Raw genomic sequence first — 49,613 nt, 5'->3', positions numbered from 1 at the left:
CTCCGCCTTTGCGAACCTTGACATTCGGGGCGATCACATTCATTTGAAACCGGTTGGTTAGCACCTTGCTCATCGAAGGCAAGGCCATGCCTTCCGTAAAACTGCCAAACTTGTTGTTCAAACCTCCTATGTTTTTCGACAGCTCAGTCAGACGTCGGTCCGTTTCTTTCATTTGCCGGTCGGTTGCTTGTTGTGCTTCCCGTAGTGCTTTATGATCTTGTGCCAGACTGGCCACCAGATCCTTGAGTTCCTGATCAGTCATACGTCCCTTTTTCAGAATAGTTTATTCAAACCGTGGTTTTGGGACATTTTGACAAGAAACATGATTTTGGGCAAGCCAGTTTTACAAACAAGAAACTACTGGCATAGCAGGGGTGCGGGGAAAATTAGAAACAACACAGTTTCATTTTTCCCCAAGGTGGATGGAGTTGATCACATTGTTTGAAACATAAGACGTTGTTGTTTCTGAGCTATCGGGTTCGTGACATGATCTCGCCAAGCACATTGCGTTTGAGCAATGAGATGGTCGTCAGTACTCCGCCAAACAAGGCACCGGTCACACCATCGGTGACAATATCCTGTCCTGTGAGATACAGATTCCTGATAGGGGTCTGGGGTCTCAACCACGATTGCCGGAAACGCTCCGGGGTGTGGTCGAGTCCATAAAGTTCGCCACGTTCATAATTGGAAAAATGTTTGGTGGAAAGCGGCGTGGACAATTCATAGCAGTCTATGTTTCCCTGCACCTGTGGGACATGCTTGTACAACACGGAAAGCAACCGCTGCGACAATGCTTCCTTGTAATCCAGATAGTCTTCTCCACGTTTGTACCATTGGGTGTTTTCCCATTTTTCAAACCATTCATAAGGCGTGAAACTGACAATTTCAATGGTGGAACGTCCGGGATAACGTTTGTTCCAGTCAGGATCTTTGGTGGATGGAAAAGAAATATAAACAACCGGGAAATCCGCTGTAGGATCCTTCAGGTATTTCCTGATGTTTTCATCATGATCATAGTCCGGGAAAATCCAGAGATTGGGTTTTGTCAGTCCGAGTTCAGCATCTGTTTGTTTGAGCCCGATATACAAACAGATGTGTCCCGCGGAATGACGAACGTGTTGCCTGATTTTCTTACGGATTGGTTCCAACCGCGAATTATCAGCAGGCAGTAATTTGTTGAAGGTGTTCATGATGCCTGTGCTGCTGATGATCGCTTCAGCCCTGAGTATTTGGTTATCTTCCATCTGAACTCCAACAGCTTTGCCTTTGTGAATCACAATTTCCTTGACACCCGCACGTATCAGCACCTGACCGCCAGCTTTTTCAATGGTTGGGATAATAGACTCCGCAATGCTGGCAGAACCACCCACAGGATAGTTTCCTCCATCAAAATAATGTTTGGAGATCATGGCCTGAATCGCAAAACTCGCTTCAGCGGGTGGCAATCCATAATCGCCCCACTGGGTACACAACACGCCCATCAATTCAGGACTGCTGCCCAAACCGGAAATGACTTCCTTTGCGGTCTGATTGGCCAGGTTGAGAAATTTTTTTGCCATCAATGGTGAGGCCAGTTGTCCCAGCAAAGGCGGCATGGCTTTTGTCGCAAAAAAATTGCGGGTGGTTTGATTGAGTTCAAATACTTTGTCAATGTAGCCCTGGATCGCCTTTGTTTCCTTGGGGAAATAACCATTCATGGTTTCTTTGAATTGAGGAAGACCTGCAACAAAATCATAGGTTTTATCCTGAAAAATGGCACGATCATACACATCACCCATGGGTTCCCATTGCAGTCGTTTTTCAGAAATATCATCAAAGATCCGTCTGAGAATCGATTGAGGCCGATGCACTTCGCCAATATAGTGCACCCCCACATCCCATTCATAATCTTTTCGTGTGAAGGTATGAGTATAACCTCCCGCGGTATAATGTTTTTCTAGGACGAGAACTTTTTTACCTGCTTTGGCAAGCAGTGCGGCCGCACATAAACCACTGATTCCTGATCCGATGATGATCACATCATAATGACTGTCGAGTTTTGCTTTTTTAAAGGCGGTTGCTCCCATGAAACCTCATATAGTTAAGGTGAATCAACACAGATAGCCCTTGTGAAAATAGTTTCAGTCAGAGCCACCCTTTGATCAAATACACTCAGGAATTTTATATTTTCAGAGAAAAATTCTTACTGGAATGACAGGGCTTGATTCTGCTCCAGTTTTTCCAGCATGGCTCCCATTTTTTGATGAATCAGATTAACGGCTTTCAACGGTCTGATCATGACTTTGAAATCTACAATTTTGCCGTCATTGTCCCACGAAATCATATCAACGCCATTCACGAAAACACCATCGAGTTCAACCGTGAATTCAAGAACTGCGGTTGACTCGGCAATCACCTCTCGTACATAGTGAAAACTGTCATTGAGAAATGTGTGAAAAGCTGCTGTCAGATAGCGCGACACAATTTTTCTGCCTTCAAGCGGTGTATGCACAATGGGTGAGTGCAACACAATATCCTCAGACAATATTGAGTTTAACTGACTGATATTTCGTTCCTTAATCATTTGGTGCCAAATTGTGATCATATAGTTTCTCCTTCGATGTGGATGAGTCCTTCTTTGAGAATCAGCATGGCTTCCTCCAGTCGCTCCTTTCCTGATTTTTTGCTGGAAAAATATCCGAACAGTTCCAGACTGACCATGCCATGCAACGTTCCCCACAAAACCTGGGCAATTTCCAGAACGTCACCGGGTTTGAGGATGTTGGCATCACGACAACGCTGGACGGCCTTGACAAGGACATTAAAGCTCTGCTGACTTTTCTCCAGACTTTCTGGAGGTGGCGTAAAATCTGGGACACTTTGGCTGAACATTATTTGATAATAAGTAGGATTTTTCACGGCACTGTTGCGGTATGCACGCCCCAGATCCATAACATACTCCAACGGATTTTCATGTACAGGAACCGTTTCGAGATCCTGACGCAGACGAGCGAATCCTTCGAGATAAAGCTCATTGAAAATATCCTGTTTGTTTTGAAAGTATGTGTACAAAACTATGGTCGAGGCGCCCACCTGTTTTGACAACTTTCGCATTGACAGGGCCTGGGGGCCTTCCTCCGTCAATAGCAGGCTTGCCTGATCCAGAATTCGCTGTCTGAGTTGCGCTTTGTTGTCTAGTTTTTCCTGTTTGAGTTCCATCCTCACCTCCCAATTTTTATCACGGCGTTATCTTAGTATAACAGTGTTATTCTCTTGTCCAGTTTTTTATCATCCATTTCTCAAAATTCAATTCAACCGGGGCAGAACCCCGGACTCACAATGAAACCGGGGTTCTCAGGAGATTTGTGTGATTAGTTGGGGATGGCGGGAAAACAGGGAAATGTGTGTGCGGTTAGATCCAGACACACAAGCTTTTCAGGTGAAACACATATCTGATTTGGCGGCCATGATGAAATCACTTTCTGTCAAGCCCTCAATTTTATGAGTCCAATAGACCAGTTTGACACGTCCCCATGCCAGATGAATGTCGGGATGATGCCCTTCTGACTCTGCAAGCGCACCAATCTTGTTGGTAAAATCAAGAGCGGATTTGAAATCTGGAAAACGGTATTCTTTTTCCAGGTGGTGTTCTTCGACCAGTTGCCATTGGCTATCGAGTTGGCCCAGGAGTTGCTGTAGTTCTGTTCCTTGCAGTGGAAGGACTCCTCCCTGACAGGGAACACATTGTTTCTGGCTCAATCCACCCATGGTGATCTCCTGTGTCTTTATTCAATCATTAACTGTTAATGCCTGGAATTTTGATTCCGGCAAGATTTCCCAATTGTTGTCCCAATGAATCCTGTGCCAGTTTTTGACTTTGGCGGACGCCTTCATTGATTGCGGACATGATCAGATCCTGCAGGGTTGTGATATCATTAGGATCTACCACCTCAGGATCAATGGTGATGGCTTTGACTTCCTGTTTCCCATTGAAAGTCATGCGGACCATGTCGCCACCAACAGAAACATTGACGGTTTTATGTGCCAGCTCTTCCTGTTGGGATTGCATGGTTTGTGACAATTCCTGTGCTTTTTTTAACAGTTCGCCCATGTCAAACATAATGATCTCCTGAACAACAAATTTTGAAGGAAAGTGAGGTTTCCAGAAACACACGAAAACCTTGGTATACAACGGGTTATTTGCGGGATCCCGGTTTTTCATCCAGTCGAGTGATTTCACTGATACGCAGGCCGTAACGGTTATTGACCACCACCACCTCCCCCCTTGCGATCAAGCGCTCACCAATCAGGACTTCCATCGGTTCACCAATAATTTTGGGAAACGCTACCACAGAATCTGTTTTCCATGCAAGGATGTCTCTGAGTTTTAGTTGGGTTCTAGCCACTTCCACCTGAATTCGCTGAGGAAGATCTTCCACAAATTTCAAGGTATGGAACGGTGAATCATCTTTGTTTTCAGGCATCAGAAATTTTTTCAGGGCCTTTTGGGTATCCTGAAACAGAGGTGATTTCCCGGATTTTGTAGATTCAGGCATAGTTGCTATTCAGAGTGCGGGTTAGAATTATGGGGTCTGGTAGGCATAGATCATAGCAATAAAAAACACCACATAAAATCCCACAAAACGAAATGTCAACCACCACCAATCACTCAGTTTGTAGGCCGCGAGTGTGATGAAGCCTGAAAGAATCAGCAAACCCATGCCAAGATTTCGTGACAGAAAATACAGCACGGATTTCATTTGGGGATTATCCAGTGTTCCCTGATATTCAGGAGGCATGTATTGTCCCATGTCCTTCATGAGTTCCAACAACACAGAATAATCAAAAGCATAAAACGCAATCAGCAAAATGACACCAAACACACCTCCCGCGATAGCTGGCTGTAATTTAAAAATGACTTCATTCTGTTTTGAATAGGAAATCCAGCCCATCAGCAGAAACAGTCCCAATGAAACCAGCACAAAAATAAACACTGGCCCCAAACCGTTGGTGATACCGTGATAAATCAAAGCCAACGAGGCAAAACAAAGGCTGGCAAGAATACCTTCCTTGAGTCCTTTCCATCGTTTTCCAATCACAAAAACAACAAATGGCAGAATATCCAGGATAAGATCAAGCATGGAACCTCAGGAAAAGAACATTATCGGTGTGGTTGTCATCTTTGTTCGCCATTCTATCTCAGTTTTCTTGCAATATAGCACCCGTAACTAACGTGAGCTTTGTTTCTTTCGTAAAGATCAATTTCGTGTCGTTCGGCGGCCACAATCTCACATGCTTCTTTACTGTTGCCATTTTGACTCAGGAAATCATCGAATCTGGCTTGCATTGGGCGATAGTACTCTTCCAGCCAGCAGTGTTCCTGCAAAACAAAGTATCCGATGGGTGAGTAACCGTGCTTCTCCAGAACCCTGATTTTGGCGGAGGCCAAATTGATCTCGGAATATTCGTTGTCCCAATGAGTCTGAATTTCCGCAGGCCGGGAATCCGAAATCCATGTAATCTCTGAAACAACGAGGAGACCGTCTGTCTTCAGGTAACGCCGCCAGTCCTGTACGCCCTTCTCAAAGCCAATATTATAAATGGCGCCCTCCGACCAAATGACGTCCAATTCTTCATCGGCGAATGGCAAGTCATCCATGGCGCGTGTAAGTGTGGATATCCGGTCTGCAACTCCTGCGATTTCGGCTTTTTTGTTTAGAACATCCAGAAAGTCCTGAAGAAAATCCACCGCGGTGATATGAGACTTTTTCAAAAATTTTGCAAGCAGAAGAGTGGACGCACCTGTACCACAACCAATATCCGCAATCTTCAGCGGAGCATCACGGTTGATCATTGAGAGGTTGAGAGCCTGTTCTGTTTCTGCATCACCGCCTGGACCTTGCCGATGACCTTGTTTATGTAGGTCGATCAGAAGCGTGTAGTCATCCATTGAATCTCTCTTTCTTTGTTGGGCGAACACATATCGGTCACCGGTTGCTGAAACGGAGCAACGCGCATTGTAAGCAATCCGTCTCGAACGACTTGTTCGATTTTTTAATGTAATTTAATAGTGATATCTGCATGAAATCACAGTAATATAAATTTCATCCACTGCATATACTAATCGGTTGGTATCATCAATTCGACGAGACCAAAATCCCGATAAATTTTCCCTCAATGCTTCAGGCTTTCCAATCCCATCAAACGGTTGTCTTTTAATATCTTCAACCAATTTATTGATCCGTTTTAATGTTTTCTTATCCTGAGATTGCCAATAGAGATATCCTTCCCATGCTTCATCAGTCCAGGCTAATTTTCTACTCATGGATCAATTCTCTTTCTTGAATGATTCCATTTTTATATTGTTCAATTGATTTGGCTAAATGGGCCGCATTGGCTGGTGAGCGAAGAAGATGTACCGTCTCCATATAACTATTGAATGTGTCCAGGGACATCACTACAGCGTTTTCAGAATCTCGACGAGTAATTACCGTATAATCCGCATCAGCTACTACCTGATCCAGAATCGATTTTAAATTGTTTCTTGCCTCACTAAAATTGACAACTCTCATAATATCCTCCTTATTGTAAGGTTTATTGTACATGTATAATCATTGTTTGGTAATATGTCCAACATTTTGTACATAAACAACAAAGGTTATCATGAATACAGGGAGATATATTTTGAATCGAACGGTGAGTTCAGGTTTTTGTGGGGAACGCCGAACTTTGAAAAAAACGGCTATCAACGTAAGCCGATACACTTTGTAAATTCAATGAATTAGAGAACCCATGCAAGGGTCAGGCAGGACGGACAATTTTGTCTACAATTTTACGACCATCTGTATCGGGTTAAGTTGGTAGCCGTGGATTTCAATCCATGCTTGAACCAGTTTTAGTTTGGACGAGGGCAAACTGCCACTGAGAACAGAACCATAATTCAAATGGATGATGTTCCTGTTGAGGCTATGGCATGGATTAATTTCCGACAGTCAAGGATCAGGCTGATACCACCATCGCCCATGATGGTGCATCCCATCAGCCAGGGCACATGCTGAAATACACGGGGAAGCGCCTTAACCGTGAATTGCTGTTGTCCCAGAACCTCATCCAGAAACAGCGCAATCTGTTCCCGGTCTGATTCAAGGATGATCATGGTTCCCGCATGGAGTCGGGAATGCCGGGGTTCTGTTCCATCCAGCAAATGCAGGCGTACCACCTTCACTGGCGTACCTCTGAGATTGAGAATTTCTCCTTTATTCAAAAGTTCACTGCAATCCACTTCTCCGGGTTGAATGATTTCACGGATAGAATCAATCGGAATGATGTAGCGGGAATCGCCAACCCTGGTGATCATGCCGTCAATCAACGCCAGTGTCAGTGGAATCCGCAAGGTGAAGGTGGTTCCTTTTTCAGGCATGGAGTCAATCAAAATGCTGCCCTTCAACTGATCAATATTTTTCTGAACCACATCCATGCCGACCCCCCTGCCGGAAATATCAGTCACATTGTCCACTGTGGAAAATCCGGGGCGCATGATCAATGCCCAGATTTGCGGGTCAGAATAAATTCCTTGTTCTTCAATTAAATTTTGTTGAAGTGCTTTTTTTCTGATTTTTTCACGATCCAGACCACGGCCATCGTCCTGAACAATGAACCACACTTCACTTCCCACATGCCGGGCTTCCAGTGAAATAGTACCCTTGGATGATTTCTGAGCGGCCAGTCTCGATTGAGCGGATTCGATGCCATGGTCCAGCGAATTCCGGATGATGTGGAGCAGGGGATCCGCAATCAGATCCAGCACGGTTTTGTCCATTTCCACAGCTTCGCCAAGGGTGACCAGTTCGGCCTGTTTTCCCAGCTTTTGAGAGGTTTCCAGCACAAGTCTCTGCAATTTATTGAACAACGGCGCAATCGGTAGCATTCGCATCGAAAGTGCGGAGTCTTGAAGCTGGCGGATATAATTGCGATGTTGCTGACACAAACTTTCAAATTGACCATCGCCATGGTTATGGATCGTTGGATGCTGAAACACCATAGACTCTGAAATGACCAGTTCCCCTACCAGATCAACCAGTTTTTCCACTTTTTTCAGATTGACCCGGAGGACATTCTGTTCCTGTTTAGCGGAACCTGCGGATTGTTTCTGTTGCTTGCGGAGATCTTCCTGGCACTGAAGCGCATGTTCCAATTCTGCCTGACTGACAGCACCCATTTCCATCAGCAATTCGCCAATGTTGGAACGCTGACGTTTGAGCGCGATTTCTACTTCTTCAGGATCCACATAGCCCAAATGTGCCAGAATGGTTCCCAAGGGCAGATCCCCTTCCATATTGGTGCTGACAACCCCGGTGTTGTGCATGGCGGCATTCAGTTTTTGGGTCATCGCTTCAAACGCATGGACATCCAACGTCTTTTTTGTTTCAAGATCTTCCAGAGCCTCCCAGAAGACATCCATGCTTTTCAGCAGAAGCGGGATATTTTTCTGAATTGGCACTTTATGTTCCTGCATTTTTTTTAACAGGCTTTCCGCCTGATGTGCCAGTTGGGACATCGGTTCAATCTTGAGCATCGCTGAATTGCCCTTGAGGGTATGCAACAGACGAAAAGCCGCATAGATCAGGTCTGACGGATTTTCGCCCTCATGGAGTCTTGAAATTTCCAGCAGAGTTTGTTCAGCGATTTCCAGAGTGCCATGGGCCTCGGACAGAAACTCTTTGAACATGACGGGGTCCAGTTTGATGGTTTCATCCAAGGATTCTGTAGGCGAGGTCGTCATTTCTGCGACAAGCAGGGTGCTGCTAAAAAACTGGTTCAGCGGGATGAGCGATTCCTGAAGTTCAAAGTCGAGATCGTTGTCATTCAGATTGATCTGTATCGCATCGAGAGCTTTGTAAAACACCTCACACACATTGAGCAGGGCATCAATCGGTATGCGGTCGACAAGGGTGAGGTCACGGGCCATGTGCTTGAACACCGATTCCATGGTTTGAGACACCTTCTGGAGGGCCGGCAGATTGAGAAAACCGGAGGAGCCTTTGATGCTGTGAAATCCGTGCCAGATTTCTTCCAGACTGCCATGAATCCGCTGTTCGTTCCGCAGAATTGGCAGGTCCATCAGGGCAGATTCAATCTGAGCCATGAGCGCACGGCTTTCTTCCAAAAAATTCACTAAAAGCGCTTGATGTTCATCCATACTGATACGGCCTTGTCTGGTTTGAAATTGTACTGTACATGTTTCTTGAAACCGTATATATGCGTCAGCAGATGCAAAGACAATACTTTCCATGCGATGATCAAGGTAAGGTTTCATGCAGAGTTCATGGTTTCAACAGATCCAGTCCGGTGACATTTCAGCAATAGCGCAATCCCTCAAACAGGGACAGGATGTGAATGCGATTGATCACAGAGGGATGACGGCCTTGATGATTGCCGCCAATGACGGGAAATATCCGGTTGCTGAAAAACTCATCCATGCCGGAGCCAAGATTGATTTTCAGGGTTATCTGGGGTGGAATGCCCTGATGCTGGCCGTGTTTCACGGACATATGGATATCGTCAGACTCCTGCTTTCCAAAAACGCAAATCTGAATCTCCAGCGACTGGATGGCCGAACCGCCCTGATCTTGGCGGTCTGTCAGGGACATCAGGGATTTGTGGAACTTCTGCTTCGGCAGGGAGCCTCGACAGAGATTGCCGATAAACGCTTTTCCCGAACCGCATGGGAATGGGCGCTTCATGAAAAAAAGCTGGAAATCGCCTCTTTGTTTCAGCCAACACAGGCCCCCACATCCGGGGAGGCTTCAGTGCAGGAACAGCCGCAGGCCGAACCGGTGAAACAAAAAATCCTGCTGGTGGAAGACAGTCCGTTTCAGGCGCGCATGCTGATCCGTATGCTGGAACATTCACGCTATGAAGTGCTGTTGGCGGAACGTTTGCAGGATGCGCTGCAATTGCTGACAGACACACATTTCATCATGATTCTGCTGGACCTGCATCTGCCGGACAGTTCGGGAATTGATACGTTTTATCACATCAAAAAACAGGCACGGCTGATTCCTGTGGTCGTACTGACAGGTACCGATGATGAAATCCTCGGGGAGCGTTTGATTCAGCAGGGGGCACAGCATTATCTGGTTAAAAAAAATACGGATGAATCCCTGTTGCTCCGAACCATTCATTATGCCATCGCCCGCCAGACACTGCAGAATGAACTGGAACAGCATCGACGGGAACTCGAAAACAAGGTGGAAGAACGCACCGCCGAATTACAAAAAGTGCTGGCACAACTTCAACAACAACATGTCGCGTTGGAACAATCCAACAAAAAAACCATGGACAGCATCCGGTATGCCACACGGATCCAGCGTTCGATTCTGCCCGATATTGAGAGAATTCGAGCCAGTTTGCCGGACTGTTTTGTGATCTGGATGCCAAGGGATATTGTGGGTGGTGATTTTTTTGTGACGCATTTCATGGGGGATCAATTTTTGATCGCGGTCGTGGATTGTACCGGGCATGGTGTACCGGGCGCGTTTATCACCATGATGGCGTCCACGGCCTTGCGCAGGATTATTCTCTATGAAAATTGCGAGTCACCGGGTGAGATTCTGAGAAAACTGAATGTGACCATCAAGAAAGCACTGCATCAGGATCACCATGAATCCATGTCGGATGATGGTCTGGATATTGGTATTTGCTGGGTCAAACCTGATCAAAAATGTCTGGTTTATGCCGGGGCCAACCTGCCCCTGTTTTATACGGATGGGGCTGGAATCCGGTCCATTCCGGGCGATCGGGAAAGTGTGGGCTATAAACGATCCGATTTATCCTTTAACTTTACCGACAATACGCTGTCGTTGACCTCCGGGATGAAATGCTATATGGCAACCGACGGGTTGATGGACCAACTGGGGGGAAACAAGGGATTTCCCTGGGGGAAAAAAAGATTCATGGAGTCACTCCGGAATGGCCTGTCTCTTCCTGTGGACGAACAAAAGGAACAGGTGCTGGCAAATTTTCACACGTATAAAAATACTTATGATCAGATTGATGATATCACTCTTGTGGGATTCGATCCCGCGTCTTTTGTGCGCAGGCATGACGGAGGTTTTGCATGATTGAGAATATGTATCAGCTTCAGGATCAACTGAATCAGGAGGGGATCTTTTTTTGTTTCAGTGGACCCATCACACAGAAAGCCATTGTGGAACTGGGCGATCTCATCAAACATAGACTGGAATATGCTGAAACCAATGCGTCCACCATCATCAAAATATTTTCCATGGTGATTGAGCAGACACAGAACATCGTGCATTATTCCGCTGAAAAACTCACCCCGTCCCCGGATAATCTGGAAGACGCGCTGAAGGTGGGCATGCTGACAGTCGGTCATAAAGGGGATGAATATTTTGTCACCTGCGGCAACAAGATTCGTCTGGATGATGTGGAGCGTTTGACTGTCAAACTGGAAATCATCAGGAAGATGAACAAGGATGAATTGAAGCAGTATTACAAGGAACAGCGACGGTTGGAACCAGATTCTGAAAGCAAGGGCGCAGGACTGGGTTTTATTGAAATGGCACGGAAAGCGACCAAGCCGATTGAATATCATTTTGAAGTTCTTGATCGGAATTATGCCTATTTTACTTTAAAAACGGTCATTTAAGGAGTGTTGCTATGGATCGTTTGTTCATCGAAAAAACCCGTTTCACACCACACATTGATTTTGCCCTGGAACACCCGCTGGTGATGCAGGGGGAATCCTATCCGGAAAATACCGCTGAATTCTATGCACCTGTCATGGCCTGGCTCAAACAGGCTCTGGCGGCAGAGGGAAACCTCATTCTCAACATGGAAATCATTTATTTCAACAGCAGTTCCTCCAAGGTGTTTCTGGATTTGTTTGATACGCTGGAAGATGCCGCCAAAGACGGAAAAAATATCACTGTGAACTGGATTTATGACGCTGAAAATGACAGTGCTCTGGAATATGGTGAGGAATTCAAGGAAGACCTGGAACGTTTAACCTTCAATCTGGTCTGCAAATGAGTGAGGATTCCCTGTTTTCACGGGAGGAGCGTGCCATCAGCAAGGCAGAAGCCATTCTGGACAGCCTGAATTGTTCGCCGGAACAGATCAATGCCGCTTTTTGTGAACTGCTTACCGATTACAAAAAATTGTATAAGCAGATGAGCCGACTGTTGAAGATCAATGATAAAAATCAGTTGGTGCTCAAAGACCTGACCGATGAATTACGCCGGACATCCAATATACTGGAAAAACAGAATCACGAATTGCAGGCAGATCTTAAAATTGCCGCAGAAATCCAGAAACAGATTTTTGAACTCGACCAGCAGCCTTCTTTTTTGCAGATTGAAAGCCTCTATTTCCCTCATTCCCATGTTTCGGGAGATATTTACCACATGGTGAACAATCTTACAGATCGGGTGGATATTTTTCTGGGTGATGCCACCGGCCATGGGGTTGGCGCGGCGCTGAGTACCATCATGGCCTACATGGTTCTCATCCAGCATGAGGACGAGCCTTCCTTGGTCCGGGTGATGGAACAAATGAATCATATTTTTGTGAATCATCTTCCTGAAGACCGATTTTTGTCCGGGGTATTTCTTCGTATTTTTAATGATGGTCGATTGCGAATTTCCAATTGCGGGCATCCGGATGTACTGATCATTCCGGCCTCAGGGGCGGCGCCCCTCATGCTGAACCCGTCCGGCCCTTTATTGGGGATTATTCCAGGCAATCTCATCAAATTCAAAGAAAAAGAATATTGTTTGAGCCTGGGCGATCTGGTCTTTTTATATACAGATGGCCTGACAGAAGCGTTCAACAACACCTATGAACAGCTTGGCCTTACAAAGGTGGTGGCCTTACTGAGGGAATATCGGCAATTGCCTCTGAAAGAAATATTATCAAAATTGGTGACTCTGCAGATTGGTTTTACCATGAATCGGCCCCGGGATGATGACATGACCATGATTGCCGTGCGCTATACGGGACAATGACATGGCCATATGTCAAAAAACGGTCCTTGATTTACCACCTGGTTTGGGATTTGTCCCGTAGAGGCAGACCTGTGTGTCTGCCCGGGAGCAGGGCCAATGTCTCCAACTTAAGACGTTCTTCGCCGGGGAATCCCCCTTTTCAAAGGGGGCATGGGGGATTTAACACTCAGAATTACATCCCCCCACCCCCCTTGAACCAAGGGGGAATTGAAACACAGCACTATTCAGAATGCTTGAGTTGCTGACATTGGGAGCAAGGCGAACACACAGATTTACCCCTACAATTTGTGGCCAAAAATAGGATCACTCCCACAAGTTCCTGCAAAATCTTGACTTGTCCGATGGTCAGGGCATATTTCCACGGCAGTAGTCTGCTGATATGAATATACTTCTTTCCAGGAACATTTATGACAAAAGGACAAAAAGCGTTCACAGGGGTGGGACTCGTAATATTGTTGGGCGCAGGTTCAACCCTGGTTTATTTTATAATGAACTATCAAACCATTAAGCAGGAACAGTCTTATCGTGTTGTCAATTACCTGAATTCCCGCTGACCCGATGCGGCCATTATTTCTACACAATTTTTAAGAAAGGTCTTCATGGAACTGAACATTCGCACCTTGCCTGATTCTCAAAGAAAAACACCTCCCGCGGATATTTCGAAAGTAGCGTTTGGTACCGTGATGACAGATCACATGTTCATGATGGAGTGGGACAAAGGGAAAGACTGGCATTCCGCGAGAATTGAACCGTATCACAAACTCGAACTTGATCCGTCTGCCATGATTTTCCACTATGGCCCCGAAGCGTTTGAGGGGTTGAAAGCTTACAAATCTGCCAATGGACAGCATGTACTGTTTCGTCCGAAGGTCAATTTTGAACGGATGAACCGTACAGCGCAACGCATGTGTCTGCCTGAAATTGATATTGAATTTGTCCTGTCCTCCCTGAAAAAACTGCTTCAGGTTGAATCACGCTGGATCCCTGAATCGCCGGGAACCTCCCTGTACATTCGCCCAACCCTGATTGGCGTAGAAGAAGCTCTTGGCTTGAAAGTGCCAAACCGGTTTTTATTTTTCATCATCATGTGTCCCGTCGGGCCATATTATCCTGAAGGCTTCAATCCTGTCAAAATCGTGGTTTCAGAAACTTATACACGGGCGGCTCCAGGTGGGACCGGTGAAGCTAAAACCGCAGGGAATTACGCGGCAAGCATTCTGGCTGAAAAAGAAGCCAAAGCCCGGGGATATACCCAGGTTTTGTGGTTGGACGCAGTGGAACGGAAATATGTGGAAGAAGTCGGTTCCATGAACATCTTCTTTGTGATAGGCAACGATCTTGTCACACCAAAATTGACTGGAACCATTCTTCCTGGAATCACCCGCCAGTCTGTGTTGGAAATGGGACGTCACTGGGGGCTGAATGTCGTTGAAAAACGAATCAGCATCGAAGAGGTTGTCCAGGCCTATCACAGTGGGCAATTGAAAGAAATTTTCGGTTCCGGAACCGCTGCGGTTATTTCTCCAGTCGGACTGTTGCACTACAAGGATCAGGATCTGGTCATCAATGGAGGAAAAACCGGGCCTGTTGCCCAGCGTTTTTTTAACGAAATCACGGGTATCCAGTATGGGCAGAAGCCTGATCCATTTTCCTGGATGGTCCCGGTTGCCTGATCATGTTCTGCCTGCCTCATTTTTTGACCGGGATGCCCAGAAAGTAGCGCAAGACCTTCTGGGCAAAGTCCTGCGTCACCATTATCAGGGCCTGTGGTTATCCTGCCGTATCATCGAAACAGAAGCCTATTATCTGCATGAAAAAGGCAGTCATGCCTCGTTGGGTTTTACTGAAAAGCGGAAAGCCCTGTTCATGCCTCCCGGAACCATTTATATGTATTTTTCCCGTGGCGGAGATTCCCTCAATTTCAGTTGCCGGGGAGACGGCAACGCTGTTTTGATCAAATCGGCTTTTGCCGACCCTTTGGTGATCTCTTCTGCTGAACTGCGAATGATGCGGGAACTGAATCCGGTGAAAGGATCCGGTCGAAAACGTCCACTACGAAAATTGTGTTCCGGGCAAACCCTGCTTTGCCGTTCTCTCGCACTGAAAGTTCGCCAATGGGATCAACACCAGATGCATCCGGATCGCTTTTATCTGGCGGATACTGGCTATGTTCCAACCCGAGTAATTCAGACAACCCGTATGGGAATCCCCCAAGGACGGGATGAACACCTTCCCTACCGTTTTATTGACGAGCGCTATGCCGCTTATTGCACCAAAAACCCCCTTCGAATGCAAGCCCCTCCGACTTATACATTTTTAACTCACAAATAATAAATTTCGGCCAGATTGCTGGTATTCAGGCTTGCAATCGTCAAGATGTGTGTGCTATAGCGTTCGTGTTTTATTGCAAACAGTTCAATCATTGTGAGGGTGTATGAGTGTGATTTACATTCTGTTACCCATTTCACTCGTGTTCGGAGCCGGTGCATTAGTGTTTTTTATATGGGCATTAAGAACCGGACAATTTGATGATCTCCAGACTCCGGCACATCGTATTCTGTTCGATGAGGACAGAACTAACCTGATGCAAAAATAACCTGAAAAGAGGCACATATGGCTAATATGGAAACCTTTCGTTATAACGACAGCATCGTTCGTAAATTTTTGCTGGCCAGCATCCTTTGGGGTGCCGTTGGACTGCTTGTAGGCGTGATTATCGCTGCGCAACTGGCAATTCGAGAACTAAATCTTACTTCCTGGCTCACTTTCGGTCGCTTACGACCCTTGCATACCAATGCTGTGATTTTCGCGTTTGTTGGCAACGCGATGTTCGCTGGAGTTTATCATTCAACCCAGCGTTTGTGTAAAGCACGGATGTTCAATGACATCCTGAGCAATATCCATTTCTGGGGCTGGCAATTGATCATTGTTTCCGCGGCCTTGACCCTGCCTTTTGGTATCACCACCGGCAAGGAATATGCGGAACTGGAATGGCCGATTGACATTTCAATTGCTTTAATCTGGGTGGTGTTTGCCATCAACTTTTTCGGAACGTTGATCAAACGTCGCGAACGACACATGTATGTAGCCTTGTGGTTCTATATCGCGACCATCCTGACAGTAGCGATGCTACACATTGTCAACTCTCTGGAAATGCCTGTCAGTTTTCTGAAAAGCTATTCTTTGTATGCTGGCGTTCAGGATGCTCTGGTACAATGGTGGTATGGACACAATGCTGTGGCCTTTTTTCTCACCACACCCATTCTGGGTTTGATGTATTATTACATGCCTAAAGCGGCTGACCGACCTGTCTATTCCTACCGGTTGTCTATTGTTCACTTCTGGTCTCTGGTGTTTCTATATATCTGGGCGGGTCCTCATCACCTCTTGAGTACAGCGCTTCCTGAATGGGCGCAAAGTCTGGGGATGGCGTTCAGTCTGATGCTGATTGCTCCTTCCTGGGGAGGGATGCTCAATGGTCTGCTGACGTTAAGAGGAGCCTGGGATAAACTGAGAACCGATCCTATCCTGAAATTCATGGTGGTTGCCGTCACTTTTTATGGAATGTCCACTTTTGAAGGCCCCATGATGTCGATTAAAGTGGTCAATGCTTTATCTCATTATACGGACTGGACTATCGGACATGTGCATAGCGGTGCTCTGGGATGGAACGGCTTTATGAATTTCGCGCTGGTATATTATCTGCTTCCCAAACTGTGGGGACGTAAACTTTATAGTGTCCAATTGGCGAACATCCACTTCTGGCTCGCTACCATCGGAATCATTATTTACATCATCTCCATGTGGGTGGCCGGAATTACCCAGGGGTTGATGTGGCGTGAATTTGACGCGGACGGTTATCTGGTTTATGGAAATTTTGTCGAAACGGTGATCAAGATTGTGCCGATGTATTATGTGCGGCTGATCGGTGGTCTGCTCTATTTTGGCGGAATGCTGATCATGGTCTATAACGTTGTGAAAACCATCGCAGGCGTGAAAGTCCCTGACGATGAACTTGCACAGGCTCCAGCTCGTGAAACAAAACCATTGACAGGCCTGAGTCTGCAACGTGTTCTGGAAGAACGCCCTCTTCAATTCGGAGTGCTGGTGCTTGTGGCCGCGGCAATTGGTGGTTTGGTCGAAATCGTTCCAACCTTTATTGTTAAAAGCAACATTCCCACCATTGCGTCAGTGAAACCTTATACGGCACTGGAACTGGAAGGTCGGGACATTTATATCCGGGAAGGTTGTTACAACTGCCATTCTCAAATGGTTCGTCCATTCCGGGCTGAAACCGAACGCTATGGTGAATATTCCAAGGCGGGTGAGTTTGTTTATGACCATCCATTTCAGTGGGGTTCCAAACGGACCGGACCGGATCTGCATCGCGTCGGTGGAAAATATCCTGATATCTGGCATTATCGTCACATGCAGGATCCGCTCAATACTTCGGCAGGATCTCTCATGCCCAAATATGACTGGTTGCTGTCCAACAAACTCGATACCTCAGACACTCAGGGCAAGTTGAAAGCCATGAAGGTTATTGGTGTTCCCTACTCATCAGATGAAATCAACAATGCTGTCAAGGATCTGAAAGCGCAGGCTTCAGAAATTGCGGCAAATCTTGAACAGCAGGGTATCAAAGGCTCCGCGGATAAGGAAATTATCGCATTGATCGCCTATCTCCAGCGCGTGGGAACAGACATCAAAAAAGGCATGAGCATGAGCAGCAATTCAACTCATAGCCAAAATTGATTTATGATTCGTGATGTAATGGCGGAAGTCGGATTTTCTTTCTGGGGAATCACTTCCCTACTAATTTTTTTCATTCTGTTTGTGGGAATCCTGGGCTGGGTTTTTCGTAAAAACTCAAGCAGGCAATATGAGGATATTTCCAGAATTCCACTGGAAAAATCGGATTCAGATATTGCCAGTGATTCCCGTGATTCTTGATTGAAACCTATTCATACAGGAGTGTCTCATGGCATCTCAAAAAGACCAATTGCTAGATCACGATTATGATGGGATCAAAGAGTTTGATAACCCGCTACCAGCATGGTGGCTGTGGCTGTTTTATGGTACCATTATTTTCGGGATTGTTTATGTTCCGTATTATCACTTGTTCGGAGGAAAATCTGTCCTTCAGGAATACAACGAAGAAGTTGCCCTTGTGGAACAGCAACGTGCCGAAACCGCTAAAGCAGCGGCACCAACTGTGACACCATCTTCAGCAGATCAATCTGCACCCGTTGCCGCTGTCGCAACATCTGGTGGGGATCTTGATGACGGAAAACAGATTTACATGGCCAACTGTCTGCCCTGTCATGGTGCGTCGGGTGAAGGTGGCATCGGACCAAATCTGACAGATAAATTCTGGTTACACGGCAACACCACCGCAAATCTTGTGGAAGTGGTGACCAATGGTGTGCCCAGCATGGGGATGATCTCATGGAAAGCCATTCTGAATCCGAAAAAAATTAGCAATGTGGTGGCTTATATTCAGGCCCTTCAGGGGACAAACCCACCCAATGCAAAAGCACCTCAGGGGGTTGAATATCCCTGAAAATCGTTTTTAAAAAGTCCTTCATTAATTTTGAAGGACTTTTTATTGTGGAATAATATTCAATTATTGATATATACTCATGTTTCTTGATCTGTGATTTCAGAGAGCAGATCGCTCACTTTTCTCCTGGAGAGGCCCCATGAGTGACGCACATATTCCAAAGACACTAAGCACTGTCGATCAGACAGGACATCGGATCTGGGTTTATCCCAAGGCTATCAAAGGCCGTTTTACGCTAAGCCGTCAATGGGTGAGTTATGCGCTCATGGTGTTTTATTTCGGGGTTCCATGGCTAAAAATCAATGGTCTCCCGGCCTTTCAACTGGATGTTACGGATCGTCGATTTATCATTTTAGGGCAGATTTTTTTTCCACAGGATGTCAAATATCTGGTGTTCGTTCTGGTCGCGGCCGCAATCGCCATGTTCTTTTTTACAGCGCTGGCAGGAAGATTATGGTGTGGTTGGGCCTGTCCGCAGACCGTGTTTCTTGAATTTGTTTTTCGCAAAATCGAGATCCTCATTGAGGGAGACCGCAATCAGCGATTGGCCTTGGATAACGCACCATGGGGACTGAAAAAAATTGGTAAAAAAAGCTTCAAACATATCTTGTTTCTAATATTTGCCAGTCTGACCGCCAATACATTTCTGGCCTATTTTGTCGGGATTGATAATATTCTTAAATGGATCACACAACCGCCGTCAGAACATTGGGGTGCGTTTTTGTTCATGATGTTCAATCTCGTGATTTTTTATTTTGATTTTGCCTGGTTCAGAGAACAGTTCTGCACACTTCTCTGTCCTTATGCCAGATTCCAGTCTGCCTTAGCCGATGAAAACACATTTCAGGTGAGCTATGATGAGCAGCGTGGGGAACCACGGGGAAAAGTCGGGAAAGCCAATGGTGATTGTGTGAACTGTAACCTGTGTGTCCAGGTTTGTCCCACAGGAATTGACATCCGTGATGGACTTCAACTTGAATGTATCGGCTGTGCCCGTTGTATTGATGCCTGTGATTCCATCATGGACAAGGTCAAACGCCCCAGAGGTTTGATTCGTTATGACTCAGAAGCCCGCATGGAAGGCAAGACCAACAAAATTATCAGACCCAGAATTATGATCTATGCCGGCATTCTGCTGGTGATGATTGCAGGTTTAATATGGTCTGTTTCCCATCGCCCGCTGGTGGAATTTACAGTGATCAGAAACCCCGGAGAGCCTTACAGCGTTTTGGCCGGTAATACCGTAAGCAATCACCTGACCTTGCGTCTGATCAATAAAGATCGACAGGATCATCAGATCATGGTCAGACTGGAGGAACCAGAAGAAGCCCAATTGATTGTGCCAATTCAACCGTACCCTCTTTTCCAAAACTCAACACAACGACTGGATATTTTTGTGAATGTACCTCAACGGTTGTTGGAGAATGGAAAATTGCCCATCACGTTGTATCTGGATTCTGATGGTCAACAAGTCGGGAAAATGGACATCCGACTTCTGGGACCACAATAGGAATGCACAGAACCTCAAAATATCTTCTGCCAGAAGATCGTAGAGACGTGCTATAGCGCGTCTCTACAGTTGTGGAAAAACAGTGTGTTGTTATGCCTAAATTCAAACATGAAGGGATTTATGAACATGAAAGAATCAGAACCAGAAACCAGTCGATTCAATATCTGGCCCCTAGGAATCGTCCTGTTTTTTCTAATGGTGTTTGCGGTCAATGCCCTGTTTATATGGAAGGCCAGTCAACAGCCATCGGATCTTGTTTCCAGTGATTATTACGAGCAGTCTCAGGCTTATGAACAAGTGATTGACGCACAACGGATGACCGCAAAATCAGGCTGGAGTGCCAAGGTGACTCCAATTCATGAGGCCGATCAAACCCGTATGCTGGTTGACGTTCAGGATGCTAACGGTGAGAAACTGTCGGGATTAAAGGGGCATTTACAGGCCTATCGTCCCTCGGATTCCTCTCTGGATGAAACCGTGACGCTCCATGAAATCGAAGCCGGACGCTATGAAGCCTTATTGAAACGACTGCTGCGTGGTTCATGGAAAATCACCATCACTTTTGAAAATCAGGAGGGGAATCCTGTTTTCATACAGACCCATCCTTTCCGTATTTGATGGATACCTCCATTTTCATTGATATATCCTTTCCAATTATTCTGGGACTGACCAGCAGTCTCCACTGTGCGGGAATGTGCGGTGGAATTGTGTGTTCCTATACGCTACCATTTCAGCAATCCTCTGCTCCCGGTTTATGGAAATACCACACCCTGTATGTTGCTGGACGTGTACTGATCTATTCCTGGATCGGAGCACTGATGGGAGCATTAGGTGGCAGTGTGAGCTGGTTGATTGAGCCGCAGACTTCCTTGAAAGCCGCAGGCGCATGGCTTGGTGGGGGCATCATGATCCTCGGTGGCGCGGTCGTGTTGGTGGGTAAACGCTGGCCTGACTTTATCAGTTCATGGATTTCGCAAAGTATGTCCTGGTTGGTACCATCGCTCAAAAGCTGGGGACAGAAAATGGGGCCCTGGAAAGTTTTTCCGCTGGGCATGGTTTCAGGAATTCTCCCCTGTGGAATGATGTGGGCTGTAGAAATGCGTGCTTTTGCTACGAATTCGTTGTGGCAGGGCATGCTGACCATGCTGGTGTTTTGTATTGCCACCACTCCCAGCCTGTTGCTCACTGCCGTGATTCTTTCCCGTGTTTCTCCAAAACTGCGCTACCATTCTGTTCATTTTTCCGGTATTCTGGTGTTGCTGATGGGCATCTATGTGATTGTCCAATACACAGGTCTTTTTCGTCCTGTATGATGTTTTAGACACTCCCATCCCTAAACGGAAGGAATTCTTGCGTCACAGAACACAACCCGAGGGAAAAGCTTGGTTATCGCCATATCCCAACCGGGAAAACTGGCTATAGTCATCGTTTCGCCAGTGAGTGGTGCAAGCCGTGCAGAACGATACCGACAGGTAGCCCCGGGTTACGTCATGGTGAGGGCGACAAACCGTGGAATTTCATCGGGACGTAACCCGATGCTACCGTTTTCTAAACGGTATTTACCCTCGATGATTCCTGCATTTTCATTATCGGCAACCATTTGACATTGGCGAAACAATGACTATGGCCGTCTTAATCCTGAAATCCCGGATCAAGTCAGGAATGTCTGATTATTCTTTTAAAGATTCAAAATTGACTTTATGAGTATATTCAGTTATTTCAATATTTTCTAATCGTATGATGTCAGAGGTTGGTTTTATAATAAACAAGGGGCAGCATGGCTCAGTCAGAAGAAATGGATTTAACAGAACGAGACATTCATGAAGAATTAGCACATTTATTTGATGACCAAAGCGGTAACATCCAAAAAGCGGCCCGTGGCTTGAAAGTTATTGCTCATCCCGCTCGTCTGAAAATTTTGTGTGTTTTAAGTAAAGGTGAGTATTCTGTCCAGGCACTTGAAAAATATACAGGCCTTGCACAGGCAACACTTTCTCAGCACTTATCGGTTTTGAAGGATCGAGACGTCGTCAATTCACGGAGGGATGGCAATTTTTCACTCTATTCCGTTGGCAATCCTCAATTTATTGAACTGTTTCACCTGATCAAAGGGATGTATTGTCAGCCATAGTTTTTTAAACAACGAGGTGCTAAAATGGGGCCGTGACAGAATGACGCTCCATAACATTTTGAGTATCTATGACTCTTGCGAGCATGCGCTTCAAACCTGATCGCCTTCCATGTCCGCTTCAAACATTTCGGTTTCCCTGAGCAACAGATCTTCCTGATATTTCCAGAAAAATAACCCTGCCGACAGACACAACCCGAAGCCTACCAGACCACTCAGGCGAATTCCCAGATCATCTCCGGGATCTTTGCCCAGCGAAGTGAGTCCCGCAAAAATCAGCACGCCGAACGTCTGTCCAAACTTTTGCATCAGGGTTCGTGCGGCAAAATACATTCCTTCCTGACGAATACCTGTTTTCAGGGCGTCATGTTCCGCGATATCCGCCAGCACCGCATTGGGCAAAACTCCCAGAAAAGCCAGTGGTACAGAATAGAGAATGACCACCAGATACGCCTGGAGCAGATTCGGAATCGGCAGTTTTCCGAAAAAAAAGATAAAAAAGAAGGTTCCGCTCATGAATAAAAAGGAACCGGTGATCAGAATTTTTTTTCCGGTTTTCTGTGCCAGAATATTCACCACTGGATAAAACAAAAATGAAATCACCACCATCAGCGGCAGGAGAATTCCCATCAATGATTCATTCAAACCCAACAAGACGGTGATGTAATACAACAAGCCTGTCATGACAATCGTCAGGCCCATGAAATATGAAAAATCAGCCACCACGTAATAAATAAAATGTTTATTTCTGAAGGTTTGTTTCAAGGCCTGAAAAACAGGGATATTCGCGGGAGCCCCCAGGCAGTATTCACGTTCATCGATCATCAGTGGAGGAACCAGCATCAACAGGGCAGCCAGCATGGTGATCAATCCGATGGCCCACTGGATCGCCGTGACAGGATTGGTGATGCCCCATGCTTTCATGACACTTGCCAACACCGGGATCTGAGCCGCCAACATGATTCCGAGAGCATAGGTGATGGAAATCCATGTGGACAGGTTCAGTCGCTGACGCGCGGAATGCCCCAGTTCGGGCAACAGTGCGAAATAGGGGGTCACGTAAACGGTGAGAAAGAGATAAAATAAAATCTGTGTAAGAAACAGCCATGCGATATTCCAGCCACTTTCCTCCTGAATGACAGGAATGAACATGAGCAAACAACACAATGCCGCAGGAATCGCTCCGACTTTCAAAAAGGGCATCCGCCGTCCGTTGGGGCCCTTCCAGTTATCGCTCAGACTGGCGATCAATGGATCCGTGATCGCGTCAAACAGTCGTCCGCTGGCGGCCAACAGGGTCAAGGCATTCAATACGGCCAGAAAAACCACTTGTGGAATAAAGGTTTTCAGGCCGGACCCGGAAGGTGGAATGTAAAAATAAACCAGTTGCAGATTAACCACATTGATGAGGATTGACCACCCCAGTTGACCAATGGCATAGGCGATCTGTTTTGAGAACGGTAATTTTTTTGCCATAGTCATGAGACCTCTGAAGATTTAGGTGGGACTAATTCACCTGAAGGATGAAAACATACCCGAAGCAGGTTCTCGCCATTCATTTTTCTTGATTTGAAATAATGGTCATTCACAGTCAGTCCTTTGAAATGCTTTGGAATCCTGAGCAGGATCTCTTTATAACGTGGACATTTCTGACTGACAACCAGTTCGGTGTTGTCCATATTCCAGACAACCCGCTCCACATCCATTCCCGGAAAAATATGACTGGTGCTGCCTGCGACATCAAACGGAGCAGAGGACAGGCGATGCAGACACTTTGTTTCAAAAGGCTCAAGTTTGATGCGTTTGAAGACAATTTCCTCATCACAATAAAACGCCCCGGGCCTCAGTGAAACCCCACGGGATTTCGGAGTGAAATTGGAAAAAACCCAGTATTCCCGATCGTCTGAACGGAAGCGGATGTAATACACGCCATCCTTGTCTTCGACCTTTAAATCATCCCTGTTCCGCAGTGGAAACTGGGACTGATACAAGTCCAGGGTTTCTTTGGAATATTCTCCGATATGGTCTGACGTGAACAATAAACCGCCAAATACCAGATTCATGATAAACAGGGTTTTGCGCTGGTCAACGGTTAAGGACAGATTATTATCTCTCAATAAAAAAACATCCGGATCATTGACAAAGGCCCGATGATTCAATTGACGCCGGAAAATAGTGCTGGTCAAGGCACTGCGGGTGGAAACACGTTCCCGATAATGCACCACATTGTTCAGCAGAGCATCTTCCCACTTGAGGGCAATATCACAACTGATCCGGCAAAAATCGACCAGACCAAACGCTGAACCGAGTGGCACACCACAGCCCAGAATGATTTTGTCGCCAATAATTTCCCGCAGAAATTTCATGGCTTCATACATGATCTGCCCTCTTGATTTCCCCAAACGTGGCTGAAGTGCCACCGCATAGAGAAAATCCAGTTTCACCATATCAAAATTCCATTCAGTGAATACTTTGGCAAACACATCTATCAGATATTGTCTGAACTCAGGATGATACACATCCAGCGCATAAAAATCTCCGCTCCATAAATGACAAAACCCGGCAGTCAGCGGATGGCCTTTTTCATTTTTGAGAAGCCATTCCGGTTTGTCATGGAACAAGCGGGAATTTTTTTCACAGACAAAGGGTGCCAGCCATAATCCGGCCTTGTAGCCGTTTGCATGGATCTGCCCGGTGAGGGGTGTGAGACCCTCTGGAAATTTGGAATTGGTCTGAAGCCAGTCACCAACTGCTTCCTGATAGCCATCATCAATCTGAAACAGATCGAGCGGAATCTGCCGACTGGCAAACGCGTTGAGGTTATCGAGAAGGATTTCTGGAGTGATTTTAGTGTAATAATTATACCAACTGGTCCAGCCTGTGCTTTGAGTCACATGAGGTGCGGGAAGTGACAGATGCTGAAACCAGGTGTCAAACAAATCCTGTTCCCTGCCATCACAAATCAAAAATTCCAGGATCGTTGTCTGTACGGAACAGTCCAGCCCTTCACAGTCTTTTCGCAACGAAATTTTCTGTTCGGGAACCGCATATTCAATAATGCTGTAGCCATTGGTTTCATTGAGAGAACCAATCAATTTCAAAGAGCGTCCCCGCGACAGGGTGGACCAGGTAAAACTATGGAAATAGCCCGGTTTTCCAGACGTTTCATAAAAATGATAATCACCATAATTTTTGAATTCAAACACCCTGTTCACCGGTGAAGTCCATCGATTCAGCGGTAGAATGGTTTCGGCCATGCCATATTCGCGGCTTTCGGTCCATGTCTGAAATCCATTCAAAAATACACGATCCCCTTTTTCAAAGGCATATTTCATAGCCAGTTCCACAGAATGTAAGCGAAGTTCCTGTTGTGGAACCAGCGTGAGCGCAATTTTTTGTCCCTGCGGAAAAGAAGACGATACCAGATTCATTTCAAACAGGGGATTCACCATCACGGATGGATCCTGGAAACTGTACTGGAGACGTTCTCCCTTGTAATCAAAAGAGATATTGATGGATTGAATCTTCATGACAAGGCCCTGAACTATGTTAGTGTGAACGAATATCCAAAAAAAAGATTTCTTTCTTCTAATTAATTTGCAAAAAAAGAAAGAAACAGAAATGTATTTTTTAGCGGAACATCATTATTTTAGTTTTCTAACAGGAGCTGTTATGCAACTCAACCCGACAGAGCACCCCCATCGTCGCTGGAATCCATTGACCGGACAATGGGTCCTGGTTTCCCCGCACCGCACAAAACGTCCCTGGCAGGGCAATCAGGAAGCGTCTGCGACCGAACAACGTCCGGAACATGACCCGAACTGTTATCTCTGTCCCGGCAATACCAGAGCCGGAGGCCTCAAAAATCCGGTGTATCAAAGCACTTATGTCTTCAACAATGATTTTTCAGCGTTGCTTCCTGATACGCCTGATGGCATTCAGGCCGAACATCCACTGTTGCAAATGCAGGGGCAACGTGGCCTATGCAGGGTGATCTGTTTTTCACCAAGACATGATCTGACATTACCGGAAATGGATCAGTCCAATATTGAATCTGTCGTCCAACTGTGGATGTCTCAAGTGGAAGAACTGGGACAGTCTTATCGTTGGGTGCAGATTTTTGAAAACAAGGGCGGCGTCATGGGATGCTCCAATCCACATCCTCACGGTCAAATCTGGGCAAGTTCTGAACTTCCCAATGAACCGGCTCAGGAAGATTTGCAGCAAAAGCAATATTTTCTGCGAAATAACGCTGTTCTGTTGGAGGATTACGCAAACCTGGAACTGGATAAAAAAGAACGTCTGGTGATTAGCAACAAACACTGGCTGGTTGTGATTCCGTTCTGGGCAATCTGGCCCTTTGAAACATTGCTTCTTCCCCGAAGGCATATTCGCAGACTCACAGAAATCACCACAGAAGAACAAACAAGTCTGGCTGATATTCTGAAACGATTCCTGACGCGCTATGACAATTTGTTTCAGACTTCATTTCCCTATTCCATGGGCTGGCATGGTGCGCCCATGGGAACCGATGAAGACAGTTATTGGCAGCTTCATGCGCATTTTTATCCGCCACTGCTTCGCTCTGCCACGATTAAAAAATTCATGGTGGGTTATGAAATGCTGGGAGAATCACAACGGGATATCACGGCCGAACAGGCGGCGGCCCGGATGCGGGAAATGTCCGAAATCCATTTCAAAACGAAGAAATGAATTTGGGTAAATGTTTTTTAAAATATAGGAATATCAAAATAATCAACGGAGACGATGGTTTATGTCACATCAAAAAAATATTTTCATCGTGTTGGGATTCATCGCATTGATTCTGACAGGTTGTGCCAGGGGGAAACTTGAAACTGGCGATAGCATTGAAGATTTGCCCAACACCAAAGATCGTGACAAATTTATAGGCGAATGGGTCGGGTTTTCCCACTGCGGGAATTCCGATGACGCTGTGGATAAAATCATTGTGGCCAAGGACGGAAGCACCATTGAATTTGCGATCACGCTTTATGCCAATTCGGACCCCGCCCTGGTGAAAGGCCAGCTTGGTGAAAAAAATCTTATTGAAATTCCCGTTCAGCCGATCGGGGCCGTGCAGGGCTCAGGAATCATCACGCATGTGAATGATAAGCTCGGTTATTTGATGGAGATTGACGGCAATAGTTGTCAAGGTTCCAATTTTTCCAAAGCAGAACTTGTCGCCTCCAGTACTTCCAGCGGATCCTCATCGGACAGTTCATCCAGTGATACCACCTCAGGCACAACAACCAGTGGAACAACGAACAGTGGTTCAACGACCAGTGGAACATCGACCAGTGGTTCAACGACCAGTGGAACAACGACCAGTGGAACAACAATCGGCACCACTTCCACTCCGGCAGTGACGCAGGCCAGTTGTGTGCTTTATGGCAAAACATGCAGTGTTAAAATGGTCTGGGATTTACGGAGTGGGGCTTATGGTTCTTCTCCAACGTGGTTGATTTCCTGGAATGGTACACTGTATTTTGAAGGCAGTGACGGCAAAACCGGCAAAGAACTCTGGTCCTTTAATTCAGCGGGAATGAAACTCATCGCTGATATCCGCAGTGGTTCAGGAGGTTCAAACGCTGAGGAAATGTTTTTGTTTAAAGATAAAATGTACTTCAGGGCCACCGATGGCTCCAACGGAATGGAACTTTGGGTTTACGATGGCAGCAATACCCCCTCCATGGTGGCGGATATCAATCTCGGATCCAACAATTCCCTTCCGGCCGCATTTACGATTTTCAAGGATGTGATGTATTTCCGGGCTCACAATGGAACCAATGGCAGTGAACTCTGGAAATATGACGGAACGAATGCGCCGTCCATGGTAGCGGATATTTATCCCGGTGAAATCGGTTCAGCCCCGGAGTATCTCGTCGTTTTTCAGGATAAACTGTTCTTTGCCGCCGATGAAGGCGTCAATGGTGTGGAACTCTGGTCATATGATGGAACCAACGCCCCGGCTCTTGCGGCCAACATTCAGGAAGGCGAACTGCTTGGCTCGGCACCGGCACACCTGACAGTCTGGAACAATAAACTGTATTTCAGCGCGGATAACGGAACTTCCGGAGTCCAACTCTGGGTATATGAAGGTACCAGTGCGCCCACCTTGATTGAAATCAGCAGTACCACCAGTTCTTATCCCAACTATCTGACACCCTACAATAATAAACTATACTTCGCCGCAGATGACGGCACAAAAGGCACAGAACTCTACTCTTATGATGGCACCTCTGTCAGTCTTGTCGCGGACATTAATTCTGGAACAGCCTCTTCCTCTCCGGGAGAACTGACACTGTTCCAGAATAAAATATTTTTCCGGGCCAGTGATGGCATCAATGGCTTTGAACTGTGGGCTTTTGACGGAACAACTCCAGCGCGGGTTGTCGATGTCAGTGTGGATTACCTGGGAAGTTACCCCAAGTCGTTTGCTGTTTTCGGAACGGAACTGATGTATAATGCCAGCAATACGGCACATGGCACAGAACTCTGGAGTTACCAGGAATGAAGGGAAAAGGAGTAGCGACGCTATTGTAAGTCTCTATTGTTATTGACGCCGATGGGAAAACATGAAAATCCCTTCTTTGGAAAAAACAGTTTTTGAATTACTCCTGCCTTTGCTTTAAACATGGGCAAATATATTGCATAGGGGTTATCGTATAGTATTCCAGAAAAATAATTTGGTCGGAGGGAGGGCCTCTTGCCCTCCAAATGCGGGCGGGACGCCTGCGCTCCCAGGAAATAATTATCAGGAACACTATATAAAACCGGATAACCGGTCCATTACTCCACGGTGTGTGCTCAACCCCTGACGTGGGTTGCAAAGAATTGAAACAGGGGTTGTTTATTTTTAGGGGGTTCTCTTGAAAGAACAAATACACAAAATCTTAGAATGGCCCGTCCATTCAATGTTGGACAAAAGCCGATTTTTTGTTTGGGTTCTGACATGTTTTCTGGCTGGCAATTATGTCATTCATGCTCAAGAACTCGGATCCTCTTCCTTCACCCAATCTTACATTGACAACTCCAAAACTGTATTGATGATTGAAACCAGTCAATCCATCAAGGTGGACTTCATGGAAGTGGAAAAGCATTCTCAAACGAATGTGGGATGGATGATCACTTCTTCCGCCTATAAAGATTTAGGAACCCACTTAAGTTTTGGCTTATTGGATGTTCGCCTGAATGTCGACCAAAATAGACTGCGGGAATCTCCGCAAATTTCAAGAGTGCGTATGAATTATGGGGAACTGGGGCTCAGTTATCTGCATAGTGAGAGTGACAGCAAATCGATTTATTTTTTCGGAGGCGTCTTTATTCCGTTGGAACTGGACGTGACATTAACTGAAAAATTTCAATACTATGACGCGGTCGGAAACTCGCAAAGTCGAGATCTGTCGATTGCTCACAGTGGAAGCAAATCTCTTGGCCAATATTGGGGTCTGGCCATCGGTATCATGAATAACTGGCTCATCATTCTGGAAATGGATTCATGGAAAGTCCGTATCCCCGGCTATCAGGCTGTCAATGCCAACGGATTGATGGTGGGCATTGGTTATCGGCGTTAGATTTCCCAAAGGCTGGTTTGAATACGGGTTAGTGGTTTCCGTTGATGCAAAGTTATATAAATCTTTGAAAGGAGCCGTCATTCCTTATTGAATTTTCCGAATTGCGTAATTGGATTCATCCGTCACAAACAGATATTTGCCATTGCTGACAATGCCATTGGGTAAATGGAACTGTGCTGTGGTTCCTGTTCCATTGGTAAATCCACTTGATTGAGCACTTCCCGCCAGCGTGGTAACCACCCCTGAACTGATCACAATTTTACGAATATTGTGGTTGTTGCTGTCCGCAACATAAAGGTTGGTTCCATCAGTCACAATGCCCAATGGATAATAAAATCTGGCACTGGTTCCTGTTCCGTCCGTGGAACCGGTCAAGGAATTGGTTCCGGCAATGGTGGTAACAACTCCGGTCGCGATGATCACCTTGCGGACGGTCTGACCATATGAGGAAGTCACATACAAAGCGGTTCCATCCGAAGTGAGACACCATGGATTAAGAAATTGAGCTGCCGTGCCGGTGCCATCCACATGGCCGGAGGCTCCCTCTCCAGCCAAGGTGGTTTGGGTGGTGGTCGCAATAACAATTTTGATAATTCTGTGACCATATTCATCGGCACCATAGATGTTGGTTCCATCCGTTACCAGACAACGCAAACCCTGACTGGTAGAGGTGGTCATTAATGTTTGCACTACTCCTGTGCTGATCACTATTTTGCGGATTTTCTTGCTGGAATATTCGGAAACATACAAATTGGTTCCATCCGTTGTGATACCAATTGGAAAAGCAAACAGAGCCGCAGTCCCCGTTCCATCCTGATTCCCGGAAGTTCCGACCGTACCCGCCAAGGTAGTCACCACACCGGTATCGATATTAATTTGGCGGATGGCATGATTCTCATAGTCTGCCACATAAAGGTTATCTCCTACGATTGTAATTCCAGCAGGGCGATTGAAACTGGCACTGGTTCCAATTCCATTATCTACTCCAAGTCTCCCTGTACCCGCCAAGGTGGACACCGTACCAATCAAGGACAAGGGCGTTCCTTGATAAGTTCCCCAAGCCAAGACTCCACGATCGTTATTGGTGACGGTGGCTGTGGAATTGGAGAGTGCGGCATAGACCGTGTCGGAACTGGTATTGGTGCTCAATGTCAGGCTGACCTGTTGATTCCCATCCGCCACCTTGTCATCCTCTCCCTTGACCGTGATGGTTTGAGCGGTATTCCAGTTATCGGTGGTAAAAGTCAGGGAAGAATGCAAAACAGTAAATTCATTGGTGTTTCCACTGGTGGCCGTGACCACCACATTAGCTGTGGGTTGTGTGTTGAGTTTGACGGTGAACGAATCTGTGGTACCGAATTCATCGGTTGTCAGGGTTGTTTTGCTCAGGGTCAATCCCGCTGTGTCGTTATCCGTGTTAACTCCGGTTAAAGTATAGGTCCGAATTCCGTAAAGGGTGTCCGTACTCTGCACAAAATCCAGGGTTAACGTGACATTTTGATTGCCGTCCGCCTGGAGGTCATCATGGCCGGTGATAGTCACGGTTTGGGGCGTGTTCCAGTTATCCGTGGTAAAGGTCATTGTTTCAGGAGAAAGGGTGATTTCTCCGGTATCCCCACTGGTGAGTTGAATCAGCACATCGGCCTCTGGTTGATGACTGAGCGCAATGGTGAAGGTGTCCGTCGTTCCAGATTCAGCGGTCGATAAGACGATTTTATCCAACGTGAGTCCGGTTGACATGGTAACGGCAGGAAGCTTCGCTAAACTGGCCCCGGTGCTGTTAGCTCCGCTAAGGGTCAGCGTTGTGGTGTGACTCGTTGCGCTGAGGGCCAGGGCATGCCCTGTCAGCGTCAGGGTTTGGGGAACGTTCCAGTTTTGAGCCGTAAAGGTTAATAGTTCCGGAGAGATGGAAATGTCGGCCACATTACTGCTGGAGGCAGTGATCACTCCGTTGCCTTCGGGTGGAAAGACCAAGCTGACGGAAAGTTGGGTGATATATTCGCCTGTCTCCGAATCCGAAATAGTGGTTGAACGAGACACGCTGAGACCGCCGGTGGGAACTTCCTCCAGAAGAATTTCCCCCAGATTGGTCGTTTTGTTGTCTTCAATCAGAATGCGGTCCATCACTTTGTAATACATCGCAATGTCCCGGGAATTCACGCCAATGATTCGCACCTGGTAGGTTCCACTGGCCAGAGCGGTCATTTTGGCAAAACCATTCCCAGCAGAATAGGTTTTGGCCGTGACGAGAGACCCCTGAGAATTGAACATGTGAATTTTAACGGAACTGACGTCACTGGACATTTCCCGTTGTGTTGAGTGATGTTCAGGAGAACCCCATCGCAATTGAAACGTTAGTTTTCCCTGTTCAGGATGATCTTCACCGCAATTGCTGAGTGTCATAGGAAGCAGGCCGATCATCAACAGGGCAATCGTCCATCGCAGCCAATAGTTTTGTTGAAATCTGTATTGCATAAAACCTCTTTTGATTACATGGTGTAACGTAAACCAAAATCTACTACCGGATTTCGGTCGGAATTACTCAGTGTCTCTGATTGGGTGTAGGTTGGAATCGTGATACCGACACGAAGATTCCAACTTAAAAAAACAATCCCTGTAGTGATATCCAGCAAAGTTCTTTGATTTCCCAGTCCTGTGCCATCATACAGATCTTCCGTGGTATAGGAAGAAAGTACCGCGACATACAGATTGGTGAATTGCATCAGCCAGTTGGCAGGAACATCCATGCCAGCGAAGAAATTGAAACTATCGCCTTTATCCAGCATATTGCTGTCTGCCGGTCGATAGTTCAATACGTAGCTCGCCAGAATCCTGGCTTTGTCCATGGTGAAAGATGTGTTTTGCCCAAAGGCCCATTCGATCACATCCCTCGAGCCGGTTTTTTCATCCCCTGTGGGTAATTTCACTCCAAGAGAGGTGACAAGAGCCAATGAATCATCAAAAGCCAAAAAATATTTTCCTGACAGATTGAGGTTGCCCGTTCCCTCGAAATCACTGGTTTTGATGTAAGGCAACGATCCGGCAATCTTGAAGACGGGACTCAAATTGTAACCAAAGGGAATGGAATAAGCCTGAATGTTGCCGGAAAAAGCGCCATTCATTCCGACAGAGGCTTGTTTGGGTTTGAAACCTGCTGGTTTTTTATCTTTCTTCTCTTCTTTCTTTTCCTTCTTCTCCTCTTTTTTTCCCTCTTTCTCTTCTTTCTTTTCTTCTTTTTTCTCATCCCCCTCTACTTTTTCGCTTTTTTTCTCCTCGGAACTTTTGGTTTCTTCTGGAGGAGGCGCGTTGGTGGTTTGAGATCCCGTTGCGGGAGTCGGTGTTTCAGAACCACCTTCCTCGATGCCAGGCTCCTCCGTCGATTCCGTTCCTGAATCCACTGTGCCTTGATCCGTAGTATCCATGGTTGGATCATCCTCGACTTCTCTGTCCATTGATACACCTTGATCCGCTGTATCCGTCATGACCGTATTGTCGTCCAAACCTGTATCTGTATCAAAACCTGAGTCGGACATATCAAAATCTGAACTGGAGGTGTTTTCAGAAATAAAATCATAAAAATCTTGCAGTGAATCATTTTTAGATTCTGTCAATCCCTGGATTTGTGTTGTTTCCTCTTCATTTTGATCCGGAGGACATTCCATGCCTTGTTTCCAGATAATACAAAGATTTCCGCTGGCCCATACAATCTGTAATCCGCTGATACTTAAAAAAAATATCAAAAGGATGATTTGCTTTTTCATAGTTTTCTCCCAAGCAAGACGATAACGAAAAACATGACGGTATTTTTGCGATAAAGAATGGAAGTATCAAGGCGAAATAAGCATTAATTCAAAAACGTTATAATGGAATTTATGAGCAAATCTGAAAACGAATTTTATCATTGAATTCCGTTTGGTTATAAATCTTTCTGGACTATGAACATTTTCTCATGAACCACTGAAATTATTGATCTCACGGTGTGTCGTTTCGACCGAAGGGAGAATTATTAACTCTTTGATATTAAGAAAGATCTCTCACATTAGTTCGCGACGACACCTCGAAATGTTCAAAGTCCAGGATTAATTTTTTATGAGAAAGCCACGGAGTCACAGAACGTTTATTGACCTCTGTTCTGAATTTTGTTACTCCCTTGTATAGCATCCCTGTGTATCAAATCCATTACCTCCAATTTAAAACTATCAGGAACTTATGGCAAGCATCATGATCAGGCGATTAATCGGTGGATTACTTTGTATTGTATTTTCCCTTACGGGTTTTGCCACACAACTTCTGGCGAATCCTCCCAAGGCTTCCTCTGAGGCACAACAATCTTTCGAACAGGCACTGTCTGAAGTAACCGCGCATTTCATCAATATTCTGCGCAACCAGCAGGATCAATCCATGGTCATCAGTGTCAAAAATCATCAGAACAACGATCATGACAAGGATGCGAAATGGATTGAAACAGAACTGTATTTTGCGTTTGAACAGAAATTGTCCAATGTGGAATTACTGTTGTTGTCAGAAGCGATCGCTGGTATTTCATCTCAAGCCATTCATGTGAATACGACATATGAAATTCAGGACAACCATGTGATTTTAAGAATCCGGGCCTTGAAAGATCAAATGAGTGGTGCCGTGCTGACGCAGCAGGAAATATTATTCAATCTGCCGGACAAACACAGAAAAACGCTGGTGGCCGTCATGGATATGGAATCTGAGGTGTTGAATGAATCACAGCGAAAGGCTTACAGCAACCTGTTTCGTTCCTCTCTCGCCAGGCATCCCCAGTTTCATCAGATCAGTGCGATTGAAATGGCGAAAGTGGACGTGAATGCCATCAAACAAAAAACCAACTGTCGTGAAGAAGCGTGCAACGGCTATATCGGCGAAAAGCTTGGCGTCAATCGTATGGTGACAGTTCAATTTCTCAAGGTTGATGAAGGGGTGTTTTTTATTACCGCAAAATTGAGCAACATTCAGGATGGTGCCTTGCTGGTGTCGCAAACCGTGGAATTCAATGGTGATACCAAAACCATCCAAACCGTCCTGGATCTACTGGCCGATAAACTGTTGGGAGAGGAGACCTCCAGCCTGTTTGTTGCTGAAAAAACACTGGGGAATGGCAAGGTCTTTATCAAATCATCGCCCTCGGGTGCGGACATTATTCTGGATGGCGAAGAACTGCATTTGAAGACGGATACGTTGATTCCTTCCGTTTCGGAAGGACGACATGTCCTTACGCTTCAGAAAGACGGACGAGCGATCAGTCAATCCTTTGAAGTCAAGGCGGACGAGATCACACGCCTGAATATGACGCTGGAACGCCGATCACATGATCAGGGTCGGGGTGGGCCTGGTGGCGGTCGGGGTGGACCTGGTGGCGGTGGCAGAGATCGGGGAAGAGACCGGGGGAGATAGCAAGTGATTTTGCGGCTATTGGATTTTTGTAATTCAGTTATTCTTTGTGGTTTGGGTGACATATGATGATAATTCCAGGATATCAGATTCAGGAACAGTTGTATGAAGGCGAGAATTCCATGGTGTTCAGGGCAGTCACCGACGTGAACAGTCAGCCGGTTATTCTCAAGTTTCTTAAAAACGAATACCCGTCTCCTGAAGAAGTTGCCCAATTTCGTCATGAATATGAAATCCTGAAAAAAATCCAGTTTCCCGGCATTGTGAAGGTTTATGATCTGGTCAAACATCAGAACAGTCTCGTTCTGGTGCTGGACGATCTGGGGGGAAATTCATTGCATAAGCGGAAGTCCTCGTTTGGTTCTGACATTCCCGGTTTTCTGGAAATGGCGATCCAATCTCTCAATATTCTCGAAAACATCCATCAGCATCGGGTCATTCACAAAGATATCAATCCCGCCAATCTGGTATTTTCCAACGAAACCGGTCAAGTCAGTTTCATCGACTTTGGTATTTCCACGGAACTCTCTTATGAAATTCAATCCATCCAGCACCCTAATGTGCTTGAAGGTACACTGGCCTATATTTCACCGGAACAGACAGGCCGAATGAACTGCGCAATTGACCACCGGACAGATCTGTATTCACTTGGAATCACGTTTTATGAAATTCTTTCCGGTCAATTGCCCTTTGACGCGGAAGACGCGATCGGTTGGGTTCATTGCCACATCGCGCATCCACCCAAACCCTTGAAGGAGGCAAATCCGGCAATTCCCCAGGCGTTGTCCGATATCATCATGAAAATGATTTCAAAGAGTGTGGAAGACCGTTACCGCAGTGCCAGAGGTGTGCGTAATGACATGCTCCAATGTCAGGAAGAGTTGAAGCTCCATGGTCATATTGAACCATTTGCTCCGGGCCTCAAAGACATGAGTGGCCAGTTCCAGATTCCCCAGAAGCTTTATGGCCGCGAAAAAAATGTTCAGGAACTCAGAGACTGTTTCAATCTGATGCTGAATGAAGGCACGAAAATGATGCTGATTTCCGGGCAGTCCGGTGTTGGTAAAACCGCGCTGGTTCAGGAGATACTGAAAAAACTCACAGAACAGGACGGACATTACATTTCAGGGAAATTTGATCAATTCAAACGCAATGAACCCTATTCGGCTCTGGCTCAGGCCTTCAAAGAGTTAATCCGGCAATTGTTGTCTGAGTCTTCCAACAAATTGAATGTCTGGAAAAACGGGTTGCTTCAGGCTTTGGGAACTAACGCTGGAATTGTGATTGATCTGATTCCCGATCTGGAATTGATATTGGGCGAACAGCCAGAGGTTCCCGTGTTGGGCTCCATCGAAAATCAAAACCGGTTCCAACGGGTTTTTCAGCAGTTTATCAGGGTATTCGCACAAAAAGAGCATCCACTGGTGATGTTTCTCGATGATCTCCAATGGGCGGACTCCTCAACACTGATACTGCTGAAAAATCTGATGTCAGGCATGTCCGACAGTTATCTTCTGTTTATTGGCGCATATCGTAGCAATGAGGTCGATCCGGCCCATCCGTTTAAAATGACGATGGAAGAAATTGTACGTGGAGGTCAGACCTTTCAAGAACTCATCCTGGAACCTCTGGTGGTCAGTGATGTGAATCAGCTTGTTTCCGACACACTCCGCTCCAGCATGGATGAAGTCGCATCGCTGGGATATCTGGTGTTCAAGAAAACCGGGGGTAATCCATTTTTTATCGGAGAGTTTTTAAAACACCTGCACAGACAAAAACTATTGGCCTTTGATCCCGATACGTTGAAGTGGAATTGGGATTTATCGAAAATCAAGGAGGAACAGACCACTGATAACGTGGTGGATCTGATGATCGCAAAAATTGAAAGACTGCCTGATGAAACACAGGCGGCCCTGAAGATGGCGGCTTGTATCGGCCCTTCGTTTGATCTTCAGACGTTGGCGATTCTTTGTGACCGATCCTTGAGAAAAATTTCCATTGATCTATGGTCCGCTGTGCAGGAAGGGCTTGTCATGCCGTTGAGCGGTCATCACAAACTGCTGATTTCGATGGAAGAAGCTGACGCGGTTGTGTTGGGCGAAAAATATCCGCTAATCACAGATAAATTTCTGCATGACCGTATCCAGCAGGCCGCTCATGGACTGATTGAACCTGAACAACAAAAAACGATTCATTGGCGCATTGGCCAGTTCTTACTCAAACATCTGTCCGCTGAACGCCTGGAGGAACAATTATTTTATGTACTGTCACAATTGAACGCGGGTCGTGAGATCAGGGATGAAGCGGACTCGGTGCCCTTAGCGGAGTTGAATCTTCAGGCAAGTCGCAAGGCACGGATTTCTGCGGCCTACGGGCCAGGTACCGGACATGCGGAAATTGGTATTGAATGCCTTGGTGAGCAGGGCTGGGACAGGCATTATTCACTGCTGTTGTCGCTGTATTCGGAAGCGGCTGAAAACGCCTATCTGAATCGCCAGTTCGATCTGATGGAAACCTTTGTCCAAAAAATTATTGCTTGCGGGAAAACAGTGCTGGACAAGGTTCCCGCCTATGAATCGCGAATTCATGGGTATATCGCGCAAAACAGGGAGCTGAAAGCTGTTCAAACAGCATTGATCATTCTCCGGTCGCTGGGCGTAAATTTGCCCTCCAACCCGGGAAAACTCCATGTTGCTTTGAGTCTGATCAAAACGAAAATTACGTTGATGGGACATAAAACCGCGGATCTGGCAAATCTTCCACGGATGACACAACCTGAGAAACTGGCGGCCAGTCGCATCCTTTCCAGTCTCATGGCACCCTCATACATTGCGCTTCCGGATCTGATGCCGATTACGGTGTTCACCAATGTTCAGCTTGTCGTCAAATATGGAAATAATCCGTATTCCTATATTTCTCTTACCGCTTTCGGCAGTATCACAGCAAGCGCGCTGGGCAATCCTTCTGCGGGTTATGAGTTTGGTGAACTGGCACTTAAGCTTATGGAGCAGAATCAGGAATATCAGTCCAGGACACAAATCCTGTTTCTGATCAGCACATTCCTCCAACATTGGAAAGAGTCTGTGGGAAAATCAATTTCAATGCTGGAACCTGTCTGTCAGATCGGCATCGAAAAAGGCGACTTTGAATTTGCCGCTCTGGCGGCTCACAACAACTGCGCGCTCTCGTTTCTGGCAGGGATCAATCTGCATGAAGTGCTGGATAAAATATTGAGATACAACCGGATTCTGGAACAAATCCGTCAGGTGACGCCGTTGCATTACAATCACATGTATCAGCAGGTGGTGCTGAATCTGACCAGTGAGGTTGACGTACCGCAAAAGATCAAAGGTGAAGTTTATGATGAGGCGGTGATGCTTCCCAAACATCAGGACGCTCATGACAATGCCGCGATTTTTTCGCTGTTTCTGAATAAACTGATTCTGTGCTTTATGTTTGAACAATGGGATGAGGGCTTAAACAACGCCAATGAAAATCTGAAATATGTGGAAGCGGCCATGGGAATGGTGCATGTCCCGATTTTCTATTTTTATGATGCGTTGATCCATCTGGCAGTAGCTGGAAACAAACCTGCCAAGGAACAGAAAAAATATTTAAGTAGAGCCGGCAAAGATCTGAAACGGCTTAAAAAATGGAATGAATCCGCACCCATGAACCAGCTTCAGCGATGCCTGCTGATTGAAGCGGAAATCGCACGGGTCCGGAAAGAGGACCTCCACGCCATGACACTGTACCGTCAGGCCATCGAAGCGGCTAAAACGAATAATTATCAGCAGGAAGCGGCCATTGCCTGTGAGTTGACAGCCAGGTTTTATCTGGCACGGAAGGAAGAGGAGATTGCCCGACTTTTTTTCAGGGATGCCCTGTTTTTATATCGCCAATGGGGAGCCGACGCCAAAATTAAATTTTTTGAAAAAACGTATCCCGCGATGGTGCCAAAACAAGTTGAACAAACCACATCCGGTTTGCAGAATGCACGAAAAACCATTTCAGCCAAAACCGTTCCAACGACCAGAAATATTGGTGGAAGTCTTGATTTGATGACAGTGATCAAGGCTTCACAAACAATTTCCGGCGAAATCGTATTGGAACAACTTCTGGAGAAATTGCTACTCATTATTATTGAAAATGCCGGTGCGGATCGCGGACTATTGCTCAGGGAAAAGGATGGTTTGATCCAGATTGAAGCCAGCAAGGATATTAGCCAGAGCATCACGGAATCTGCTTCACAAAGAATGGTTCCGGAGTCACTCATTCGTTATGCGATGCGGACACGTGAAAACATTGTGATCAATGATGTCACCCGGAACGACAAATTCTTCACTGATCCCTATTTTGTCAACAGCACTGCCAAATCCATATTGTGCATGCCGATGCTGCATAAGGGGGAATTGTTCCAGACATTGTATCTGGAAAACAGGATGACTCCGGGTGCGTTTACTGAGGATCGCTTGGAAATTCTCAATATTTTATCGACTCAGGCCGCAATCTCCATCGAAAATGCCCAACTGTATGCCAACCTGGGAAACAGCGTCCGCATGGAAGCCGAACTCAAAACGGCCGCGGCGGTACAGCATGCCTTGTTGCCATTAAAAATTCCTGTAATTCCCGGAATGGATATTGCCGGTTATTTTAAGTCCGCCAGCGAAACCGGCGGGGACTGGTATGGTTTTATGACGCAGATTGAGAACCACCTGTATGTGATGATCGGCGATGTGACAGGTCACGGATCACCCGCCGCATTGGTCACAGCGGCGGCCAGCACGGCCTGTGGGGTGCTTGAGGAACTGGCTGAAGGGCAGGCTCCTGATTTACCCAAAGTGCTGTTTCATTTGAACCGGGCTATTTTCAGGACAGGACGCACACGCTATCTCATGACTTTTTTTATTGCGGCCATTGAGCTGAAAACAGGGGTCATGCGTTTTGCCAATGCCGGACACAACTTTCCGCTCTGTCTGGATCAGCAGGGAAAAGTGAAAAAACTCCTGAACCGGAACATTCGTCTGGGTGAAATGGAAACTCTTGAATTTACAGAGAGTTCACAGCAGTTGAGTCAGGGCGATTTCTTGTTTTTTTATACAGACGGTCTCACAGAAAACATGAGTCCTGAACGTGAGGAATGGGGCGAAAAGCGTTTGCGCAACTTTCTGAGAGACCACCGCGAAGAGGCGTGTCAGCACATACTGAACGGACTTGAAACAGAAATGAATGCGTTCAATCAGGGGTTGCCACTTGAAGATGATGTGACCATGGTCGCGGTCAAAATTACAGGAGATTTTCCTCTTACTTCATGAAATATTCGGGCCGCTCCTGTTTGGGGCAATGTAAGTACCCGATCAAAAGTTTTCCACCATTATAGCGGGTAGTTGAAAATTAAAGTAACTGCCCATTTGGAACTGTTACTCTCCAGTGCCTTATGCTAGAAAGAAGTAAAGACTTTCATTTGCTACTTCGCCTTCCTATTGAGAAAGAACTATGGCATCCCGAAAATTTTTCAACACCGCTGGCCCTTGTCAACCAGAAGATCATTATATGGTCAACTTTCAGCCCAAGTTTGAAAACATTCTTCAATTGATTGACACCAAAAAATACTTCATCCTGCACGCTCCCCGTCAGACCGGTAAAACGACGATGATGATCCAACTGGCAGAGCAGATCAACCAGGAAGATCAATACGTTGCGCTCTATTTGAATGTGGAAAGCGCTCAGGCTTATTTTGATGATGTGAGGGCGGTCAATAATTCCATTATCAGTGAGTTTCGTATTAAATCCATGGTGTTTCTGCCCAAGCAATATCAACCTTCTGCTGAATGTTATCGCCCTGAAGCTGAATTTTCTGATTTTCTAACCCGTTGGTGTCTGGAACTTCCCAAACCTCTGGTATTGTTCATGGATGAAGTCGATTCCCTGATTGGACATGGACTCATCTCGGTTCTAAGACAACTTCGCAGTGGGTATTCCATGCGCCCCAAAGGATTTCCTCACTCCATTTGTCTCATAGGGTTGAGAGATTTGCGGGACTATCGGCTTTATGACGGAGATGGGAAAAAATATGTGGTAGGAGGTTCTGCGTTCAACATCAAAGACAAATCCCTGACTTTAAGTAATTTTTCACTGGAACAGGTGAAGGAACTCTATGCCCAGCACACCGTAGCGACGGGACAATCCTTTACCGAAGAGGCACTTCAATTGATTTATACGCAAACCGGAGGTCAACCCTGGCTGGTCAACGCCCTTGGACGGGAACTTTGCTTTGAAGCTCAGAAGGTTCCCTGGAATCAGATGGTGACTCCGGAAGATGTGTACAATGCCTGTGAAATCCTGATTCTGCGTCGGGATGTGCATCTGGATCAACTCGCGGACAAACTCAGCGAACCGCGTGTCTCCAAAATCGTTGAAAAAATCCTGGTCGGAGAGCAGGACGAACTCTTTGAATCCACTGAAGAAGATCGCTCTGCCTGGAATGAAGATGAACGCTATGTGCTGGATTTGGGACTCGTCAAACGAGGCAGAACCGGACTTGAAATTGCCAATCCGATTTATCGGGAAGTCGTGCCTCGTGAATTGACCTGGGGCTTGCAGGAATATCTGGGACAGGATCGGATGTGGTACGTAAAACCCGATGGCAAACTGGATGTGGCGTTGATGCTGGAACGGTACATTGAGTTTTACAAGGAACACAGCGAAATGATCACCAAACGAAAAACCTACACGGAGGCGGCTCATCACCTGCTGTTCATGGCCTGGCTCCAGCGCATTGTCAATGGCGGCGGACGCATCACCCGCGAATACGCCATCGGCCTGAAACGACTGGATTTGCTGATTGAATTTTCCGGAGAACGCTTTGCCTTTGAACTCAAACTGAGCGGGAAAAAAGCACTGGTCGAAGGCAAACTGCAACTCACCGAATACCTCACCCGACTCAATATGAATTTTGGAACCCTGATCATTTTCAGCCGAAAGCCTCCTGAAGACATGGAAACGGTGGGCAAGCGGGAGATGCTCGAACAGGATGGCAAGCAGATCGAATTGATCTGGTTGTGAGTTGCCTCACCGGGGTGGCGTTCCGGTGCACCAGGAGGCAAGTAACGGACAGGAGCTCCAATCTCTTTTTTTATTCATGACAAATCCCAATACTTTTTACTCCCAGGCCCTTTATGATTCATATCCCAGGTTATAAAATCCAAAAAGAACTTTATGACAGCAGCCGAACCCGGATTCTTCAGGCACAGCAGAATCAAACCCACAGGTCAGTGGTTCTAAAGGTCCTAAAAAATGAATTTCCTGATTCCAGAGAAATCTCTCAATTTAAAAGAGAATACGAGCACCTTCTGAAATTTCATCATCCTGGAATCATCAAAGTCTCAGGATTAGTTCCCTTGAAGAACTCCTGGTACATGGTACTGGAAGATTTTGGAGGAGTTTCACTCAGTCAGATTCTGGAACAGAGGGGGGCTCAGAAACAGGCTATGAAGCTTCAGGAATTTTTAGTGCTTGCGATTCAGATTTGCGACAACCTGGGCATCGTGCATCAGGCACAGATTATTCACAAGGATATCAACCCTTTCAATATTCTGTTGAATCCTGAATCGGGAGTACTCAAGCTGATTGACTTCGGAATTTCCACAGAACTTTCTCAGGAAGTTATCCAGCATTCCAACCAGAAGATTCTGGAAGGCACTCTGGCTTATATTTCTCCTGAACAAACTGGGCGCATGAATCGTGCGCTGGATTATCGCACCGATTTATATTCGCTCGGAGTGACCTTTTATCAGATGCTTACGGGCCAGCTTCCCTTTGTTTCGCAAGATCCGCTGGAAATTGTACATGGACATATCGCCAGACAGCCTGTCCAGGTTCATCAACTGAACCCGGCAATCCCAACCATCGTTTCAAACATTGTCATGAAACTCCTTTCCAAAAACGCCGAAGACCGTTACCGGTCAACAGCCGGGGTCTCTTATGATCTGAAACGATGTCGGGAACTGGACAAGAACCCGGAATTTTTATTTGAATTGGGACAAGGTGATTTTTCAGAACGCTTCCAGATTCCACAAAAACTGTATGGACGTGAAACGGAAATTGAAACGTTATGGCAGACTTTTGGAAGAGTCTGTCAGGGAAATACGGAGTTGGTGCTGGTGGCGGGATATTCCGGTATTGGGAAAAGCTCCCTCATTCAGGAACTCTATAAACCGGTTGCCATTCATCGGGGATATTTCATTTCCGGGAAGTTTGACCAGTTTCAGCGGAATATCCCTTACTCTGCCTTTGTGTCTGCCTTCCGTAAGCTGATCCAACAATTACTGATGGAGTCTTCTGAGCGTCTGGAAACCTGGAAATCCAGACTGTTCGAAGCCTTGGGAGACAACACCCGGGTTGTAGCAGAGGTGATTCCTGAACTGGAATGGCTTCTTGGAAAACAGCCTGCAAGTACCCCCTTGCCTCCTACAGAAAATCAAAACCGGTTTAATGTCGTGTTTCAGAATTTCATGAAGGTCTTCTGCGTTGAAGAGCACCCACTGGTACTTGTTTTGGATGATTTGCAATGGGCGGATTACGCAAGTCTTAAGCTGCTTACCCAGATCATGAACCATATTCCCTGGTTGATGGTGCTGGGCGCTTATCGTGATAATGAGGTTCATTCCTCTCATCCTCTCATGACCATCCTGGCTGAAATCCAGAAAACAGAGGTGTCGCTGCATACCTTATCCATTGCGCCTCTGAAAATGCCGCATATCCTGCAATTGCTACAAGATACCCTGAACATCAGGGAAGTCTTAACACTTCAAGGCCTGGCTGAATTACTCATGGAAAAAACCGGGGGAAATCCCTTCTTTCTGGGAGAATTTCTAAAAGCCTTAGCCCATGAAAAACTACTCCAGTTTGACTACCTTCAGCGCTGTTGGACTTGGGATTTGGATCAACTCCAGGCCAGAAAGATGACCGATAATGTGGTAGAGTTGTTAGGGAGTAAAATCCAGCAACTCCCTCCGCAAACGCAGTCTCTTCTAAAATGGGCTGCCAGCTTGGGCAATGAGTTTGAAGTCAATATTCTGGCATGGGTCGCAGAGCAGTCTTTGGAGGACACACAACACCACCTCAGGGATGCCCTGACAGGAGGTTTTTTAATACAGCAGAATGATACCTGCCATTTTGTCCATGACCGTATCCAGCAAGCGGTGTGGTCCATGATTCCTGAAGCTGAAAAACAACAGTTGCATTTACAGACCGGAAGCCTTTTGCTGAAGTGGATACGCAGTCAAAAACCACCGATTCCAGATCAGGAGCATCCCTGTTTTTTTGATATCGTGAACCATTTGAATGAGGGTTCCACCGGGAAAATGGCCTCTACGGAGCGACTGGATCTGGCCAGGTTGAACCTTCAGGCCGGTCAAAAAGCCAGAGTTTCGGCGGCTTATCAAGGCGCCTACCAATATTTGAGTGAGGGGGTGTCACGAGTCTCTGAGTCCCTATGGAACGAGGACTATCCCTTCATGTTTGATTTACATATCGAGGCCCTTTTGTGTGCCTATCTGAGTGGCCAGTTTGAAGAGGTTTCCGCTCTGCTTCAGACTGCGCTTGCTCATGCCCGGAGCTTCATTGATCGGGCTAAAATCCAGGATACCTGTATTGTGGCCTTATGCGTTCAAACCAAATTTGCAGAGGCCACAGAACTGGGCTTGAAAACCTTGCATGAGTTGGGGGTCGATCTCCCCGCGGATGCCTCTCAGGAACAGTTGGGCGGGGCCTTGATGGCGCTCAAGGCACAATTGGATAGCAAACAGGCTGAAGAGTTACTCCAGTTACCTCCGCTCCACGATGAACGGGTTGAAATCATCATGAAAATTATCGTGAGTCTGAGTACCGCCCTGTATTTTTCCAACCTGAATCTTTATACAATGGGCACTCTGAAATTGTTGGAACTAACCTTGGCCCACGGAAATTCTCACTACGCCTCGCCAGGTTATGTATCCTATGCGATTGTGATTGGGGTGGCACTGGATGACATTGAGGGGGTGATCAAATATTCAGATTTGAGTTTGGCCATTGCAGAAAAATATCCTCACCGCACGTCTCATGCGCACAGCTATTTTATCAAATATGACTTATTGGTTCACTGGCATGAGCATATCAGGATTTGCTACCAGCAGATGCCTGTCAGCTATCAGCTTTGTCTTTCGGCTGGGCTAGTTGATTTTGCGTCTTATGCCCTGTTACAGCATTTTCAGACGGGTTTTCAATTGGGAGAGCCTCTGCCGGAAATGATCAAACTGGCAGAATCCTCTTTGAAAACAGTCCGTAGCATGAAACAACAGAATGCCGTGAACCTGGGCAGTATCTACTACCAGAGCCTTCTGGCAGTGCAAGAGGAAGCTCCCTGGTCAGGAAAACTGAAAGGGAAAGTATTGGATGTGGATGAGGTCTATGAACCCTATCAAACGGCAAAGGATGTGACCGCCTTGTTCTTTATCCATTTCTACCAGCTCTATTTGAATTATTTGTTTGAAGAGTTTTCCCTGGCGATTAAGGAGGCAGAGCAGACTGCTGTGAACCTGATGGGGGCTGGAGTTTCTCATGGATTACCCTTTTTTTATTTTTTTGAAGCGCTGGCGTATCAGGGGAATTTCCACAAAGTTTCCCAGGAAGAACAACAGTCCTACCAGACCAAAATCCAGACGGCCCTGACCAAACTCAAGCGCTGGGCCCAGTTTGCGCCAATGAATTATGAACACAAATATGATCTGGTCATGGCGGAAAACGCTCGTCTGGCAGGAAAGTTTGAAGAGGCTTGCAGAGGCTATGAAAAAGCGATCCAGGGAGCCCATAATCACGGATACTTGAATGATGAAGCTTTGGCGTGTGAAATTGCCGCACGCTTTTATGAAGCAGAAGGTTTGGAAAAATTTGCCCGGACTTATCGCCAGGAAGCTTATTACCGTTATCAACGGTGGGGCGCCCAAGCCAAGGTGTACCAGTACCAGTCCAAATATTCCCAGTGGTTTGGCAAAAAATCAAAAAGAACCCAAACGGGAATCTCTCTCACCCAGTCTTCTTCCACAGTGTCCTACTCTCCTCTTCAGGCATTGGATCTGGATAGCATCCTCAAGGCATCCCAAACCTTGTCCGGGGAAATCATCCTTCATCATCTGCTGGAAAAGATGATGAATATTGTGATTGAAAATGCAGGGGCTGATAAAGGATTCTTGCTATTACCTAAACAGGATCAGTGGTTTATTGAAGCAGAATACGCTACAGACAAACCCACGACTTCGATCCTCCAATCCATTCCTATTGAAGATAACCTTCGGGTCTCTGCGGCCATGATTCATTATGTAGCCCGGACCCAACAACAGATCGTACTGGATTCTGCGATGAGTTCCGGAGACTTTACCCGGGATGCGCATATTCTCCAGTGCCAGGTTCGATCTGTGTTGTGCATCCCCCTGAAGCACTCAGGGCGGCTCAAGGGAATCCTTTATCTGGAAAACAATCTCATCACAGGAGCCTTTACGCCAGAACATCTGGAGGTATTGCAAACCCTGTCAGCCCAGGCGGCCATTTCCATTGACAATGCGTACCTGTATCATAATCTTGAAGACAAAGTTCTGGAACGAACCCGACAGTTGAGTGAAAAAAATCAGGAACTGGCTCGAAAAAATGAACAAATCACTCAGGATTTGATCATGGCCGCCGGGGTTCAAACTCACCTGTTCCAGGAGTTTTCTACTCCCTCCTTTCTTAATCTTGCAGTTCGGTATATTCCTCATTCCCATGTGTCAGGGGACATTTATAAGTTCTATTCTGATCAGGATTCCTCCTTCAACCTGTTTATGGGCGACAGTACCGGACACGGCGTTACGGCGGCCCTGAGTACCATTATGGCGAATATCCTGCTCACCCAGAGCCGTAACCAGGATCCCAAGGCTCTTATGGAATATCTCAACCATGAACTGATACACCATTTACCTGATGACCGTTTCATGACGGCGGCCATGCTCCAGATTACTCCCGGCGGATTTCTGACGATAGCCAATGCAGGACATCCTTCAATCATTCTTTTTCCTGTTAATGGAGACACCCCCCTATTTTTTCCACCATGCACTCTGATGCTTGGGACCTTTGATGCCCCTATATTTTCAATTTCTTGTCAAACCAGTCAGCTTTTTCCTGGAGATATTGGAATTCTTTACACGGATGGAATTACAGAACGCCATAACCTTGCAGAAGAATTATTTGGGGAAGAACGCCTGTGTGAATTTTTGCAATCCAGAAGAGGAATGGACATGGAATCGCTCCTGGAAGAGTTGCTCCAGACAGTAGAACAATTTGCTCAAGGCAAACCACCCGAAGATGATATCAGTGTGGTTTTGTTTCAATATCTGGGAGAACCCAAATGAAACAGGGTTTCTGTCGGGAGCATTCCTGTCCTTTCGCCCAATGAAACCCTCGCCCGAAACGCCAACCGGGAAGATGAATGTCATGGACGCTTCTTGTAAGGCCGGTTTCTGACCGATGAAGGGGTGCTACTGACCTGCATGGTGTAAGAGCGATTCGAGAGGACAAAACAGGGGCAGTACCGCACGGTAATGCGTTTTGTGAAAATATTTTAAATCAGATTAATCACACAAAAATACCACAAAAATTCCCTAATCCGTTGAGAAAAACTTGCGACGATTTCCTGACAAGGGCAGAACAGGTTTCTCATTGACGACATGAACACAGAACCTTCCATTCATGACTAACCACCCTGTGGATTTATCAGACTATGCTGTTGCCCGGATCCGTCAAAGCGGAATCACACACTGTGGCCTCCAATTGACAGTATATGATACCAAATATTTAAACGGGATAAATCATGCGAAAGTCTGTTTTCGGACAGCCTCCTCGATGGGCTTCGCTAACGCTCTACCCATCCTACAACTCATTTTTTTGGAAAATTAAACAGCCCCGGGGGGATTCGTAGGCCTTAAATAAATAACCGGAATTGTAGCATCGCCGCCGTTTTCAAGTCTCGAGTCATCACCGTCTCATTTGGAACTGTTGCTCTCAGACGTCTTGTGCTAGAAAGGAAAGAGTTCTGTTTATTTGTAAAACTTAATCGCGAGGAAATATTATGGCTACCCGAAAATTCTTCAACACCTCCGGCCCTTGCCAGCCAGATATTCATTACATGGTCAATTTTGAGCCCCGGTTTGATAACGTCAGGAAATTGATTGATGACCGGAAATATTTCATCATGCACGCTCCCCGGCAGACCGGAAAAACAACGATGATGATGCAATATGCGGAGCAACTCAACAAGGAAGGAGACTATATTGCCCTCTATGTGAATGTGGAGGCGGCACAGGCACATTTTGATGATGTTGCGGCGGTCAATCAATGCCTTCTGGAAGAGTTTAAAACAAAAACCATGTTTTATCTTCCCAAACAGTACCAACCGTCCGAAGCTTGTTATCAGGTTTCTGAATTTTCCAGATTTCTGACGCTCTGGTGCATGGAACTGCCTAAGTCCCTGATCCTCTTTATGGATGAGGTGGATGCCCTGATTGGACATGGACTCATCTCGGTTCTACGACAACTACGAGGTGGCTATTCCCAGCGTCCCAAAGGTTTTCCCCACGCCCTTTGTCTGATTGGACTGCGAGACTTAAGGGATTACCGGCTTTATGACGGAGAGGGAAAAAAGTATGTCGTGGGAGGTTCGGCGTTCAACATCAAGGACGAATCCCTGACCTTGAGCAATTTTACGCTGGAACAGGTGAAGGAACTCTATGCTCAGCACACAGCAGTCACCGGGCAAGACTTTACTGAGGAAGCCCTGCAACTCATTTACACACAAACCTGGGGTCAACCCTGGCTGGTCAACGCTCTTGGCAGAGAACTCTGTTTTGGAAAAGAAAAAGTACCTGACCTCCGAACGATTGTTCCCGAAGATGTTTACAATGCCTGTGAAATCCTGATTCTGCGTCGGGATGTGCATCTGGATCAACTCGCGGACAAACTCAGCGAACCGCGTGTCTCCAAAATCATCGAAAAAATCCTGGTCGGTGAGCAATCAGAACTCTTTGAATCCACCGAAGAAGATCGCTCCGCCTGGAATGAGGATGAACGCTATGTGCTGGATTTGGGACTCGTCAAACGAGGCAGAACCGGACTCGAAATCGCCAATCCGATTTATCGGGAAGTCGTGCCTCGTGAGTTGACCTGGGGTTTGCAGGAATATCTGGGGCAGGATCGGATGTGGTATGTGAAATCCGATGGCAAGCTGGATGTGGCGTTGATGCTGGAGCGTTACATTGAGTTTTACAAGGAACACAGCGAAATGATCACCAAACGCAAAACCTACACCGAAGCCGCCCACCACCTG

General features: G+C 46.3%; 39 protein-coding genes. 23 read left to right on the top strand and 16 right to left on the bottom strand.

Annotated elements, in window-relative coordinates; translation table 11 throughout:
- From HQM11_18255 to HQM11_18200, 12 genes are all read right to left on the bottom strand, one after another.
- A partial coding sequence (locus tag HQM11_18255; protein MBF0352982.1) for a DUF3782 domain-containing protein occupies window positions 1-262 on the bottom strand: 262 nt, incomplete at its 3' end.
- Window positions 263-470: 208 nt separating this feature from the next.
- Window positions 471-2,066: an NAD(P)/FAD-dependent oxidoreductase gene (locus tag HQM11_18250; GenBank protein MBF0352981.1), complete on the bottom strand. Its 1,596-nt coding sequence runs from the start codon at window positions 2,064-2,066 to the stop codon at window positions 471-473.
- A gap of 116 nt (window positions 2,067-2,182) precedes the next feature.
- Window positions 2,183-2,584 (bottom strand): nuclear transport factor 2 family protein, encoded by a 402-nt coding sequence (locus HQM11_18245; protein ID MBF0352980.1) that lies wholly within the window; start codon window positions 2,582-2,584, stop codon window positions 2,183-2,185.
- The gene (locus tag HQM11_18240) at window positions 2,581-3,198 is read right to left on the bottom strand and encodes a TetR/AcrR family transcriptional regulator (GenBank protein ID MBF0352979.1); all 618 of its coding nucleotides are present in this window, start codon (window positions 3,196-3,198) and stop codon (window positions 2,581-2,583) included. The genes HQM11_18245 and HQM11_18240 overlap by 4 nt, the downstream gene beginning before the upstream one ends.
- 216 nt (window positions 3,199-3,414) lie before the next feature.
- A complete protein-coding gene (locus tag HQM11_18235; protein MBF0352978.1) occupies window positions 3,415-3,747 on the bottom strand; it encodes a 4a-hydroxytetrahydrobiopterin dehydratase in 333 nt (110 codons plus the stop codon).
- Between the two features lie 28 nt (window positions 3,748-3,775).
- The gene (locus HQM11_18230) at window positions 3,776-4,099 is read right to left on the bottom strand and encodes a YbaB/EbfC family nucleoid-associated protein (protein MBF0352977.1); all 324 of its coding nucleotides are present in this window, start codon (window positions 4,097-4,099) and stop codon (window positions 3,776-3,778) included.
- 76 nt (window positions 4,100-4,175) lie between these two features.
- Window positions 4,176-4,463 (bottom strand): FliM/FliN family flagellar motor switch protein, encoded by a 288-nt coding sequence (locus HQM11_18225; protein ID MBF0352976.1) that lies wholly within the window; start codon window positions 4,461-4,463, stop codon window positions 4,176-4,178.
- Between the two features lie 99 nt (window positions 4,464-4,562).
- A complete protein-coding gene (locus HQM11_18220) occupies window positions 4,563-5,120 on the bottom strand; it encodes a hypothetical protein (protein ID MBF0352975.1) in 558 nt (185 codons plus the stop codon).
- Between the two features lie 53 nt (window positions 5,121-5,173).
- Window positions 5,174-5,929 carry a class I SAM-dependent methyltransferase gene (locus tag HQM11_18215; protein ID MBF0352974.1) on the bottom strand — a complete coding sequence of 252 codons (756 nt, stop codon included), beginning with the start codon at window positions 5,927-5,929 and terminating at the stop codon, window positions 5,174-5,176.
- 114 nt (window positions 5,930-6,043) lie between these two features.
- Entirely contained in the window at window positions 6,044-6,304 is a 261-nt protein-coding gene (locus tag HQM11_18210; GenBank protein MBF0352973.1) for a Txe/YoeB family addiction module toxin, read from the bottom strand.
- Window positions 6,297-6,551 (bottom strand): type II toxin-antitoxin system prevent-host-death family antitoxin, encoded by a 255-nt coding sequence (locus HQM11_18205; protein MBF0352972.1) that lies wholly within the window; start codon window positions 6,549-6,551, stop codon window positions 6,297-6,299. Before HQM11_18205 ends, HQM11_18210 begins: the two co-directional genes overlap by 8 nt.
- Window positions 6,552-6,919: 368 nt before the next feature.
- Window positions 6,920-9,295 carry a chemotaxis protein CheA gene (locus tag HQM11_18200; protein MBF0352971.1) on the bottom strand — a complete coding sequence of 792 codons (2,376 nt, stop codon included), beginning with the start codon at window positions 9,293-9,295 and terminating at the stop codon, window positions 6,920-6,922.
- Here HQM11_18200 and HQM11_18195 point away from each other — a divergent pair.
- From HQM11_18195 to HQM11_18125, 15 genes are all read left to right on the top strand, one after another.
- Entirely contained in the window at window positions 9,294-11,102 is a 1,809-nt protein-coding gene (locus HQM11_18195) for an ankyrin repeat domain-containing protein (protein MBF0352970.1), read from the top strand. The two genes, HQM11_18200 and HQM11_18195, sit on opposite strands and share 2 nt — an antisense overlap.
- A complete protein-coding gene (locus tag HQM11_18190; protein ID MBF0352969.1) occupies window positions 11,099-11,650 on the top strand; it encodes a hypothetical protein in 552 nt (183 codons plus the stop codon). The genes HQM11_18195 and HQM11_18190 overlap by 4 nt, the downstream gene beginning before the upstream one ends.
- An 11-nt stretch (window positions 11,651-11,661) precedes the next feature.
- Window positions 11,662-12,033 carry a DUF1987 domain-containing protein gene (locus HQM11_18185; protein MBF0352968.1) on the top strand — a complete coding sequence of 124 codons (372 nt, stop codon included), beginning with the start codon at window positions 11,662-11,664 and terminating at the stop codon, window positions 12,031-12,033.
- Window positions 12,030-13,007 (top strand): serine/threonine-protein phosphatase, encoded by a 978-nt coding sequence (locus HQM11_18180; GenBank protein MBF0352967.1) that lies wholly within the window; start codon window positions 12,030-12,032, stop codon window positions 13,005-13,007. Before HQM11_18185 ends, HQM11_18180 begins: the two co-directional genes overlap by 4 nt.
- A gap of 407 nt (window positions 13,008-13,414) precedes the next feature.
- The gene (locus HQM11_18175; protein ID MBF0352966.1) at window positions 13,415-13,561 is read left to right on the top strand and encodes a hypothetical protein; all 147 of its coding nucleotides are present in this window, start codon (window positions 13,415-13,417) and stop codon (window positions 13,559-13,561) included.
- Window positions 13,562-13,606: 45 nt separating this feature from the next.
- Complete coding sequence (locus tag HQM11_18170) at window positions 13,607-14,680, top strand: branched-chain amino acid aminotransferase (GenBank protein ID MBF0352965.1); 1,074 nt, start codon at window positions 13,607-13,609, stop codon at window positions 14,678-14,680.
- Entirely contained in the window at window positions 14,634-15,338 is a 705-nt protein-coding gene (locus HQM11_18165) for a DNA-3-methyladenine glycosylase (GenBank protein ID MBF0352964.1), read from the top strand. The genes HQM11_18170 and HQM11_18165 overlap by 47 nt, the downstream gene beginning before the upstream one ends.
- Before the next feature lie 103 nt (window positions 15,339-15,441).
- Window positions 15,442-15,603 (top strand): cbb3-type cytochrome oxidase assembly protein CcoS, encoded by a 162-nt coding sequence (gene ccoS / locus HQM11_18160; protein MBF0352963.1) that lies wholly within the window; start codon window positions 15,442-15,444, stop codon window positions 15,601-15,603.
- 17 nt (window positions 15,604-15,620) lie between these two features.
- Window positions 15,621-17,762, top strand: coding sequence for a cytochrome-c oxidase, cbb3-type subunit I (gene ccoN / locus HQM11_18155; GenBank protein ID MBF0352962.1), 2,142 nt, complete (start codon window positions 15,621-15,623; stop codon window positions 17,760-17,762).
- A gap of 3 nt (window positions 17,763-17,765) precedes the next feature.
- The gene (locus HQM11_18150) at window positions 17,766-17,960 is read left to right on the top strand and encodes a cbb3-type cytochrome c oxidase subunit 3 (GenBank protein MBF0352961.1); all 195 of its coding nucleotides are present in this window, start codon (window positions 17,766-17,768) and stop codon (window positions 17,958-17,960) included.
- A gap of 28 nt (window positions 17,961-17,988) precedes the next feature.
- On the top strand, window positions 17,989-18,570 hold the full coding sequence (locus HQM11_18145) for a c-type cytochrome (protein ID MBF0352960.1): 582 nt from the start codon (window positions 17,989-17,991) through the stop codon (window positions 18,568-18,570).
- A 139-nt stretch (window positions 18,571-18,709) separates the two neighbouring features.
- Window positions 18,710-20,080, top strand: a complete 1,371-nt coding sequence (gene ccoG, locus HQM11_18140) for a cytochrome c oxidase accessory protein CcoG (protein MBF0352959.1) — start codon at window positions 18,710-18,712, stop codon at window positions 20,078-20,080.
- A gap of 120 nt (window positions 20,081-20,200) precedes the next feature.
- Window positions 20,201-20,698: a FixH family protein gene (locus HQM11_18135; protein MBF0352958.1), complete on the top strand. Its 498-nt coding sequence runs from the start codon at window positions 20,201-20,203 to the stop codon at window positions 20,696-20,698.
- Window positions 20,698-21,393, top strand: a complete 696-nt coding sequence (locus tag HQM11_18130; GenBank protein MBF0352957.1) for a sulfite exporter TauE/SafE family protein — start codon at window positions 20,698-20,700, stop codon at window positions 21,391-21,393. The genes HQM11_18135 and HQM11_18130 overlap by 1 nt, the downstream gene beginning before the upstream one ends.
- Window positions 21,394-21,875: 482 nt before the next feature.
- Complete coding sequence (locus HQM11_18125) at window positions 21,876-22,211, top strand: winged helix-turn-helix transcriptional regulator (GenBank protein MBF0352956.1); 336 nt, start codon at window positions 21,876-21,878, stop codon at window positions 22,209-22,211.
- A 90-nt stretch (window positions 22,212-22,301) separates the two neighbouring features.
- Here HQM11_18125 and HQM11_18120 read toward each other — a convergent pair whose 3' ends face one another.
- Both HQM11_18120 and HQM11_18115 read right to left on the bottom strand, forming a co-directional pair.
- Window positions 22,302-23,690, bottom strand: coding sequence for an MFS transporter (locus tag HQM11_18120; protein ID MBF0352955.1), 1,389 nt, complete (start codon window positions 23,688-23,690; stop codon window positions 22,302-22,304).
- On the bottom strand, window positions 23,687-25,738 hold the full coding sequence (locus tag HQM11_18115) for an alpha-galactosidase (GenBank protein MBF0352954.1): 2,052 nt from the start codon (window positions 25,736-25,738) through the stop codon (window positions 23,687-23,689). Before HQM11_18115 ends, HQM11_18120 begins: the two co-directional genes overlap by 4 nt.
- Before the next feature lie 142 nt (window positions 25,739-25,880).
- On the opposite strand from HQM11_18115, the gene HQM11_18110 reads away from it, so the two are divergent.
- The 3 genes from HQM11_18110 to HQM11_18100 all read left to right on the top strand — a co-directional run bounded on the left by HQM11_18110 (window position 25,881) and on the right by HQM11_18100 (window position 29,803).
- Entirely contained in the window at window positions 25,881-26,921 is a 1,041-nt protein-coding gene (locus HQM11_18110; protein MBF0352953.1) for a UDP-glucose--hexose-1-phosphate uridylyltransferase, read from the top strand.
- Between the two features lie 61 nt (window positions 26,922-26,982).
- Window positions 26,983-28,743: a hypothetical protein gene (locus tag HQM11_18105; protein MBF0352952.1), complete on the top strand. Its 1,761-nt coding sequence runs from the start codon at window positions 26,983-26,985 to the stop codon at window positions 28,741-28,743.
- A gap of 355 nt (window positions 28,744-29,098) precedes the next feature.
- A complete protein-coding gene (locus tag HQM11_18100; protein MBF0352951.1) occupies window positions 29,099-29,803 on the top strand; it encodes a hypothetical protein in 705 nt (234 codons plus the stop codon).
- 84 nt (window positions 29,804-29,887) lie between these two features.
- Here HQM11_18100 and HQM11_18095 read toward each other — a convergent pair whose 3' ends face one another.
- Complete coding sequence (locus tag HQM11_18095) at window positions 29,888-31,384, bottom strand: hypothetical protein (GenBank protein ID MBF0352950.1); 1,497 nt, start codon at window positions 31,382-31,384, stop codon at window positions 29,888-29,890.
- A 908-nt stretch (window positions 31,385-32,292) separates the two neighbouring features.
- The gene (locus HQM11_18090; GenBank protein ID MBF0352949.1) at window positions 32,293-33,564 is read right to left on the bottom strand and encodes a hypothetical protein; all 1,272 of its coding nucleotides are present in this window, start codon (window positions 33,562-33,564) and stop codon (window positions 32,293-32,295) included.
- A gap of 448 nt (window positions 33,565-34,012) precedes the next feature.
- Between HQM11_18090 and HQM11_18085 the strand changes: the two genes are divergently transcribed.
- From HQM11_18085 to HQM11_18065, 5 genes are all read left to right on the top strand, one after another.
- Window positions 34,013-35,224 (top strand): PEGA domain-containing protein, encoded by a 1,212-nt coding sequence (locus tag HQM11_18085; protein ID MBF0352948.1) that lies wholly within the window; start codon window positions 34,013-34,015, stop codon window positions 35,222-35,224.
- A 62-nt stretch (window positions 35,225-35,286) separates the two neighbouring features.
- Window positions 35,287-40,536, top strand: a complete 5,250-nt coding sequence (locus HQM11_18080; GenBank protein ID MBF0352947.1) for an AAA family ATPase — start codon at window positions 35,287-35,289, stop codon at window positions 40,534-40,536.
- A 181-nt stretch (window positions 40,537-40,717) separates the two neighbouring features.
- The gene (locus tag HQM11_18075) at window positions 40,718-42,286 is read left to right on the top strand and encodes an AAA-like domain-containing protein (GenBank protein MBF0352946.1); all 1,569 of its coding nucleotides are present in this window, start codon (window positions 40,718-40,720) and stop codon (window positions 42,284-42,286) included.
- Between the two features lie 113 nt (window positions 42,287-42,399).
- Complete coding sequence (locus HQM11_18070) at window positions 42,400-47,643, top strand: AAA family ATPase (GenBank protein MBF0352945.1); 5,244 nt, start codon at window positions 42,400-42,402, stop codon at window positions 47,641-47,643.
- Window positions 47,644-48,359: 716 nt separating this feature from the next.
- On the top strand, window positions 48,360-49,613 hold a 1,254-nt coding region (locus HQM11_18065), incomplete at its 3' end, for an AAA-like domain-containing protein (protein ID MBF0352944.1).

It is taken from the genome of SAR324 cluster bacterium (assembly GCA_015232315.1).
Lineage (GTDB): Bacteria > SAR324 > SAR324 > SAR324 > NAC60-12 > JADFZZ01.
This window is presented reverse-complemented; position numbering and strand designations above follow the sequence as displayed.

Coding starts and splice junctions, on each gene's coding strand:
- HQM11_18250 (MBF0352981.1), bottom strand. CDS start 2,066: ATGGGAGCAACCGCCTTTAAAAAAGCAAAACTCGACAGTCATTATGAT.
- HQM11_18245 (MBF0352980.1), bottom strand. CDS start 2,584: ATGATCACAATTTGGCACCAAATGATTAAGGAACGAAATATCAGTCAG.
- HQM11_18240 (MBF0352979.1), bottom strand. CDS start 3,198: ATGGAACTCAAACAGGAAAAACTAGACAACAAAGCGCAACTCAGACAG.
- HQM11_18235 (MBF0352978.1), bottom strand. CDS start 3,747: ATGGGTGGATTGAGCCAGAAACAATGTGTTCCCTGTCAGGGAGGAGTC.
- HQM11_18230 (MBF0352977.1), bottom strand. CDS start 4,099: ATGTTTGACATGGGCGAACTGTTAAAAAAAGCACAGGAATTGTCACAA.
- HQM11_18225 (MBF0352976.1), bottom strand. CDS start 4,463: ATGCCTGAAAACAAAGATGATTCACCGTTCCATACCTTGAAATTTGTG.
- HQM11_18220 (MBF0352975.1), bottom strand. CDS start 5,120: ATGCTTGATCTTATCCTGGATATTCTGCCATTTGTTGTTTTTGTGATT.
- HQM11_18215 (MBF0352974.1), bottom strand. CDS start 5,929: ATGGATGACTACACGCTTCTGATCGACCTACATAAACAAGGTCATCGG.
- HQM11_18210 (MBF0352973.1), bottom strand. CDS start 6,304: ATGAGTAGAAAATTAGCCTGGACTGATGAAGCATGGGAAGGATATCTC.
- HQM11_18205 (MBF0352972.1), bottom strand. CDS start 6,551: ATGAGAGTTGTCAATTTTAGTGAGGCAAGAAACAATTTAAAATCGATT.
- HQM11_18195 (MBF0352970.1), top strand. CDS start 9,294: ATGCAGAGTTCATGGTTTCAACAGATCCAGTCCGGTGACATTTCAGCA.
- HQM11_18200 (MBF0352971.1), bottom strand. CDS start 9,295: ATGAAACCTTACCTTGATCATCGCATGGAAAGTATTGTCTTTGCATCT.
- HQM11_18190 (MBF0352969.1), top strand. CDS start 11,099: ATGATTGAGAATATGTATCAGCTTCAGGATCAACTGAATCAGGAGGGG.
- HQM11_18185 (MBF0352968.1), top strand. CDS start 11,662: ATGGATCGTTTGTTCATCGAAAAAACCCGTTTCACACCACACATTGAT.
- HQM11_18180 (MBF0352967.1), top strand. CDS start 12,030: ATGAGTGAGGATTCCCTGTTTTCACGGGAGGAGCGTGCCATCAGCAAG.
- HQM11_18175 (MBF0352966.1), top strand. CDS start 13,415: ATGACAAAAGGACAAAAAGCGTTCACAGGGGTGGGACTCGTAATATTG.
- HQM11_18170 (MBF0352965.1), top strand. CDS start 13,607: ATGGAACTGAACATTCGCACCTTGCCTGATTCTCAAAGAAAAACACCT.
- HQM11_18165 (MBF0352964.1), top strand. CDS start 14,634: ATGGGCAGAAGCCTGATCCATTTTCCTGGATGGTCCCGGTTGCCTGAT.
- ccoS (MBF0352963.1), top strand. CDS start 15,442: ATGAGTGTGATTTACATTCTGTTACCCATTTCACTCGTGTTCGGAGCC.
- ccoN (MBF0352962.1), top strand. CDS start 15,621: ATGGCTAATATGGAAACCTTTCGTTATAACGACAGCATCGTTCGTAAA.
- HQM11_18150 (MBF0352961.1), top strand. CDS start 17,766: ATGATTCGTGATGTAATGGCGGAAGTCGGATTTTCTTTCTGGGGAATC.
- HQM11_18145 (MBF0352960.1), top strand. CDS start 17,989: ATGGCATCTCAAAAAGACCAATTGCTAGATCACGATTATGATGGGATC.
- ccoG (MBF0352959.1), top strand. CDS start 18,710: ATGAGTGACGCACATATTCCAAAGACACTAAGCACTGTCGATCAGACA.
- HQM11_18135 (MBF0352958.1), top strand. CDS start 20,201: ATGAACATGAAAGAATCAGAACCAGAAACCAGTCGATTCAATATCTGG.
- HQM11_18130 (MBF0352957.1), top strand. CDS start 20,698: ATGGATACCTCCATTTTCATTGATATATCCTTTCCAATTATTCTGGGA.
- HQM11_18125 (MBF0352956.1), top strand. CDS start 21,876: ATGGATTTAACAGAACGAGACATTCATGAAGAATTAGCACATTTATTT.
- HQM11_18120 (MBF0352955.1), bottom strand. CDS start 23,690: ATGACTATGGCAAAAAAATTACCGTTCTCAAAACAGATCGCCTATGCC.
- HQM11_18115 (MBF0352954.1), bottom strand. CDS start 25,738: ATGAAGATTCAATCCATCAATATCTCTTTTGATTACAAGGGAGAACGT.
- HQM11_18110 (MBF0352953.1), top strand. CDS start 25,881: ATGCAACTCAACCCGACAGAGCACCCCCATCGTCGCTGGAATCCATTG.
- HQM11_18105 (MBF0352952.1), top strand. CDS start 26,983: ATGTCACATCAAAAAAATATTTTCATCGTGTTGGGATTCATCGCATTG.
- HQM11_18095 (MBF0352950.1), bottom strand. CDS start 31,384: ATGACCTTTACCACGGATAACTGGAACACGCCCCAAACCGTGACTATC.
- HQM11_18090 (MBF0352949.1), bottom strand. CDS start 33,564: ATGAAAAAGCAAATCATCCTTTTGATATTTTTTTTAAGTATCAGCGGA.
- HQM11_18085 (MBF0352948.1), top strand. CDS start 34,013: ATGGCAAGCATCATGATCAGGCGATTAATCGGTGGATTACTTTGTATT.
- HQM11_18080 (MBF0352947.1), top strand. CDS start 35,287: ATGATGATAATTCCAGGATATCAGATTCAGGAACAGTTGTATGAAGGC.
- HQM11_18075 (MBF0352946.1), top strand. CDS start 40,718: ATGGCATCCCGAAAATTTTTCAACACCGCTGGCCCTTGTCAACCAGAA.
- HQM11_18070 (MBF0352945.1), top strand. CDS start 42,400: ATGATTCATATCCCAGGTTATAAAATCCAAAAAGAACTTTATGACAGC.